We start from the raw sequence: 56,611 nt of genomic DNA on the forward strand, positions 1-56,611 counted from the left end.
CGTCGCCGCCTCCGCCGCAACGTCGACGCAAGACCTCGTCTGGAAAATTGGTCCCACCGGGCAGGTCCGCGTGCGCGTTGTGCGCCCGGCGGATGCTTCCGGCGCGCTGCCCGCAATCCTCTATTATCACGGCGGCGGATGGGTGATGGGCGATCGCAAGACGCATGATCACCTGATCCGCGAACTGGCGGTGCAGGCGCGCGCGGCGGTCGTCTTTGTCGAATATGATAACGCTCCGGAAGTCCGCTACCCGGTCAACAACGAACAGGCCTATGCCGCGCTCGACCATGTCGCCGCGCATGGCGCATCGCTGGGAATCGACGCGACGCGGCTGGCGGTCGCGGGTGACAGCGCCGGCGGCAACATGGCGATCGCGGTGACGATGATGGCCAAAGATCGCGCGGGTCCCAAGATCAGCCATCAGCTGCTCTTCTATCCGGTCACCGATGATGTCTCGAACAATTCCTCCTATCGCGCATTCGGCAACGGACCGTTCCTGACCCGCCCGGCAATGGATTATTTCCTGGCGGCCAACTACCCCGCCGACCGGCGCAAGGACGTGCTCGCCTTCCCGCTGCGCGCCTCGCTCGAGCAGCTTGCCGGCCTGCCTGAGGCCACCGTCATCGTGGCCGAAAACGATCTGCTGCGCGACGAGGGTGAGGCGTATGGACGCCGCCTGATCGAAGCCGGCGTCCCCGTCGTCGTCACCCGCTACAACGGAACCATCCACGATTTCGTGATGCTCAACCCGCTTGCACAGAGCGCGCCGGCCCGCGCCGCCATCGCCCAGGGCGCCCAGCGCCTGCGCAGCAGCTTTGCCCGTTAATCCCAACTGGAAAGGAACACTGACATGACCAAGATTCTCTATTCGACCCGCGCCACCGCAACCGGTGGCCGCGACGGCACGGCGCGCACCGACGACGGCACGTTCGAAGTGGCACTTGCAACGCCAAAGGAACTGGGCGGAAACGGCCAGGGCAACAACCCCGAACAGCTCTTTGCTGCGGGCTATGCCGCCTGCTTTCTCAGCGCGATGAAGTTCGTCGGTACCCAGGGCAAGCATGCGCGCCTGCCCGCCGATGCCAGCGTCAGCGCGACGGTCGGCATCGGGCCGCGCGCGGACAAGGGCTTCGGCCTTGCCGTGACGCTGGACGTATTGCTGCCCGGTCTGAGCCGCGACGAGGCCGAAGCACTGGTCGCCGAGGCCGACACGGTATGTCCCTATTCGCATGCGGTGCGCGGGAACATCTCGGTCGATCTCAACATCGCGCAAAACGCCTGATCCCATCGCATTGGCCCGGACAGAATGAGCTTGTCCGGGCCAATCATGGTGCGCCGGTCAGCGCAGCGGGCCGATGCCGCCGACCAATCGCCACTGGCCAAGTCAGTGGAAATCGCGCGATCTCGGCAGGATCCGGACATCGCGCGGATGGCGGCTCTGGACTGGGCGTACAACCTCATCGGGGCGGCACAGCTCCGGTTGTGGCGCCGCATCGCCCAAGCGGCGGAGGAGATCGGTTCGGTCGAACACGCGCGACGCCATCAGGTGAACCACCCCCTCCTTGCTGCGCTGGACCTCGCCCTCGACCACCATCAGCCGCGCGCTCATCACCGCCCGGCGATTAATTTCGAACAGGCGCGCCCAGAGCAGGATGTTGGTCACGCCGGTTTCGTCCTCGATCGTGATGAAGATGGCGTTGCCCTTGCCGGGGCGCTGACGGATCAGCACGACGCCGCCGGTACGCACCCGGCGCCCGGCCTTGGCGGCGCTGGTTTCGGCGCAGCTCAGCACCCCTTCCGCCTGCAGCACCGGGCGCAGGAAGGTCATCGGATGGTCCTTCAGCGACAGGCGGATCGTCTGGTAATCCGCCGCAACTTCCTCGCTTTGCGGCATGGCGGGCAGGTCGATCACCGGTTCGGTTCCCAGCTCACGTGCGCGTGCGGCGGCGAATAGCGGGAGCTCGCCCGACGGCGTGCGCCGCGCCTCCCACAGCGCATCGCGCCGCGACAGGCCGAGCGATCCATAGGCATCGGCATCGGCCAGCAGCCGCAGCGCGCGCGCCGGCAGGTCGGCGCGGCGCGCCAGCGGCTCGATCGCATCGAAGCGCCCCGAGGCGCGCGCCGCCACCAGCGCATCGGCCCAGTCGGCGCGGAACTCGTCGATCTGGCGCAACCCCAGCCGCAGCGCCAGCGTGCCCGCTGCATCGCGCTCCAGGCTATTGTCCCACTCGCTATGGTTCACGTCGATCGCGCGGACCTCGACCCCATGTTCGCGCGCGTCGCGCACAATCTGGGCGGGGGCGTAAAAGCCCATTGGCTGTGAGTTGAGCAAGGCGCAGGCGAACGCTGCCGGGTGATGGCATTTGATCCAGGACGACACATAGACCAGCCGGGCAAAGGACAGCGCATGGCTTTCGGGAAAGCCGTAGCTGCCGAACCCCTTGATCTGGTTGTAGCAACGCTGCGCGAAGTCCGCCGTATAGCCCTTGGCGACCATGCCATCGACCATCTTCGCTTCGAACAGCCCGATCGTGCCGACATTGCGGAACGTCGCCATCGCCCGGCGCAGCTGGTTCGCCTCGGACGGGGTGAACCCCGCCGCGACGATCGCCAGCTTCATCGCCTGCTCCTGAAAGATCGGCACGCCATAGGTCTTGCCGAGCAACATGCGCAGCTCATCAGGATCGTGCGGCGGTTTGGGTGAGGGAAACTCGGCACGTTCCTCTCCGCACCGCCGCCGCAGATAGGGGTGGACCATATCCCCTTCGATCGGCCCGGGCCGCACGATCGCGACCTGCACGGTCAGGTCATAGAGATTGCGGGGTTTCAGGCGCGGGAGCATGTTCATCTGCGCCCGGCTTTCGACCTGGAACACCCCGACGCTGTCGCCGCGTTGCAGCATGGCATAGACGGCGGGGTCGTCGGACTGGAGATCGACCTCCAGCGTGTGATCCCCCTCCCCCTCCGCGCGGATCAGGTCGAACGCCTTGCGGATGCAGGTCAGCATGCCGAGCGCGAGCACATCGACCTTCATGATCGACAGCGCGTCGATATCGTCCTTGTCCCATTCGATGAAGGTGCGGCCCTCCATCGCGCCATGGTGCAGCGGCACCGTCTCATCCAGCCGGTCCTGCGTCAGCACGAAGCCGCCGACATGCTGCGACAGATGGCGCGGAAACGGGGCGGCGAGCAGCTGCCCGGCCAGGTCGATCAGGCGGCGGATTTCGGGGGCTTGAGGGTCGAACCCCGCTTCGCTCACCCGCTTGTCGGGCAGGTCACGGCTGAAGCTGCCCCAGACGGTGCTGACGATCCGCGCGGTGACGTCCTCGCTCAACCCCAGCGCCTTGCCGACCTCCCGCACCGCGCTGCGCGGCCGATAATGGATCACCGTGGCGGCGATGGCGGCGCGGTGGCGGCCATAGCGGCGATAGATATACTGGATCACCTCCTCGCGCCGTTCATGTTCGAAATCGACATCGATGTCGGGCGGCTCGTCGCGCTCCTCCGACACGAAGCGGGAGAAGAGCAGATCATATTCAGTCGGGTCGACCGAGGTGACGCCGAGCAGAAAACACACGATCGAATTGGCCGCGCTGCCACGCCCCTGACACAGGATCGGCGGCTGCTGGCTGCGCGCGAAGTTCACCAGATCGTGGACGGTCAGAAAGTAAAAGGCATAGTTGCGCGCGCGGATCAGCTCGAACTCTTCGGCCAGCAGCGCCATGACCTTGTCCGGCAACACCGCGCCGTAGCGCGCCTTGGCCGCTTCGGTGACGATATGCTCCAGCCAGTCCTGCGCCTCCCAGCCCTCCGGCACCGGCTCATGCGGATATTCGTAGCGCAGTTGATCGAGGTCGAACGCAATGCGGTCGAGCAGCAACCCGGTCTGCGCAATCGCGTCGGGGCAGGCGGCGAACAGCCGGGCCATCTCCTCGGGCGATTTCAGGTGCCGTTCGGCATTCGCCTCCAGCCGCCGTCCGGCCTGGGTGATCGTCACGCCAGCCTGAATGCAGGTCAATATGTCGTGCAGCGGGCGGCAATCCGGCGTGGCATAGAGCACATCGGCGGTCGCGATCAGCGGCACGCCCGCGGACGCCGCCAGTGCCTGCAACTCCGCCAGCCGCCGCGCATCATCCCCGCGCCGCGCCATGCACGCCCCCAGCCACACCCGCCCGGGCGCAATCCGCGCGAGCCGGGTCAGCAGCGGCTGAAGCCCGGCGGGCTGGACCAGCGCAAGCGGCGGGACCGGCGCATCGCTGTCATGCGCGACCGGATCGCGATGCGCGCGCTGGGCCACCGCGCTCGAACCGGGCAGGACGATCAGCAACAGATCGTCGTGGAACGCGATCAGATCCTCGAGCCGCAGGATGCAATCCCCCTTTTGCGCGCGCAGATTGCCGGTCGTCAGCAACCGCGTCAGCCGCCCCCAACCGCGCCGGTTGGCGGGATAGGCGACGATGTCCGGGGTGCCGTCGACGAACACCAGTCGCGCGCCGGGAACGAACTTCAATGCTGGCGGCGACAGTCCTGCCTCCTGCGCCGCTGTCCGCGCGTGACGCAGCGCCAGCTGGGCGCGGACGACCCCCGCCACCGTGTTGCGGTCGGCGATGCCGATACCGGTCAGGCCAAGTTCGATCGCGCGCGCAATCAGGTCCGCCGGATGCGACGCCCCGCGCAGGAACGAGAAATGCGACGCCGCGACCAGTTCGGCAAACCCCGTCACGCAAACAAGCCGTGGACATACCAGAGTGGCGCAGGCCGCTCGTCATTCAGGCCGTGCCGGAACAGCCACAAGCGTCGCCCGCGCATATCTTCGACCCGATAATAGTCGCGGGTCAGGCCGGGATCGCCCGGCGCGCGGTGCCACCATTCGGCGGCGATGCGCTCCGGCCCCTCATAGCGCGTCACCTCGTGCAGCGTGCGTTGCCAGCGAAAGCTGCGCGGTGGGCCATCGGGCAATTCGGCGATTACCTCTACCCGCTGGGGCGGATCGAACAGATGGATCGGGCGGCGCGGCGGTTCGCCCGATGGCGGCGCGGGCCAGTCCTGCCGATCGCTCGCGGTCGCGGGTAGCGCGAGCACCGCCTGTTCGGGAATATGCGAATCGCGCGGTACGAAGCGGCGGATGCGCCCGCTGCCGGCCCGCACGCTCAGCCGGTCGATCAGCGCCGAGACATCCTCGGCATGGACCGCCCCGCCCTCCAGTTCGAGCTGCGCAAAGTCGAGCGGCTCGGCGCGCGGCACCGACAGCCGGATCATGTCGAACCCGAACCCCGGGTCGATCGGGTCGGCCAGTGCGCCGATCCGCTCGGTGAACAGCCGCATGATCCGCGCCGGATCGCGCAACGGCTGTCCGCAATCGATCGCCAGATCGACGACATGCCCATCGCTGCGAAACAGCCGCGCGGTAAAGCGCCGCCCGCCCTGACGGCGCGCCTCCATCGCCTGGCCAGCTTCCGCTGCCAGTTCGCCGATCACGGTAAGCGCCGCGTCGGCGCGTGCAATCGGCTCGGCAAAGCGGCGTTCGAACTGCCAGGCGGGGGCGGTGTGGCGTGCCGCGATCGGCTTGCCCGACTTTCCCAGAATACGCGCGAGCAGTTCGGGCAGGTCGGCCCCGAACCGCGCTGCCAGCGGGCCGGTGGGACGGGAGACCAGATCGTCGATGGTCTTGAGGCCAGCCCCCCGCAACGCCGCCTCGGTCTCGCTCTCCAGCTCGAGCGCCGCAACGGGCAGGCGCCGCAACGCCGCCGCTTCGCTTGCCGCCGGTGCGGTCTGAAACCGCGCCAGCGCGCGTGCGCCTTCCGGCGTATCGGCGAGGGCATGGCGCAGATGGCCGGTCCAGCGCCGCATCCGCGCCTCGACCGCCTCCAGCAACCCATATTCGCCCCCGAACAGATGCGCGCAGCCGGTGATGTCGAGCACCAGCCCGTCGGGCGGCTCGATCGCGACGCGCGGCGTAAACCGGTCGCACGCATCGGCAATCCGCTCCAGCCACAGCAGATCGGCGACCGGATCGGCGTCCGCAACCGACAGATCGGGCACCCGCGCCCGTGCATCAGCCAGCGTCAGGCCGGGGGCCAGCCCCAGCGCCATCGCTTCGGGATCGCACGCGGTCAGTCGGATCGCGCCACGCTGCCGTTCGACCACGACGCACGGTGCGCTATCCCGTGCGGCGGAGCCCGGCGGCCCGGATCGCACCAGTCGATCGGTCGCCAGAAAGGGCAGGAACAACGCCAGATAGCGTCGCTTCGTCATGATCTAGATCCCGTAATTGGCCGTGTTCCCGATCCCATTCGACCCGCCAGGTGCCGCCGGCGGGCCGGCCGCGCTGGCGCAGCAATTCGACCGTCCAGGCCGGATATCCCGGCGCATCGGCGGTCAGCGGCACTGACGGGGCCGGCGACACGCCGATGCGCGTCTGCGCGGCGCTGGGCGCCACCGCGCCGCCGACACGCAGCAGCAGTGCAGTCACCCCCGATGCCTCCGCCAACAGCGCCAGGCGCCGGCTGGCCGTAAGGTCATAGGCACGCGGATTGCCCCAGAGTTCGATCACGACGCTGCCCAGCCCGGCACAGCGCACCGCGTCCGCCGCCGCGCGCAGCACCGCCGTCGCATCGGGCAAGACCGCCAGCAGCAACCGCGCCGGATCCATGCCGATCGCGGCGACACCGGGGGCGTGCAACTGACCCTGGCGCAGCTCGGCCGCGCATTCGCGCAGCCAGATCATCTCGCCGCCCAGCCGATGGGCAAGCACGCTGGCAAACCCAGCCCCGCTGCCCGCTTCCGCCTCACTCTGCGCCACAAGTTCATGCACACGCGCGCGCATGATGCCACCGCCCAGCGCGCGATCGATCCGGTCATGCCCGGTCGGCACATGCCCCGCAGCCTCGGTCGCGGCACGGCCACCGCGCTCAATCAACGCGATGCGCCGATGAATCAGGGAAAGCGAATCGACACGCATATGTTCTTTATATGTTCTATTTTTGAAGCTGTATATGCGGTTGGGCCGGATTTGGTGGTGCATGGCCGGCACGTCGCCTAGATCGGCTCCACTACCGCCTGAGGAGACAAGCGTGATCCTGCCCGACCTGATCGTTCCGACCTATGTTCAAATGCTTGGCGCGCTGTCGGGATGGCTGGGCAAAGCCGAGACGCAGGGTACCGGCGATGCGGTCATGGCGGCGCGGCTGGCGCCCGACATGTTCCCGCTCGCGACCCAGATCCGCTTTGCGTGCGTGCAGGCGCAGGAGGGCGTGCATCGCCTGCGCGGCGAGGCGTTCCCGCCCGTTGTCACCGAACTGCTCGACGAAGGCCGCAACGCCGGCGAGCGCCCCGGTACGATCGCCGACGCGCGTGCGCGGATTGCGCAAACGCTGGCGCTACTTGAGCAGGTACGTGACGACATGCCTGCGGTCGATCCGACCACGCCGATCGCGCACACCCTGCCCCAGGGCATGGTGTTCGACCTGACGGCTGAGCAATTCGTGCGCGACTGGGCGCTGCCGCAATTCTACTTCCACCTGATGACTGCCTACGCGATCCTGCGCGCCCGGGGCGTGGAACTGGGCAAGGTCGATTACGTCGCGCACATGTTCGCCTATCTGCGCCCCAAAACCGCTTCGGGCGGCTAAGCGCCGACAGAGATATAAAGAATTCTTTATATTGGGCTTGCAGGGACACCGATGCGGGCGTAGAGGCCAGGTCGACACACGGGGGCAACCCCGTGTTTCATGATCGCGCCGGTGCCCCGAAAGGGGCTTAAACGGGAATGCGGTGCGGGCAGTCTGACTGCCCAAATCCGCAGCTGTCCCTGCAACTGTAAGCGGCGAGCGCGATGCACTTGTTCCCCGTTCGAGGGAACAGCCACTGGGCTTCGCCCCGGGAAGGCCGTGCATCAAGCCCTGACCCGCGAGCCAGGAGACCTGCCGGCGCATGGTCGCTCTTGCCTTGGTCCAGGGAATGGCCGCGGCACGGTCCTCCGTCTGAGCGACGAACCAAGCGGCGGGGGCCGCATCGGTGTCGTGCGTCAGGCGTTTTTGCGCCCGGCTGGCGCGCGCATGCCGGCCGTTCGAATGGGACGGCAGGCCCCTGCCCTCGTTGCACGGCGCCGGGGGTCGAGTTTCCCATGTTGAAGTTTTTGTCCGTATCCACGCTCGCCATCGCGGCGGCATCGCCCGCCTTTGCGCGTGAAACCATCACCACCGAAGAATCCGGCGACACGGTCGTCGTCACCGCCTCACGCTCGGGCGACGTTGTTCCGATCGAGGACATCAGCGCGTCCGTCACGGTGATCGACGTTGAGGCGCTCGACCAGCGTCAGACGCGCAATCTGTCCGACGTGCTGCGCGACGTGCCGGGCGTTGCGGTCAGCCGCCAGATCGGTGGCCTGACCCAGATCCGCATCCGCGGGACCGAGGGCAACCATGTCCTGACCCTGATCGATGGGATCGAAGTGTCCGATCCGTTTCAGGGCGAGTTCGATTTCAGCGGCGTGCTCGCCGACAGCGCCGCGCGGGTCGAGGTGCTGCGCGGCCAGCAAAGCTCGCTCTACGGCTCCGACGCGATCGGTGGCGTGATCCATTACCTCACCCTTTCGGGCCGTGAGGCACCGGGGTTGAGCGCGCGGATCGAGGGCGGTTCGTTCGGCACGGTCAGCGCAGCGGCGCGCGCGGCGGGCGTATCGGGTGACTTCGACTATGCGCTGTCGGCGACCGGCTACCTTACCGACGGCACCCCCACCGCGCGCGGCGGCACCCGCAATGTCGGTTCGGAAAGCGGCGCGCTGAGCGGCAAGTTCAACTGGACCCCGAGCGACAACCTGACTCTGACCGGCGTACTGCGCTATGCCGTTACCGACGCTGATGCGAACAACAGCGACGGCAACCCGGCAAGCCCGACCTTCGGCTATACGATCGACAGCCCCGGCGCGCATTATCGCAACCGCGGATTTTACGGCCTGCTCAGCGCCCAGTTCAGCGCGCTCGACGGGCGCTGGACCACCAGCCTGTCGGGCCAGTTCGCCGATACCGAACGCACGATGTTCCGCGCCGATGACGTGGTCGATTTCGGCAATGTCGGCACCCGCTACAAGGGCTCGCTGGTGTCGAGCCTGCGCTTTGGCACCGACGCGGTTACCCATCGCGTAACCGGCGCGGTCGATGTCGAGCGGGAAGAGTTCCGCAACACCACGCCGGGCACTGGATCGCCGTTCGACGCCTTTACCGGCAAGCGCAGCACCGACAATCTCGGCCTCGTCGCGCAATATGAGCTGACCGCAGGCGGCTTCGCGGCGGGTGCATCGGTGCGGCACGACGACAATAACCGCTTCGACGATGCCACCACCTGGCGCGTGCAGGGCAGCTATCGCCTACCCACCGGTACGCGCGTGCGCGGCGCCTATGGCACCGGCGTCAAGAACCCGGGCTATTACGAACTCTATGGCTATTCGGACGGCCGTTACATCGGCAACCCGAACCTGAAGCCGGAAAAGTCGGAAGGCTGGGAAGCCGGGATCGAGCAAAGCTTGGCCGATGATCGCATCACGTTCGGCGCAACCTATTTCGACTCGACGCTGAAGGACGAGATCTACACCACCTACCCCGCCCCGACCTTTGTGGCGACGCCGGCCAACCGCACGACCCTGTCCAAGCAGCATGGCGTCGAGCTGTTCGCGAGCGCGCGGCCGATCCCGCAGCTGTGGTTCGACGCGAGCTACACGCATCTCGATGCGGACGAGAATGGGGTCGAGGAAGTGCGCCGTCCGGGCGACATCGCCAGCTTCAATGCAACCTATATCTCCAGCGACGAGCGGCTTTCGACGACGCTGACCGTGCGGCATAACGGGCGGATGACCGATGTCGCCTTCACCGACCCCAGCTACACCCCGGTGCGGGTGTCGCTGAAGCCCTACACGCTGGTGAACCTGAACATCGCGTTCGACGTGATCGAGAAGGTGCAGCTGTTCGGCCGCGTCGAGAATCTGTTCGACGTCGATTACGAAGAGGTGTTCAGCTTTGCGACCCCCGGCATCGGCGCGTTCGCCGGTGTGCGCGTCAAGCTGTGATGCGCCGCGCCGGCATCCTGCTGGCGATCGCGGCCCTGGCGCTGCCGGTTTCGGCCGGCAGCGCTCCGCCGCCGCGTGGGCAAGCGGCACTGCCGATGCGCGTCATGTCGATCAACCAATGCACCGACCAGCTGGTGCTGATGCTGCTGCCGCCCGAGCGGATCGCGTCGGTCACCTGGTTGTCGCGCGATCCGCTGCTGTCGCTAATGGCAGCGCGGGCGCGCGGCGTGGCGGTCAACCGCGGCGAGATCGAGGATGTGGTGCGGCAGCAGCCGGACCTGATCGTCGCCGACAGCTTTGGCTCGGCGGCGCCCCGTGCGGCGTTGCGCCGCTTTGGCTTTCGGATGGTCGAGGTGGCGCAGCCGCAGAGCTTCGACGAGATCCGCGCCACGGTCCGTACCCTTGCCGCGCGGTTCGGCACGGTCGAGCGCGGTGAGGCGCTGATCGCGGGGATGGACGCGCGGCTTGCCGATCTGGCACGCCGCCCTGCCCTCAACCTGCGCGTGGCATCGTGGAGCGGCGACGGGCTCTCGCGCGGCGAGGGCGCGCTGTATGACGCGGTGCTCGACGCGGCGGGTGCGCGCAATGCGGTGAAGGAGGGCGTGGCGGGCACCGATGTCGAGGCGCTGCTGTCGCTCAACCCCGATATCCTGGTCGCGCCGGTCGGCGGTGTGGTGGGCCAGAGCCTGCGCGATCGCGTTGCGCGACATCCGCTAGTGCGCCGGCAATGGGCCGGGCGGCAGGTCAGCGTGAGCCCGCGCGCCTATATTTGTGGCACGCCGCTGATCGCCGATGCGGCGGCCGATCTGCGCGATCAGCTTGAGGCGGCGCGATGAGCGGGCGGTTGCTGATCCCGGTGCTGGTGCTGCTGACTCTGTTGCTCGGGCTGAGCTCGCTCGGCATCGGCACGTTGGGCCTCGATTATGCCGGATGGCTGGGCGGCGAGACGAGCGGTACGGCCCGGCTGACCGGCGTGGTCATCACCGAAATCCGCCTGCCGCGCATGCTGCTCGGGCTGCTCACCGGCGCGATCCTCGGCCTGTCTGGGGCGGTGTTGCAGGGGCTGCTGCGCAATCCTCTGGCCGAGCCGGGGCTGCTCGGCATTTCGGGCGGTGCGTCGCTCGGCGCGGTGATCGCGATCTACTATGGGCTTGCTGCGGTCGCGCCGCTTGCGGCGCCGCTGGCTGGACTGGCCGGAGCAATCGCGGCGGGGTTTGCGGCGCTGCTGCTCGCGCGCGGCGGGGGGACGCTCGCCCTGATCCTCGCTGGCGCTGCGATTTCGAGTTTGGCGGGCGCTGGCATCAGCCTTGCGCTCAACCTCGCGCCCAATCCCTATGCGGCTTATGAGATCATGACCTGGCTGATGGGATCGCTCGCTAATCGCGGGTGGGAGGAGATCCTGTTGGCTGCACCGCTGATCGTGGCCGGAGGAGCCGCGCTGCTGGCTACCGCGCGGTCCCTCGATGCGCTGGCGCTGGGCGAGTTGCAGGCGGAGAGCCTGGGCGTCGATGTGCGGCGCACGCGGTTGCTGGCGCTCGCGGGAACCGGTCTCGGCGTCGGTGCGGCGACGGCGGTGGTCGGAACGATCGGCTTTATCGGGCTGGTCGCGCCGCATCTGGTGCGGCCGTTCGTCGGGCATCGCCCCGGTTCGACGCTGGTTCCGGCAGCAATGGCGGGCGCCGCGCTGCTGACTGCGGCCGACATCGCCACGCGGCTGATCCGGCTCGACAGCCCGATCCATCTGGGCGTGTTCACCGCATTGGTCGGCGCGCCCTTCTTCCTGTGGCTGGTGCTGCGGATGCGGAGTCGGACGCCATGACCGCGCTCACCCTTGAAGCGATTACGCTGAAGCGCGGCGGGCGACTGGTGCTGGATGGCGTCGATGTCGCGTTCGCGGCGGGGCGGCTCACTGCCGTGATCGGTCCGAATGGCGCGGGCAAGTCCAGCCTGCTGGAGGTCGCGGCGGGGTTGCTCAAGCCGGAGCACGGCGATGTGCGGCTTGGCGACACCCCCCTGCCCGCGCTGCGGCGACAGGCGCTGGCGCAGCGCCGCGCCTATCTGCCGCAGCGGGTCGGGGTGGACTGGCCGATCAGCGTCGAGCGGGTCGTTGCGCTGGGCCTGCTGCCCCAGCTTCCGGCGTTTGGCGGATTGCCCGCTGCGTTGCTGCCCGCAATCGACCGCGCGCTGGAGGAATGCGACCTGATCGACCTGCGCGACCGGCCTGCCACCGACCTCTCGGGCGGCGAGCTGGCGCGGGTGCTGCTGGCGCGGGCGGTTGTCGGCGATCCCGAGTTGCTGATCGTCGATGAGCCGACCGCCGATCTCGACCCGCGCCACGCGATCGACGCCGCCCGCCGCCTGCGCGCGCGGGCCGATGCCGGGCGAACGGTGGTGATGGCAATCCACGACATCGACCTCGCCTTCCGCTTTGCCGACGATGTGGTCGCGGTGCGGGAGGGGCGCATCCTCGCCGCCGGGCCGGCGGTCGAGGTGATGCGCGATCGCACGCTGTCCGAGCTGTACGACGTGCAGGTGCGGATCGTCCGCGACGAATATGGCCCGACGATCCGCTTCCTCGATTAGCCCCGGAGCGTCTGGACCAGCACCCACAGGCCGATGGCGAGGAACAGCAACGCCGCGACGATCCGCACGGTCTTCATCGGCACCCGCTTGACCAGTTCGTTGCCCAGATAGACCGCGGGGACGTTGGCCAGCATCATGCCGAGCGTGGTGCCCGCCGTGACCCAGCCCACCTCTGCAAAGCGCGCGCCGAGCGCCACGGTCGCGATCTGGGTCTTGTCGCCCATTTCCACCAGGAAGAAGGCAACGGTGGTGGTTAGGAACGGGCCGAAGCGCGCGGGCTTGTCCTCCAGATCGTCGATCTTGTCGGGGACCAGGGTCCATGCCGCCATCGCGATGAAGGAGGCGGCGATCAGATAGCGGAACCATGCGCCCTCCAGCAGCGCCGCAGCCTGCTGCCCGACCAGTGCCGCAAGGAAATGGTTGGCGAGGGTTGCGACCAGGATGCCCGCGACGATCGGCAAAGGCCGCTTGAACCGCGTCGCCAGCAGGATCGCGAGCAACTGCGTCTTGTCGCCGATTTCGGCGAGCGCGACCACGGCGGTGGAGGTGAGGAAGGGTTCCAAACAGAGTCTCCGGGCCGGGCGGATGCGAATTCCAACGACACCACACCCCTCCGCCCAGCCCGGACGGAAAGCATGGCGCCATTGGTCTCGCCCGAACCGTTTCCGGTTCCCCTCGCACCATGGTCTCTCGACCAAGTATGTTGACGCGAAGGCCCGTCCGAAGACGGCTGGCTACTCCCCAGATGACTGATGCGGCCCCTAGCCCATGTTGCGCCGCAGCGCAAGTTGCGTCGCTCTGCCCGCTCATGGCATACATACCGCAACCACGAAAAATGGAGAGGATCATGGCTACTGCCGCTGCTGCGCCCCGCGTGATGTCCGACGCCGAATGGGAGGCGCGCCAGCAGCTCGCCGCCGCCTATCGCGTGTTCGACCATCTTGGCTGGTCTGAGATGATCTACAACCACATCACGCTGAAGGTGCCGGGGGAGGATCACAGCTTTCTGATCAACCCGTTCGGCCTGCATTTCAGCGAGGTGAAGGCGTCGAACCTGGTCAAGATCGACATCGACGGCAACAAGCTCGACGACAGCCCCTATCCCGTCAACCGCGCGGGCTTCGTCCAGCATGCGGTGTTCCATCGCAACCTGCCCGATGTGCATTGCATCATGCACACGCACACCACGGCGGGGATGGCAGTTTCGAGCCTCGAAGGCGGGTTGCAGCCGATCAATTTCTACGCGTGCAACTTCGCGGGGCAGATCGCCTATCATGATTTCGAGGGCGTGACCGTGCGCGACGAGGAGGGCGAGCGGCTGGTCGCGAACTTGGGCGACAAGCGCATGCTGTTGCTGCGCAACCATGGCATCGTCGCGATGGGGCGGACGCTGCCCGAGGCGTTCATCAAGCATTGGTCGCTGCAGCGCGCGTGCGAGATCCAGCTGGCGACGCTGTCGATGGGCAAGCCGCTGACCGTGTCGCCGGAGGTGGTGGCGGTGCACCAGCGCGACCTGCACATGGCGCAGGTGCCGGGCGGGCCGGGTGCGGCGGATTTTGCGGCGATGGTGCGGCTGGTGGACCGGGTGGATACCAGCTGGCGGGAGTGACCGTGCGCACGCGAGGCTGAAACTGACGCAGTTACGCGGAACGCGCTGTATCCTGTCAGCTTTGCCGCCTGACCAAACTGACGATCTGGCCGCCATCCCGGCGGAGGCAGTGGCGTGATGTTGCGTGTTCGCGCATCGCGTGGGACCCTTGTTCGCCATTGGACCCGTCAGATATGCTGGACGGGATACTGTAGGAAAGCGATTTGTCGGGTCGGGGTGCGGCGACGCTATTCTGCCTTTGCCACCTTCACCAGCAACGCGTCGACCTGAACCTGTGCGCCGGGGGTTGCGGTGAGGGTTTCGACCACGCCGTCGAACGGGGCGAGCAGCGCCTGTTCCATCTTCATTGCCTCCAGCACCAGCAGCTTCTGGCCGGCGATGACCGTCTGCCCCTCAGCAACCTCGACCGAGACGATGCGGCCGGGCATCGGGGCGAGGATCGCGCCGTCGCCGGCGGCACCCCCTGCCCCGCCTTCGGTGCGCCACGCGCGGAACCAGGCGGCCTCGCCATCGGCGAAGATCGTCGTCTGTCGCGGGTCGGCGGAAAAGACGCTGTTGTAGAAGTAGCGCCAGGATTTGTCGGCGTAGCGCAGCAGATCGACTGCATAACTCTGCCCATGTTCGTCCATCACATAGCCGGTCGCGCGCGGCGCGGCGTTGAGGCGGAAGGCGGGGGCAATGGTGCGCGCGTCGCGCATCTGGCTGACGACATCGCCGAACACGCTCGCGCCCGCATCGCGCGCCATGTCAGCGCGGATGTCTGGGCCGGTCAGCAGCGCGGCTTCGTTGCGCGCGATGAAGCCAGTGTCGATCTGCGCGCTCACGAACTCGGGATGTTCGAGGCAGCGCATGAGGAAACCGGCATTGGTGCGCGTCGGCGCGATCATCACCCCGCCGCACAGGATCGCAAGGTCCGCCGCCGCTTCCTCACGCGTGTTGCGGTGGACGATCAGCTTGGCGATCATGGGATCGTAGAAGGGCGTGACCACGCTGGTGCGATCGACGCCAGTGTCGATGCGGACATTATCGACCCAGTTGTCGGGGTTGAGGTCGAACACGCTGAACGCACCGGTCGAAGGGAGGAAGCCCTTCGCCGGATCCTCGGCATAGAGCCGCGCCTCCATCGCCCAGCCGTGGATCGAGAGCTGATCCTGCCGCTTGGGCAGCGGCTCGCCCGATGCGACGCGCAGCTGCCATTCGACCAGATCGACACCGGTGATCGCTTCGGTCACCGGGTGTTCGACCTGAAGCCGCGTGTTCATTTCCATGAACCAGATGCGGTCGGCGCGCAGGCCTGCGGAGGCGTCGGCGATGAACTCGATCGTGCCAGCGCCGACATAGTTGACCGCGCGGGCGGCCTTGACCGCCGCGTCGCACACGGCGGCGCGGGTTTGCGGGTCCATGCCGGGCGCGGGGGCTTCCTCGATCACCTTCTGGTGACGGCGCTGGAGCGAGCAGTCGCGTTCGAACAGGTGGACGATGTTGCCGTGGGTGTCGCCGAACACCTGCACCTCGATATGCCGGGGGGCGAGGATGTATTTTTCGAGCAAGACCTGGTCGTTGCCGAACGAGGATGCGGCCTCGCGCTGGCAGCTGGCGAGCGCGTCGGCGAAGTCGGCGGCGGCGTCGACGCGGCGCATCCCCTTGCCCCCGCCGCCCGCGACCGCCTTGATCAGCACGGGGTAGCCGATGCAGTCGGCTTCGGATTGCAGGCGTTCGGGCGACTGGTCCTCGCCGAGATAGCCGGGGGTGACGGGAACGCGGGCGTCCTGCATCAGCTTCTTGGCCGCGTCCTTGAGGCCCATCGCGCGGATACTGTCGGGATTGGGGCCGACCCAGATCAGGCCGGCGGCCTGCACCGCTTCGGCGAATTCCGCATTTTCAGAGAGAAAGCCATAGCCGGGGTGGACCGCCTGCGCGCCGGTCTGTTTCGCTGCGGCGATGATGCGTTCGCCGATCAGGTAAGACTCGCGCGCGGGGGAGGCGCCGATATGCACCGCCTCATCCGCGCTGCGGACGTGGAGCGCGTTGGCGTCGGCATCGGAATAGACCGCGACGGTGCGGATGCCGAGTTTCCGCGCGGTGCGGATGATGCGGCAGGCGATCTCGCCGCGGTTGGCGATGAGGAGGGAGGTGATCATGGGGTTTCCTCAAAATCCTCCCCGGAACGGGGAGGGGGACCGTCGCGCAGCGACGGTGGAGGGGGCCCGGCCTCACGGCATGCGATCACGATCGCGCTCAGGCTCCCCTCCATGTTGTTCAGGACTTCAACGGCGGGCAGGCGGAGGGTTCGGAAGCCCTTTCCGGCAGTGAAAGCGTCGCGCGCTTCGTCGCGTTGGGGCTGATCGCCACGTTCGTGTGCCTCACCATCAACCTCGATCAGCAGGCGCGACGAGAGGCAGGCGAAGTCGGCAGTGTATGGGGTCAGCGGAAATTGCTTGCGGAAGCGATAGCCGCCGGGGCGCTTCTGGAGTTGCTGCCAGAGCAGCACCTCTGGGAGGCTCAGCTTCTTGCGCTGGTCACGGGCGCGGCGCACCTGCTGGATCGGCTGGCGAAGTGCCGGCGGCTGCAGCTTTTTTGGCTTCGGCGCGTCCATCAAATCCTCCCCGGAACGGGGAGGTGGATCGCCGGAGGCGAGACGGAGGGGGCCCGCCCCTCAGCCAAAGCATTTGCGTTGAGGTGGGCCCCCTCCACCATGCTACGCATGGTCCCCCTCCCCGTTCCGGGGAGGATTTTTTGCGCGCCGCGCCTCACATCCGGAACACGCCGAAACGTGTCCCCTCCTCAACCGGTGCGTTTAGCGTCGCCGCGAACGCCAGCCCCAGCACGTCGCGAGTCTGGGCCGGGTCGATGATGCCGTCGTCCCATAGGCGGGCGGTGGCGTGCCAGGGGTTGCCTTGCGCTTCGTAATCGTCGCGGATAGGTTGCTTAAAGGCTTCGGCTTCCTCGGGCGACCAGTTGGCGGCGTCGCGGTGGACCGTCGCCAGCACGCTTGCCGCCTGTTCGCCGCCCATCACGCTGATGCGGCTGTTGGGCCAGCTGAACAGAAAGCGGGGGGAATAGGCGCGACCGCACATGCCGTAGTTGCCGGCGCCGAAGCTGCCGCCGATGAGGACGGTGATCTTGGGGACACTGGCGGTCGCGACCGCCGTCACCAGCTTGGCACCGTGCTTGGCGATGCCCTCTGCCTCGTACTTGCCGCCGACCATGAAGCCGCTGATATTCTGAAGGAACAGCAAGGGGATGCGGCGCTGGCAGGCGAGTTCGATGAAGTGCGCGCCCTTGACCGCGCTTTCGCTGAACAGCACGCCGTTATTGGCGAGGATCGCGACCGGGATGCCCCAGATGTGCGCGAAGCCGCAGACGAGGGTGGTGCCGTAGAGCGCCTTGAACTCGTGAAACTCGCTGCCGTCGACCAGTCGTGCGATGACTTCGTGGACGTCATAAGGGGCGCGGACGTCGGTGGGGACGATGCCGTAGAGCTCCTCCGCGTCAAACTTCGGCGGGCGCGGGTCGCGGATCGCGATGTCGGGCTTCCGGTCCGCCGGCAAATGCGAAACGATGTCACGGACGATGGTCAACGCGTGTTCGTCATTGTCGGCGACATGATCGACCACGCCGGACTTGCGCCCGTGCAGGTCGCCGCCGCCCAGATCCTCGGCGCTGATTTCCTCACCCGTCGCGGCCTTCACCAGCGGCGGGCCGGCGAGGAAGATCGTGCCCTGTTCGCGCACGATCACGCTCTCGTCGGACATGGCGGGAACGTATGCGCCGCCCGCTGTGCAGCTGCCCATGACGCAGGCGATCTGGGGGATGCCCTTGGCGGACATGTTCGCCTGGTTGAAGAAGATGCGGCCGAAATGATCGCGGTCGGGGAAGACGTCGGCCTGATGCGGCAGGTTCGCGCCGCCGCTGTCGACGAGGTAGATGCAGGGCAGCCGGTTGGCCTCCGCAATCTCCTGCGCGCGCAGATGCTTCTTGACCGTCATCGGGTAGTAGGTGCCGCCCTTCACCGTCGCGTCGTTGCAGACGATCATGCAGGTGCGGCCCGAGACTTTGCCGATGCCGGCGATCATCCCCGCCCCCGGAACCTCGCCCTCATACATATCGCATGCAGCGAGCTGGCCGATCTCGAGGAAGGGTGCGCCGGGGTCGAGCAGGCGTTCGACGCGGTCGCGGGGAAGCAGCTTGCCGCGTGACGTGTGGCGCTCGCGGGACTTCTCGTTGCCGCCCAGTGCGGCGGTAGCGACATCGGCGCGGAGCTTTTCGGCCAGCGCACGGTTGTGCGCGGCGTTGGTGCGGAAGCCTTCGTCTTCGGCGTTGACGCGCGATTTCAGGACGGGTCCGCTCATCTTGCGCCCCCGGCGGCAAGCGCGCAGAGCGGGGCGAAGGGAGTTTTCATGGCGACGATCCTGCTGCTGATTGCGTCGAATGTGTTCATGACGATCGCGTGGTACTGGCATCTCGGCAAAGGCGGGCTGGAGAAGCCGTTGCTGTCCGTGATCCTGATCTCTTGGCTGATCGCGGGGTTCGAATATTGCCTGGCGGTGCCGGCCAACCGGGTCGGTTTCCTTGCCGGGTGGACGCCGGGCCAGCTCAAGATCGCGCAGGAGGCGATCGCGCTGACCGTGTTCGGCATCTTCATGGTCGCGGTGCTGGGCGAGGCGCTGCACTGGCGCCACTTCGCCGCCTTCGCGTGCATCATGGCGGCCGTCGCCTTCCTGTTCGTGGGCAAATAGGCCATCAGCGCCCCGTGGGCGGGGCGTAGAACACCCCTGCCCCCGGCCCGAGCGGCAGATCGAGCGCGACCCAGGCGATGACCATCGAAATGCCGAGCGTCATGAAGGCGAGCGCATAAGGCAGCATCAGCGCGAGCAGCGAACCAACGCCAAACGACCCGTCCCAGCGCCGGGCAAAGGCGAGGATCAGCGGGAAGTAGCTCATCAACGGGGTCATGATGTTGGTGTAGCTGTCGCCCATGCGATAGGCCGCGGTGGTCATTTCCGGGCTGATGCCTAGCAGCATGAACATCGGCACGACGACCGGCGCGAGCGCGCTCCACTTGGCGCTGGCCGAGCCGATGAACAGGTCGAGGAAGGACGAGAGCAGCAGCACGCTGACCAGCAGGATCGGCGCGGGCAGCGCGAAGGTCTGCAGCGCTTCGGCGCCGTTGATCGCGACGATCGGGCCGACATTGGACCAGTTGAACATCGCCACGAAATGCGCGGCGAAGAATACGAACACGATGTACGGCGCGAGGCTGGCGATGCCTTCGCGCATCATGCGGGTGACATCGTCAGCCGACTTGATCGATCCGGTCGCGCTGCCGAAGGCGATACCGCAGCTGACGAACATCAGGAAGAAGCCGGCGATCAGCGCGCCGTAGAATGGCTGAAGCTGCGCGGTCCCTTCCACCTTTTCGTTGATCAGCGGGGTGTAGCCGGGGGCGAGCGTGAGGACGAGGTAGAGCGCGATCACCGCGAGCGCAGCGAGGCCCGCGCGGCGCAGGCCACGGCGTTCGTCGGCGGTGACTTCGGAGCGGGCGAGTTCGGCCTCGACCTCCGCATCCGCGCCGCCGCCCCATTTGCCGAGGCGCGGCTCGACCACCCTGTCGGTGATGAACCACACCGCGGGGGTGAAGACGATGACGATCGACAGGATGAACCACCAATTGCCGACCGGATTCATCGTCCAGCCCGGCTCGACGATCCGCGCGGCTTCCTGCGTGAAGCCGAACAGCAGCACGTCGATCTGGCCCGGGGTGATGTTGCCGGCATAGCCGCCCGATACGGCGGCAAAGGCGGCGGCCAGCCCTGCGACGGGGTGGCGCCCGGCGGCGGCATAGACGATCGCGGCGAGCGGGATGAATACGACATAGGCGGCATCGGACGCGTGGTGCGACACCATGCCGATGATCGCGACGATGGGCGTCAGGATCGCGCGCGGGGCGTTGGCGAGGCTGGCGCGGATGAGGGCCGAGAACATGCCCGACCGCTCCGCCACCGCTGCGCCGAGCATGATCACGAGGATCAGGCCGAGTGGCGCAAAGCCGCTCATCGTGCGCGGCATGTCGACCAGCAGACGACCGATATTGGCTTCGGAGAACAGGCTGGACGCGGTGTAGGTGAGCACCCCGCCCTCCAGCGTCGCACCGGTCGGGGCTTCGTCGCCGGTATATGGAAGCGATGCCGACCATCCGGCCCAGTCGCCGATCGCGCTGACGGCCATCAGCGCGATGATCAGATAGACGAAGATCATCGTCGGTTCGGGCAGCAGATTGCCCGCCCGCTCGACAAAGCCCAGGAAACCGCGCTGGCGGCGGCTTACCTCATCCGATGGTGCGGCGATTTCAGTCATACGGCTCCGACAAGCTCCCGTCCGATCAGCATGCGGCGAATTTCATTCGTCCCCGCGCCGATGTCCAGCAGCTTGGCGTCGCGCAGGAAGCGTTCGACCGGCCAGTCCTTGGTATAGCCCGCGCCGCCGAGCGCCTGAACCGCCTCCCCCGCGACCTTGAAGGCGTTTTCGGAGGCGAGCAGGATCGCGCCGGCGGCGTCGAAGCGCGTGGTCTTGCCCGCGTCGCACGCCCGGGCGACGGCATAGACATAGGCGCGGGCGGAATTGAGCGCGACATACATGTCGGCGACCTTGGCCTGCATCAGCTGGAAGCTGCCGATCGCCTGGCCGAACTGCTTGCGTTCGCGCAGATACGGCAGGACGACGTCGAGGCATGCCTGCATGATGCCGAGCTGAATGCCCGCCAGCACGGTGCGTTCGTAGTCGAGGCCGCTCATCAACACGCCGACACCGCCGTTGAGCGGGCCCATGACGTTTTCTTCCGGCACCTCGCAATCGGTGAAGACGAGTTCGGCGGTGGGCGATCCGCGCATGCCCATCTTGTCGATCTTCTGCCCGATCTCGAACCCCTTCATCCCCTTTTCGATGATGAAGGTGGTGATGCCGCGGCTGCCCTCGCCCGTCTTGGCATAGACGACCAGCACATCGGCATAGGCGGCGTTGGTGATCCAGAATTTGGTGCCGTTGAGGACGTAGCGGTCGCCCTTGTGCTCGGCGCGCAGCTTCATGCTGACGACGTCGCTGCCTGCCCCGGCTTCGGACATGGCGAGGCTGCCGACATGTTCGCCGCTGATCAGCTTGGGCAGATATTTCGCCTTTTGCGCGGCGTTCGCCCAGCGGCCGATCTGGTTGACGCACAGGTTCGAGTGCGCGCCGTAGGACAGGCCGATCGAGGCCGAGGCGCGCGAGACTTCCTCGCACGCGATGACATGCTCGAGATAGCCGAGGCCGAGGCCGCCATCCTCCTCCGCGATGGTGATGCCGTGCAGGCCGAGTTCGCCCATCGGCGCCCAGAGTTCGTCGCGGGGGAACCAGTCGTCGGCGTCGATCTTTGCGGCGAGCGGCGCGATCTGTTCGCGCGCGAAGCGTTCGGTGGTCTCACGGATCATGTCCGCGGTTTCGCCCAGCGCGAAATCCATCTGGGGCAGGCTCATGGCGCTCTCCTGAAGATATTTTGCCGCATCCTAGCGCCCGATGCGCGCTGCGGGAAATTGAAAGGCGGCGCGGGACAGCATAGACGGTGTCTATGATCGAACGCTATTTGCTGCGCTATTTCCTCGCCGTCATCGATAGCGGGACGTTCACCGCCGCCGCCGCGCAGATGGCGGTGTCGCAACCCACGCTGTCGGCGGGGATCGCCAAGCTGGAGCGGGAGGCGGGCGCGAAGCTGCTGCGCCGGTCGAGCCAGCGGATCGAGCTGACCGAGGCGGGGTCGCAATTTGCGGTCCATGCGCGGCGGATCGAGCGCGAGTTCAACCTGGCGGCAGCGGCGGTCGGCGGGATCGCGCAACCCGCGACGTTGCGGCTGGGGGTGCTGACGACGATCGCGAGTGGCGAGCTGGCGGCTCTGGTCGCGCGGATCGCCGCCGATGCGCCGGGGCTGGCGGTCGAGCTGGTCGAGGGGAATGCGACGGTGCTGGCGCAGCATATCGCGCGCGGGCGGGTCGATCTGGCGCTGACTGCGGTGCAGGGCGATGCCGTCGGCGATGGCGAGGCGTTGCGCAGCGAGCCCTATCTGCTTGCCCTCCCCGTCGGACATCGGCTGGCCGGGGAAGCGGCGCTGCCGGGCGAGGCGCTGGCGGGCGAAACGATGATCGTGCGGCGCAGCTGCGAGGCGCTGCCGGAGACGAGCCGTTACTTCACCCGGCGCGGCATCCGCCCGAGCTTTGCGCTGCGCACGCCGAACGACGACCGCGCGCTGGCGATGGTCGCAGCGGGGCTGGGTGCGACGGTGGTGCCGGCGTCGCATCGGCATGCGGGGGTGGCCAAGCCCGCGCTGGTCGGGTTCGAGTTGCGGCGGACCTTGGCGCTGGTGCGGGGGGAGGATGCGCGCGAGGGGATGGCGGCGGTTGTAGATGCGGTGAAGGGGGTCTTTGGGGGCGGCTAACGGCCATCAGGTTGGGCATTTTACGAAAGTGAACTCCCACGCATCCCTTGGCAGCTCCTTATACTGCTCTGCGGCCGATGCGGCGAAGACGACAGCACTCCCATCATCACGAAGAGTAATTACCGATTTTTGATCCTCGGCAACTCCGTCTTCACGAGTGATAACTTCCAGCTGCTGCGGACCGAGAGAACGGGCGGAAACGATGCGAACGCTCGTAATCCCGTTACCCAGTTCGCTCTTGGAGAGAGACATGCCAACACGCACCTTTCGCGCGCACGTCTCGAAATTTTGCGAGTAAAAGCCAATGAAGCGCTCTGGCATTTCTACCGGCGGAGTCTGGCCCCCGAGAAGCGATAACAGAGACCATACAGCTACCATTTGCCCCTCCTCCCACCGCGGGAAGGTGGCCGAAACAACTCTCGTCCGCAATGAGGTCATGTGCCGCCAGTCCGCTTTTATGAGCGTCGATCCTGTCACGGTCGTCTGCGCGCCTGCCCCTCCACCAGCTTCGCTGGTCCCCTCCCCGTTCCGGGGAGGATTTTTGGGGGACTGACAAACCCGCTTCCCGCGTTAAGTGGGGCCCCAAAGGGAGACGGTGATGGCAGGACGCTATTTCGACGAATGGCAGGTGGGGGACCGGATCGCCCATGATCTGCGCCGCACGGTGACCGAGACGGACAATCTGCTGATCTCCACCCTCACCCATAATCCGCAGCCGCTGCATCTCGACGCCGAGGCGGCGGGGGCGAGCGAGTTTGGGCGGATCCTGGTCAATGGCACCTTCACCTTCGCGCTGATGGTCGGGATTTCTGTCGGCGACACGACGCTGGGCACGCTGGTCGCCAATCTGGGCTATGACGAGGTGCGGATGCCGAGTCCGGTGTTTATCGGCGATACGTTGCGCGCGGAGACCGAGGTGGTGGCGCTGCGCCCGTCCAAGTCGCGGCCGGGACAGGGTGTCGTCACCTTTCGCCATGTGATGCTCAACCAGCGCGACGAGACGGTGTGCACCTGCCTGCGCAGCGCGCTGTTGCATGCTAAAGCGACTGCATGACCCGCTTTACCGTCAACAACCAGCCGGTTTCCTACAAGCTCGATCCGGCCACGCCGTTGCTGTGGGCGCTGCGCGATGCGTCGAACCTGACCGGCACTAAATATGGCTGTGGCACTGGCGAGTGCGGGGCGTGCACGGTGGATATCGACGGGAATGCGGTGCGGTCGTGCCAGGTGACGATCGGCGGGGTCGAGGGGACGTTCGTCACCACGATCGAGGGGCTGACGGCGGAAGGCAATCACCCGGTGCAACAGGCGCTGATCGCCGAGAATGTCGTCCAGTGCGGATACTGCATCCCCGGCATCGTGATGAATGCCGCGGCGTTGCTGCGCAAGAACCGTAACCCGTCGGATGAAGACATCATGGGGGCGATTACGAACCTGTGCCGCTGCGGCATCTATCCGCGGCTGATCGAGGCGATCGGGCGGGCGGCGCGGGTGGCGCGGGGGGAAGAAGAGATTACCATCGATCGCGGCATCCCGGTCGAGACGGGGGAAGAGTAGGGAAAGCTTTCAATTGGCTGTCAGTGCAATTCAGAAGTGTGTCAGCCGAATCGATGTAAATCCGCAATAGTCTGAACGCCGGCGCTTTGTCGGGGAGCGGAGGAAAATATGAAGAAGATGATTTTGGCAGCGCTGATCGGCGCGACCATTTTGACCCCCGCTGCTGCCAGTGCGCAGGATCGGGGCGGACGCGAAGGCCGTGGCGGCGAAGCGCGCGAGCAGCGTCAGCAGCAGCGACAGGAATTCCGTGCGCAGCGGCAGGAACAGCGCCAGGAGCGCCCCCAGTTCCAGCGTCCGGAGCGCCCGCAGGCTCAGCAGCGCCCGCAGTTCCAGCCGCAGCAGCGCCCTGCCCCGGCGGCCGCCCCTGCCCCGCAGGTGCGTGAGCAGCGCCGCGATTTCCGCGAGGAGCGTCGCGACGATCGGCGGGATTTCCGTGCGGAACGCCGGGATGATCGCCGCGACCTGCGCGGATCGATCATGGGATCGCAGTCGCGGGAAGATCGCCGCGATGACCGCCGCGACTATCGCGACGACCGGCGTGACGATCGCCGCGACTATCGCGCCGACCGCCGTGACGACCGCCGCGACTACCGCCAGGACCAGCGCCGCTATGGCGACTGGCGCGACACGCGGGCGGACCGGCGCAGCTGGGACGACAACCGCAACTGGAACCGCAGCTGGCGCGGCGACCGCCGCTACAACTGGAACCAGTATCGTTCGAGCAACCGGCACGTCTATCGCCTGCCCCGCTATTACGCGCCGCGCGGATACCATTATGGCTATCGCCGCTTCTCGATCGGCATCACCATCGGGTCGATGCTGTTCGCGCCGGATTACTGGATCAACGACCCGTTCTACTACCGCCTGCCGCCGGCCTATGGCCCATATCGCTGGGTGCGCTACTACAATGACGCGCTGCTCGTCGATGTCCGGTCCGGCTATGTCGTCGACGTGATCCACGACATCTTCTGGTAAGCGAGACACTGGTCACGCAGGGAGGCCCGGCCGGCGACGGTCGGGCCTCTTGCGTTTCGCGGTCTGCACGGCAAATTGCGGCCATGAACATCTTTTCGCGTTCCAAGAGTCCTGCCGGATCGGTCAGCCGCGCCCGCCTCGGCCAGGCGGTGACCGCGCGGGTCGAAGCCAATCCGGCGATGCGCCGGGCGAAGGTCGATGCCGCGCAGGTCTATTACCATCCGGACTTCCTCGACGCCGCCGAGTGCGACCGGCTGATCCGGCTGATCGATGCCAATCGCCGCCCCTCTACGTTGCTTTCGCAGTCGGAGGACCCCAATTTCCGCACCAGCGAAAGCTGCGACCTCGACCGCTGGTCGCCGGATGTGCGGCCGATCGACGAACGGATGGCGGCGCTGCTCGGCATCCCGCCCGAAAATGGCGAAACGATGCAGGGCCAGCGCTATGCGCCCAGCCAGCAGTTCCGGGCGCATTACGACTGGTTCAACGAACAGCAGGAATATTGGCCGGCGATGAAGGCATCGGGCGGCCAGCGCACCTGGACCGCGATGATCTACCTCAACGATGTCGAGGAGGGCGGCGCGACCTGGTTCCCGCAGGCGGGCGTGCGCGTGGCGCCCAAGCGCGGGTTGTTGCTTGCCTGGAACAATATGAAGCCCGACGGTTCGCCGAACACCGGCACGCTGCACGAAGGCACGCCGGTGGTGAAGGGCGTCAAATACATCATCACCAAATGGTTTCGCGAACACGCATGGATCAACATGCCGATCCGGACATATTGAGCGGGTGACGATTCCTCCCCCGAGACAAGCTCAGGGGAAGAATGAAGTCACAGGATCATGTCGTCGCCGCTGCGCAGCGCGAGCACGCGACCGATCGTGTCGAACAGTGCGTCCATCGCCACCGGCTTGAACAGCACCTCGTCCGCCCCGGCCGCGAGGCAGCGTTCGCGCAGATCGACCGCGGTGTCGGCCGTGACCACGATGACGGGCAATTCCGCCTTGGCGTCCCCCCGCGCGCGGATGCGCTCGATCGCCTCGATCCCGTCCATGCCGGGCATGCGCAGGTCGACCAGCACCACGTCATAGTCGCCCGCACCGAGCATGGTGAGGCCTTCTTCGGCATGCGCAGCTTCCGCCATCGTGGCGCCGGCGACATTGAGCATGTCGCGCACCACGCGGCGATTCATCGGGTCGTCCTCGATGAAGAGGATGTTCATTGCGCGACCGTCCCATGGGCGGCGGCGGTCTGGGCCGGGAAAATCATAGGCGTGCTATCACCCTAAGCCGCTTGGGATACAAGCGTCGTGCGACGGGATGTCTCACAAATTTCGTTCCGATCTGCCGTCAGTGCCGCCACCAGCGCGGGTCCTTTCACTGGCTTAACGATGATTTGATCGATTCCGGTGTCACGCAGCCGCTGTTCGACGTCCGGCGCGGGCGTGCTCCACAGCGCCGCGACGCGCGCCCCGGCGGGCGCTGCAGCGGCAAGTTCTTTCAGTTTATCAACCGGATCGCCCTCGGCAGCGGCGAGCGTGCCCTCATCCGCCAAGATGCGAACGGGCTCAACTCCGCCGGCGAGCGACACCGCTTCCTCGATCGATGCGGCAAATTGCACCGTGGCGAAATGCGGGGTGAACAGCGTGCGCAACATGCCGCGCACGATCGGGTTGCGGTCGAGCACGACCAGATGTTCGCCCGTTCCCGCGACCTCAACCGCCGAATCGGGTGCGTCGGCGAGCCGCAGCGGCAGATCGACGGTGAAGGTCGAACCTTCGCCCACCACGCTGGCCACCGTCACGCTGCCGCCCAGTGCATCGGCGAGATTGCGGACGATCGCGAGGCCGAGTCCGGTGCCGCCGAACTGGCGCGTCGTCCCGGCATCGACCTGCTTGAAGGATTCGAACACCTCGTCGAACTTCTCGGCGGGGATGCCGATGCCGGTGTCGCGGATCGCCAGCCGCAGCCGATCGCCCGCCGCCACGACATCGACTGACAACGCGCCCCGTTCGGTGAACTTGACCGCGTTGGACAGCAGGTTGAACACGATCTGGCGCAACCTGCCGGGATCGGTTTCGATCCAGCGCGGCGTATCGACATGCGACACGGTGAAATTGAGCCCCTTGGCGCGCGCCTGCTCCTCCCACATCCGCGTCACTTCGTGCAGCAGCGTGTGGAGATCGGTCGGGGTCAGTTCGACCGTCAGATTGCCCGTTTCCATCTTTGCGACGTCGAGGATGTCGTCGACGAGCGCGCGCATCGTCATCCCCGCACCGTGCACGATGTTGATGCGGTCGCGCGTTTCCGCCGGCACCGATGCATCGCGCAGCATGATCTGGGTCATGCCCAGAATGCCGTTGAGCGGAGTGCGGATTTCGTGGCTGGTCGTCGCGAGGAATTCGGTCTTGGCCTTCAGCGCCTTTTCGAGCGCCACATTCGTTTCGCCCAGCACCGTATTCGCCTCACGCACCTGGTTGCGGCTGCGGCGGATGGTGAACAGGCCGATGCTGAGCAGCGTCACAATGACGAGGAATGCGCTGCCCAGCCCGATGAACAATGTGCGCTGAAACTCGGCTTCGCGCCGCAATTCTTCCGCCTGGAGATTGGCGATGCGCAGTTCCTGGTTTGCATAGTCGAACCGCGCCGCCATCAGCGCCGTGCTGGCCGAGGTGGCGAGCTTGGCGGCTTCGTCGTTGAGCTTGCGAAGCCGTTCGAGATGCGCAAGCGCAAGCGCGCTTTTCCCCTGAACGCGATAGATCTGATAGGCAGTGTGGTGCGCATCGCGCATCCCCAGAGGCGTCTTGGCCAGATCGACGCCGGCAAAGGCCCGCTGGATCAACCGGTTCGCGGTATCGATACGCCCCTGGCGACGCGCAGATTCGGCGGCGACCGCCAGCAGCGCCGATTCGCCATGGTGTTCGGGATCCAGGCGGATAAGCCCGCTCGCCTCGGCGATGATGGCATCCGCCTCCGCAAATCGTTTCTGGTCCAACAGGGAGTGCGCGATATTGGTCAGGATCTGTGGGATATTGGTCGCGTTCGCGGCCTTCGCCAGCTGATAGGCCCTGCGATATTCCTGTTCCGCTCGCCGCGGCTCTTCCAGCTGAAGCAGGACATTGCCGCGGTTATTCAGCAGCGCCATTTGCAATGGCGTGTCCCCATCATAAACATCTGCAGCCTGCTTGTAATATTTCTCGGCACTTCTGAGGTCGCGAGACTTTGTGTAGAGTGATGCGATCAACTGCAGCGCGATGGATTGGCTGCGCTTTTCATCCAGCTTGGCAAAGATATTGTGCGCTTCCTGCAGCGACGCCAGAGCCTCTGCGAAGCGCATCTGCCCCTCCTGCGCACCGGCCCGCGCCATCAGCAGATCACCCCGCAATTTGCCCGGCGACGGGTCCCCGCTGATGAGGCGCAGTGCGCGCGAAATACGCGGCGCGGCTTCGCCATGTCTGCGCAGCCGCACCAGCGCTTCGCTTTGCAGCCACAACGCGGTCGCTTCCGCCGAGGCGCGTGCACGCGCATCGCCGATGGCGGAGGTCCGGCGCTGCGCCTGTTCTGCGAAGGCCAGCGCGGATTGCGGGTCGGCGGCCATTGCCGTCTTGGCATTTTCGATCAGCGGATCGGAGGCACGCTGCTGCGCGGCCGCAGGGGCAGCGAGCCCGAGTGCCAGCCAGCAGAAAAGGAGGGCAAGGCCCCTCGCCATCACCCGCTCTTACGCCAAAAATTTTCGCTGCGGCCAAAACTGGGTCGCATCGTCGCGACCGACTTGAAGCCTTCTTCGTCGAGATAGCGGACAAAGGCGTCGAGCGCGATCGGCCGGCTGATCAGGTAGCCCTGGACCATATCGCAGCCCATCACGCTGAGCAGCGCGAGCGCCGCCGGGGTCTCTACGCCCTCGGCCGTGACTTCCATCTCCAGCGCATGGGCGAGATCGATCGTGGAGCGGACGATCAGCGGATCGCGATTGCTGCTGGTCAGCTGCATCACGAACATCTTGTCGATCTTGAGTTCGGTCGCGGGCAACTGCTTGAGATAGGCGAGCGAGGACAGCCCGGCGCCGTAATCGTCGATCGCAAGCGGAATGCCGATCGCGGCGAAGCGTTGCAGATGGCGGATCGCGCTGTCGGGATCGCGGATCACCGCGGTCTCGGTAATCTCGAAGCCGACCTTCGCGCCGGTTTCGCTGACGATGCGGCACGCCTCTTCGACAAAGGCCTCGTCCGCCAGCAGCACGCCCGAGATATTGATGAACACCGGCATGTCATGGCCATGGGCGAGCATCACCTGCTGGTCGGCGATCACCTGGCGCAGCGTCCACAAGGTCAGGCGACGATCTCGCCGCCATCCTCGGCCGCGCTGATGAATTCGCCCGGAAGGATCAGGCCGCGTACCGGATGGTGCCAGCGCACCAATGCCTCGGCGCCGGTCACGGCTTCGCGGCGGACATTCACCTTGGGCTGATATTGCAGGAACAGCTGGCCGGCGGCGATCGCGCGCGGCAGTTCACGCACCAGCGCCGCACCGTCGAATGCGGCATGGCCCTGTGACAGATCGATCGAGACGATGCCGGAATCGGTGCGCGCCTGTTCAAGCGCCGCCTCGGCCCCTTCGGTCAGCCGCACCTCGTCGTCGTCGCCAAAGGGTGCGACGGCAATGCCCCAGACCAGCTGGATCAGATGACGTTCGCCGTCGAGATCGACCGAGCGCGCGAAACAGGTTGCGAGCCGTTCGACCAGCGCGCGCGCCGCGACAGGGCTCTCCGCCTCGAAGCCCAGTTCGATCAGCGACCGCCCAGCCGTCATGCTGCGCACGCCGGGCTGAAGATCGCTCATGCGATCGGCAAGATCGTGGATCAGCGTGTCGGCGCGTGGCCGCCCTAAATGGCGCCGGAGCGACTGGAAATTGGCGATGTCACACAATGCCAGTGCGCGCCAGCGTGTGCAGGCCGGGCCGCCTGCGCCCCGCGCGAGCACGGTGCCGGCGGCGGTGTCGGCAGCCCCGCCCTCGCCTGCAGCGTCGTCGTTCATGGCAACACGCCCCGCCTCAACAGGCGAACCGCGAAAACCGGCGGGGTCGAAACGGTCAGACATGCCGCCCGGCGTAACAGCCAGTGCTGAAGGAAGTTTTAAGGAAGCCACCGCCGGTTTTCACCGATCTAGGTAATTTCCCTATGATCCCTAATGATTGATTCAGGATGAATTTTCATTTAACCAAAATGGGTGCGTCGGGTACGCACGATGGGAGAAAAAACATGTTTGCACTCTTTTTCCGGGAAACCACCGGCGAGGACATCCGCCCCTGGTAACCCTTTTACGGCCCGGGCCGGCGGCAGGACGGATGGTCCCTCTCGCTTGACCTGCCCGGGCTGATTTCCTGAATAACGGCCGCTATCCGATTGGGATTGCGGCCTTTATTTTTCTGATCCGTTCTGGATACGAAACTGTTCCGCCGAATGCTGCTGCTGTGCCGCAGTGCGACGGATCGACACCCGACCTAGCTTGACTTCCCCGCCCCGGCCCCGCGCACGGGCCTTGGCGAATCGGCACGACTCGTGGAGTCAGCGCGAGTCGCGCTTTGACGCCGGACTCGGAACACGGTAAATGAATCCCTTCACAAGGGGGTTTCATGGCGGGCGATGTCTGGTTTCTGATCGCGATGAGCGCCAGCTTTGCCGCCTATGGCGTGTATCTGCTGGGCCTGCGCCGCGCGACCGTCCGCCCCAATCGCGCCTCCTGGCTGATCTGGAGCGCGTCGGCCGCCGCCGAAGCGCTGACCTATGCCGCGGTCAATCCCGGATCGCCGCAGGGATGGGTGTTCATCCTTTCCGCTGCCTGCTGTCTCGTCGTCACCGCTGCGCTGTGGCGCGGGTCCAACTGGGCGCCCCCTACGACGATCGAAGCCTTGTGCATGGCCACCTGCCTCACCGCGTTGCTGATCTGGGTCGCGTTTCGCGAGGCCTATTGGGCGCATATGCTGGTGGTCGCGGCGGTGCCGGTCAGCTTCTGGCCGACCTGGGTCAGCGTGTGGAAGGACCGCAGCGCCGAACGCTCACCCGCCTGGGGGCTGTGGACCATCGGCGACCTTGCCACCTTGCTGGTCGCGGTGCGCGCGGGCGGGTCGGGGCCGGACGAGTTCGCCTATATCTTCGTCGAGCTCGCCTGCCATGCCAGCATCTGGTTCATGATCGGCCTCACCACGATCAACCCGCTGCGCTCGTTCGGATGGGCGCGCGGCGGGCTGGTGGTGCTCGATCGCTATCGCCACCAGCGCAATTTGTTCACGGTCGGCGAGAATCATCTGGGCAAGGCGGTCTATGCCACCTGCCGCTTTGCCGAGGGCGCGGAGCTGATGCGCTTCACCGGCCGCCGCTTCCATGTCGACGATATCCCCAGCCTGATGCGCGGCAGCGACGACCGCTTCGTACAGGTGACGCCCGATCACTATATGGGGCCATCGGGGCAGCTCGACGATCTGGTCAACCATAGCTGCGAGCCCAATGCCGGCCTGCGCTTCACCGACGATGGCGTGATCCTGGTCGCGCTGCGCGACATCGCTTCGGGCGACGAGGTGACCTGGGACTATTCGACCACGCTGGCGCAGTCGAACTGGCACATGATCTGCCAGTGCCGGTCGACCGAGTGCCGCCGCGTGATCGGCAATTTCGACACGCTGAGCCCCGAGCGGCAGGAGTTTTTCCGCGCGCGCAACCTCGTCGCGCCCTATCTGCGGCGGAAGGACGCGGTGACGCCGGTGCGGCGGGCGAGCTGATTATTCGATCGGCGGCAGCGGTTCGCGCAGCGGCTTGCGCGGGCTGGCGAGTTCGCGCGCGATATCCGCAGCGATGGCCAGCGAATCCGCGTCGCCGCGGGCCTTCAGGATGTCGCGGCGCACCTCCATCCGCGCGTGTCGCGCCGCTGGGGGCAGTGCCGCGATGGCGATATATTCGCGCACGGCCTTGAGCCAGCGCGAGTCCGGGAGGGCGGTTTCCTCTGCCGTGCGTGCGAACGGATAAGAGATGACGCGATAGCCATCGCCGTCGCGCTTCAGGAACAGCAGGACCCAATTTTTGGGGTGGAAGGTCGTGCGGACGCAGCCGCCTCGATACGCGTCGGGATGGGCGCGGACGAGGTCGCGGGGGTCGCTGGACCGGGGGGCTGAGGTCTCGGGTTCCAGCACCCCGGGCATATCCACGAAGATGCGATCGCGATCGTCGTTCCCGCCGGATGCTCGTTTGAGGATGGCAAGCGATGCGAACCGGATTTCCGGCTCGCCATCGGCCGCTGTCCGCTGGTCGAATGGCTGAGCGACGATGATCGCGTCGGATTGCTCGACCAGCTCCAGAGTGCTCGGAACGCGGTAACCCGGCGCGACACTGCACGCATAGGCAGCGGGTGCGGCAAACGGCGCCAGTGCAAGGAGGAGATTGCGCATCGTGCAACCCTGCCGCGGCGCGTCAGTCTTGGCGAGGGACGAAACCGGTCGCGATGCTCAGGCCGCGACGTCCTCCCGCACCAGATCCGACGCGGCGAGTTCGAGCACCGCGCTGGCGCCGATGCCGATGCCTTCGCTGAGCAAGGTCAGGCTGCCGCCCATCGCGACCATCGTGTTGGCGCACCAGTGCAGGCCGAGCCCGCCGGACTTGTTGACGCGGGTCGAATAGCCGCGCTGGAACAGCTGCGGGGCCTTTTCGGGATCGAAGCCCTCGCCATCGTCGGTGATGCGGATTTCCATGCGGTCGCCGATTTCGCGTATCGAGACAGCGATGCTGCCCCCTTCCCGGCCGGTTGCGGCAATCGCCTCGGCCGCGTTGGAGAAGAGGTTGCCGACCACCTGGCTGAGCAGCACGCGGTTGGCGAGTACCCAGTGCGGCTTCGAGGGGAAGTGGAACGCGATCGAGCTGGCACCGGAATAGCGCGCGATCGTGGCGTTGCGCGCGACGATGTCGGTGACGTCGCAGGTTTCGAGCGGCGGGCGTTCATGCGCCTGTTCCTGCTGCCGCCCGATGATTTCGAGGACGTTGTGGAGCGCGTCCCGGCCAATGCCGAGCTGCTCCTTGCGCGCGTCGCGCGCCTGCGCCTCGCTGGACAGCGCGGCGGCGACGAAGGCGACGAGCTTTTGCCGGCGCGCGGGCGGGATGCTGTCGTCCGCCAGCTCGCTGAGCGCGCGGTCGAGCAAGGCGCGATCGGTAGCAGGTGCCTCGCCGAGTCCCTGGCTGAGCACCGTGCTGATCGGGTTCAGCGCGTTGCGAACGTTATGCATCACCGCGACCGCGCTTTCGGACTGGCCGAGCTTGAACGACTGGGCCTCGACCTGCTCGCGCAGATCCTTGAGCTGGACCAGCATCGCGTTGAAGCTGTCGACCAGGCTGCCGATCTCGTCGCGGCGCGGGGCTTCGGTGAGGGGGACGAGGTTCCCCGATCCGCGCACCACGCCCATATGCTGTTCGACCCGGTTGAGCGGGCGCAGCACCAGCCGGCCGATCATCACGCTGAGTACCGCCATCACCAGCAGCATCAGCGCGGTCGTACCGACCACGGCGAGCTGGAGCATGTTGCGGCCGAGGTTCGACAGGTCGCGCGGAACGCGGAAGGTGGCGCTCGCGATGCTGCCCCCGCCCTCTCCCGGCACCGGGACGGCGACCGCGATGTAACGCTCACCCGCGTCGATGCGCGGCGCGGACACGGGTGCGTCGAGCGCGATGCCGGCCCGCAGCTGGAGCAGGTTGCCGAGCTGCTGCGAGGTGATCATGCGCGCCATCACGACATGGCCGCGTGGATCGCCGCTGCCATCGGTGCGCCGCACCTGCGCGATGCCGATCGCGGCGATCCGGTCGCCGAGCCGGGCGTAGAAGCTGGCGCTGTTATCCCTGGCCAGCGCGCGGCGGAAATCGATGCGGCGGATTTCAGCGAGTAGCTGCGCGCGCAGCTGCGGCGAATCCTGCCCGGTCTCCAGATCCAGCCAGCGCGCGATCACCACTTCGCCGTCCGGGCGGACATAGGCCATGCCGTTGACGCCGAGATTGACCATCGCGGAGGTGGCGAAACTGTCCTCCTCGAACGCGCGGTTCGGCGCGCCCATATAGTCGTAGCTCTCGTTCCAGTCGCCATAGTCGCGGACCGACGCCTCGACCTTGGAAGCATATTCGGTCAGCGCGGCGCGGGTGCGTTCGACATGGCCGTCGATCGCCTGCGCCTCCAGCCGGTCGAAGCTGGGGGTGATGACGAGGGCGAGCAGCAGCGTGATGCTGGCGGCACCGAGCAGCGCGACCCCGGTCAGGATCGCGACAAGCTTGGCCCCGAGCGAACGTGGAATGCGGGATTTGATGCGGTCGAACATGGATCGCGGCGGCGTCACCCGTGGGTGCCGGTGGCCGGTGCCTGCGTCACTTCCTCATCGCCCATGAAGCGTTCATGCGCGGCGCGGATCGCGACGTCGGCCTCCAGCGGGCGGGCGAGATAATAGCCCTGGACATGGCTGCACCCGGCGACGCGCAGCGCGGCGAGATGCGCGTCGGTCTCCACGCCCTCGGCAACGACCTCCAGCCCCAGCGCGCGGCCGAGATGGATGATCGAGTGGACGATCGCGGCGCTTTCCCGCTCGCGGCCCATGCCGTCGATGAAGCTGCGGTCGATCTTGAGGCAGTCGAGCGCGAATTTGCGGATATTGTAGAGCGAGGAATAGCCGGTCCCGAAATCGTCGAGCGCGATGCGGAAGCCCATCTGGCGCAGGCGATAGAGGGTATCGGCAGCCCGCTCGGCATTGTCGAAGATCGCGGTTTCGGTGATCTCGATCTGCACGCGGCGCGGCTCGATCCCGGCACGCTGGACGCGTTCGACGACATGGCCGACGAAATTCTGGCGGCGGAACTGGCGCGGCGAGAAATTGACCGAGACATATTGTCCCGGCCATTGCTGCAGCATCTTGAGCGATTCATCGAGCACCCAGTCGCCCAGCTCGTGGATCAGGTTCGATTCCTCGGCGATCGGGATGAACATGCCGGGCGAGATCGGGCCATATTCGGGGCTGTTCCAACGCAGCAGCGCTTCGAACGCGACGATCTCAAGCCGGTCGCGCGCGACGATCGGCTGATAGACGAGGCGCAGCTCGCCATTGGCGATTGCCTGGGACAGGCCGCCTTCGATCTGGCGGCGGAAGCGGATCGATTCGTCCATGCTCTCATCGAATACGCGCACCACGCCGCGACCGGCGCGCTTGCTTTCGTTGAGCGACAGGTCGGCGCGACGCATCACGTCGATCGGATCATGCTTCATGCCCGGTTCGACGATGACGAGGCCGGCCGAGGCCGATCCCTGCACCGAATGGCCGAACACGGTGAAGGTCTTGGCACAGGCGAGCAGCAACCGTTCGACCGCCTCGACCGCCTCCCCCTCGCCCGCCACCTTCATCAATACCGCGAACTCGTCGCCCCCCAGTCGCGCGACGAAGCCGCCCGGCGGCACCGCGCCCTCGAGCGTCGAACAGACCATGCGGATCAGCTCGTCACCGGCGAGGTGGCCGAACGTGTCGTTGACCAGCTTGAACCGGTCGAGGTCCATCATCGCCATCGCGAAGGTATCGGGACCGCGCACATGATCGGTCAGCGCGCGCATGAAGGCGAGCCGGTTGGGCGCGTCGGTCAGGCTGTCGTGATTGGCGAGATGGCTGGCCTTGCTTTCGTTCGCGGCCAGCTCGGCCTTCTGCTCCTCGAGCAGCGCCATGGCGCGCGCCAGCTGCTGATCGACTTCCCAACGCTTGCCTAGCGCGGTTGCGGTCTGGACGACCTCTTCCACCTGGAACGGCTTGGCGATGTAGAAGATCTTGTCGGCGGGGCCGGCGGCGCGGCTGATTTCAAGCGGAGAGAAATCGGAATAGCCGGTGACGATGACGATGTTGATGTCAGGATCGATCGCGCGAATGCGCTTGGCGGTTTCCTTGCCGTCGATGCCCGGCGGCATGCGCACGTCGATGAAGGCGACCGGGAACGGATTTCCGCTGGCTTTCGCCTGGACGACGGCATCGACGCCGTCCAGTCCCTGCATGCAATGCACGGTTTCGAATTCGGGAAGATCGGCGGCCGGTGCGCTTTCGACCTCGTCATCGCCGAACAGTTCGACAGCCATCGCGTCGAGCGCGGCGCCCTGTGCCGCCCCTACCCCACTGCCCTTGAAGCACTGGCGATAGGATTCGTGCATCCCTGCTTCATCGTCCACGATCAGAATGCGCAAGGCCAAGTCCCCTCTTCCACTTGCATCCCGCGTAACCGCTGCCGGTTAAGGCGAAGTAAAAGGGTTAACGCCGCGTTCTCCATCGGCTCCGGGACTGACCCTAAAAAATTGGGGCGCCGCGGTCTGGCCGGGCGCCCCGTCGAGTTCAGGAGGGGATTGAATGCGTCTCCGCACACCGGATTTATGCAGCGCGCGCCGCGTCCGGAACACGGTCAGACTCTGACGCGCGCGTCACTGTCGCGCAGTCAGATTACCCAAAATAGCCATCGGAACTTTTTCTATACAGCTGTCATGAAACCGGTTACAGTTTTGGCGCAAAGAACATAATAGGCGGGCCGCCGAGTCGCGCATCACGCGCACACGGCTGTTCAGGGTAAACGTTGTCAAACCTCCAGGGGGGATGCTGTGAAGGCTTCACATTCCGCAACTAACGGACTTATTCGCGGTTCGCGCCTGCGCGCTGCTGCTGCTGCTCTCGCATGGTCGAGCGCGGGTACGGTGCTGGCGATCGGCCTTGCGCTACCGGCGCACGCTCAGCAGTCGAATGCGACGCTGCGCGGCACGATCACTGCCGATGGCGGCGTGACCGAAGTTACCGCGGTGAACGTCAACACCGGTTTTTCGCGCACCGTGCAGCCGTCGGCGGACGGCAGCTATCAGTTCGCCTCGCTTCCCCCCGGATCGTATCGCCTGGAAGTGACCACCCCGAACGGGGTCCGCCGGACCGACGAGTTCCAGCTGCTGGTCGCGCAGAATGCCGTTCTCGACTTCGATCTTTCGACCGCAACCGTGGCGAGCGCGCCCGGGGGCGAAGAGGTCATCGTGACCGGCAGCCGCATCCGCACGATGGAAGGCGGCGAAGTCGGCATCAACATCACGCAGCGCCAGATCGAACAGCTGCCGCAGAACAACCGTAACTTCCTTGCCTTTGCCGAGCTGGCACCGGGCGTGCAGTTCCAGACCGACGGGCAGGGCAATTCCAGCCTGCGCGGCGGCGCGTCGCCCACTGCATCGATCAACGTCTTCATCGACGGCGTGAGCCAGAAGGACAACGTCCTCAAAAACGGGGTCAGCGGCCAGGATTCGACGCAGGGCAACCCGTTCCCGCAGCTCGCCATCGGCGAGTATCGCGTGATCAGCTCCAACTACAAGGCGGAGTTCGACGAAGTCAGCTCGGTCGCGATCACCGCGATCACCAAGTCGGGCACCAACCAGTTCAAGGGTGAAGGTTTTGTCGACTTCACCAACGAGAGCCTGCGCGACCGCATTCCCGATGAGTTGGGCAAGGCCAAGGTCAAGACCAAGGATCTGCAGTTCGGTGGCGCGCTGGGCGGTCCCATCGTCAAGGACCTGCTCCACTTCTTCGTATCTTACGAAGGCAAGCGGCGCCGGCTTCCGGTGTCGATCACGCCGGGCCTCGATCGTCCGATTTCGCTGTTCCCGTCGCAGTATCAGGGCTTTTTCGGCGCCCGGAACAGCGAATTCAACGAAGACCTGTTCTTCGGGAAGATCAGCTTCTCTCCGACCGACAGCGACCTGTTCGAAATCTCGGGCAAATGGCGCGACGAAAGCGGATTTAACCTGGGCAGCGGGAGCACTGCGGCCGAAGCGGTATCCAGCAACGACGTCACCGAACGCCGCGCGGTCGTGCGTTGGGAGCATACGGCAGACAAATGGATCAACGACCTCAAGGTGTCTTACGAGGACGTCAGCTGGTCGCCCACGCCGCGTCAGTTCGCGAACGGCATCCAGCTTGAGTATCAGGGTCCCAACCCGTCCAATGCGGCGCAGACCCAGCGCGGCACGCTGCTGACCATCGGTGGCGGCGCAGGCTATCAGGACAAGGGCCAGAAGGGCTGGACCATCCAGGACGACTTCACCTGGACCGGGTTCGAAGGCCACACCATCAAGCTCGGCGTGAAAGCCAAGTGGATCAACCTGAACTCGCTTCAGCTCAACTTCTTCAATCCGCGCTATTATTTCAACACCGCCTATAATCCCGGCGGCGGCACCTTCAACGACACCATCCCGTATCGGGTGGAGTTCGGTGCGATAAGCGGTGAAGGCGACCCGACGGTCGAGGCGGACAATTTCCAGCTCGGGCTGTACATCCAGGACGACTGGGAAATTACCGACCGGCTGACGCTGAATCTGGGCCTGCGCTGGGATTATGAGCATAATCCCACCTTCCTGAACTTCGTCCACAACAAGCGTCGCGTGGATGTCGTGACCGGGGTGGCGAAAAATTCGTCGGGCAACCCGATCTATCCCAACCTCGCCAACGCCAACTACAATATCCGCGACTACATCTCGACCGGGACCGAGCGTAAGGCGTTTCTCGGCGCGTTCCAGCCTCGCGTCGGCTTCAGCTATGAGCTGACGGAGGATGGCCGCTTTGCCGTGTTCGGCGGCTATGGCCGGTCCTATGACCGCAACCGCTTCGACTTCCTCCAGCAGGAAGTGAGCCGCGGCTCGTACGAAACGGTTAGCTTCCGCTTCCCGGGCGATCCGCTCAATGCGTGCGCACCGATCTCGGCAACCTGCCTTCCCTGGAACCCGGTTTATCTGACCCAAGCGGGCCGCGACCAGCTGCTGGCAGGATTGACCGCAGTTGGCGGGGGCGGCGAGTTCCGCTTCATCAAGAATGATCTGAAGGCACCCTATTCCGATCAGTTCAGCGTCGGCGTTCGCGGAAGGTTCGGCGTGATCAACGCTGAAACCGGCTTCCAGTACACCGCGTCGCGTGACGGCTTTGTCTGGCTGCTCGGCAACCGCAATCCGGACGGGTCGTTCTTCCTGCCCGACAATCCGGCCCTTCCCACGGATACGCCGGGGTCGCCGTTCGGCGCGGCACCTCCCGGCTATGGCAGCATCATCATCGGCGAGAATGGTGCCAAGACCGATACCAAGAGCATCTATGTCAAGCTGGGCAAGGCCTATAGTTCTTCGTCGCCTTGGGGCTTCGACGCCACCTATACCTACACCGATGCGACCGAAAACCGGGACACGTCGGACTCGGGCGCCTTCTCGCTCGATTTCCCCACCGCGCAAGACTATCCGACCGTTCAGGCCGTGGGCGTGCCGAAGCATCGCTTCATCATCGCGGGCAGCGCGGATCTTCCGCTCGGCCTGACCTTCTCGGGCAAGCTGCTTTACCAGTCGCCGACGCAGGTTCGCGCGCTCGTCAGCTCGGCGAACCCCTATCGCCGCACCGTCGTGGTCGCGGACTCGTTCGGCAATGGCGATGCGTGGGGTAAGCGCCAGGTGGACATCGCGCTCACCAAATATGTTCCCCTGGCCTTCCTGACCGACGACGCGCGGATCCGTTTCCGCGTCGACGTCATCAACCTCTTCAATGACCGCAACTATACCAGCTTTGTCAGCAACCCGTCGGATCCGCGCTATCGCGAACGGAGCGGCAACAGTGTAGGCGGCAACCCGCCGCGGACGCTCAAGCTGACGGCCGGTTTCTCTTTCTGATCGACCCGTTGATGGCGCGCGGACGGATTCCCCGTCCGCGCGCCTTTTTTGTGTGTAAAGGAGTATCCCATGGGCTTTCGCCTGCCTTCGCTCGGTCTCGCCATGCTGCCGCTTGCCGCCGCCTGTTCGACCCTGCCGGCAGCGGTCAGCCCCCCTGCCCCCGCACCGCGCGCGGCGCAGGATGCGTTTGCCGAGGATCTCTCGCGCCGCACCTTCGACTATTTCTGGGAGACGACCAGCGTCGAGACTTGCCTCGCGCCGGATCGCTGGCCGTCCAACCCCTTTTCCAGCATCGCCGCGACAGGCTTTGCGCTGACGGCTTACGGCATCGGGGCCGAGCGCGGCTATGTGACGCGCGAAGCCGCCGCCGAGCGGACGCGCAAGTGCATGGAATTCTACTGGAACGCGCCGCAGGGCCCGGCCGTCAGCGGCACCGCGGGGCATAAGGGCTTTTTCTACCACTTCCTGAAGAACGGCGACGGTACCCGCTATCGCAATACCGAACTGTCGACGGTCGACACGACCCTGCTGCTGGGCGGCGTGCTGTTCGCGCAGAGCTATTTCGACCGCAACAATCCGACCGAAGCGGCGATCCGCGATCTTGCCGAGAAGATCTATGGCCGCGTCGACTGGACCTTCGTCCAACGGGAACGCAGCAAAATCCCCTCGGCCAACAGCACCGGCGGCAAGGCGATCGCGATGGGCTGGTACCCCGAGCGCGGCCAGGGCGGCGATTTCGGCACGCATGACTGGGTCGGTTATGACGAGGGGATGCTGGTCTATATCCTCGCGCTCGGATCGCCGACGCATCCGGTAGGCAAGGATGCGTGGGACACCGGCTGGTCGGGCAAGCTCGGCAAGAGCTGGGGCACCTATTACGGGCAGGAGCATCTGCAGTTCGAGCCGCTGTTCGGCCACCAGTACAGCCATGTGTGGGTCGATTTCCGCGGCATCCAGGACGCGTTCATGGCCGGCAAGGGCATCGATTATTTCGAGAATAGCCGCCGCGCGACACTGGCCCAGCGCGCCTATGGCATCGACAATCCGGGCAAATGGACCGGCTATTCGGGCGACATCTGGGGCTGGACCGCGTCGGACGGTCCGGGCGGCGCGGCCAATGGGCGCGTGGTCAACGGCAAGGCCCGCGAGTTTCAGGGCTATTCCGCGCGCGGGGTGAGCAGCTATCGCATCGTCGATGACGGCACGGTGGTGCCGACGGCGGCGGGCGGATCGGTCGCGTTCGCGCCCGAAATCGCCCTGCCCGCGCTGATGGCGATGCGCGCGAAATATGGCGACAAGCTATACCAGCGCTACGGCTTCAAGGACGCGTTCAACCCGAGCTACACCTTCACCGATGCCGGCAGCCGCGACGGCGTGGTCGATGCGAAGGATGGGTGGTTCGCGCGCGATTATCTGGGCATCGATCAGGGACCGATCCTGGCGATGCTGGAGAACCACCGCTCGGGCCTCATCTGGAAGACGATGCGCAAGAACCCGCATATCCGCCGCGGGCTGGAGCGCGCGGGCTTCAAGGGCGGGTGGCTGGAGCGACCGGCCGGGAAGTGACCACCGGATAGAGAAAGGGCCGCCCGACGCATTGCCGGGCGGCCCATTTTCTTATTCCTCGCCCATCCGCAGCGCGGCGATGAAGGCTTCCTGCGGGATGCTGACCGAGCCGTACTCGCGCATCTTCGCCTTGCCCTTTTTCTGCTTGTCCAACAGCTTGCGCTTGCGGGTGGCGTCGCCGCCATAGCATTTGGCGGTCACGTCCTTGCGCATCGCGCTGATCGTCTCGCGCGCAATCACCTTGCCGCCGATCGCCGCCTGGATCGGGATCTTGAACAGATGGCGCGGGATCAGTTCCTTGAGCCGCTCGCACATGCCGCGGCCGCGCGCCTCGGCGGTCGAGCGGTGGACGATCATGCTGAGCGCGTCGACCGGCTCCTCGTTGACCAGGATGCCCATCTTGACCAGATCGCCCTCGCGATAGCCGATCTGTTCGTAATCGAAGCTGGCATAGCCCTTCGACAGCGACTTCAGGCGATCGTAGAAATCGAACACCACTTCGTTGAGCGGCAGTTCGTACGTCACCTGCGCGCGCCCGCCGACATAGGTCAGGTTCTTCTGGATTCCGCGGCGGTCCTGACACAGTTTCAGGATGCTGCCGAGATATTCGTCGGGGACATAGATCACCGCCTGGATCCACGGTTCGGCGATGCTTTCGATCTTGTTGGGATCGGGCATGTCGGCGGGGTTGTGCAGCTCGATATGCCCGCCGCCATGGGTCAGTTCGATCTGATACACCACCGACGGCGCGGTGGTGATGAGGTCCAGGTCATATTCGCGCATCAGCCGTTCCTGGATGATCTCCAGATGCAGCAGGCCGAGGAAACCGCAGCGGAAGCCGAAGCCGAGCGCGGCGCTGGTTTCCATCTCGAAGCTGAACGACGCGTCGTTGAGGCGCAGCTTGCTGATGCTCTCGCGCAGCTTTTCAAAGTCGTTGGCATCGACCGGGAACAGGCCGCAGAACACCACCGACTGGACTTCCTTGAAGCCCGGCAGCGCCTCCGCGGCGGGGCGCTTGGCGTCGGTCAGCGTGTCGCCGACGCGCGCCTGCGCTACTTCCTTGATCTGTGCGGTGATGAAGCCGATCTCGCCCGGGCCAAGGTCGGCGAGCTGCTCGATCTTGGGCCGGAAACAGCCGACGCGGTCCACCAGATGCGTGGTACCGCTCTGCATGAACTTGACCTGCTGGCCCTTTTTGATCGTGCCGTCGATCACGCGGATCAGGATGACGACGCCGAGATAGGGGTCGTACCAGCTGTCGACCAGCATCGCCTTGAGCGGCGCATCGGGGTCGCCCTTGGGCGCGGGGATGCGCTCGCACACCGCGTTCAGGATCTCGTCGATGCCGATGCCCGACTTGGCCGAGGCGAGCACCGCGCCCGACGCGTCGATGCCGATCACCTCCTCGATCTCGTTGCGGACCTTTTCGGGTTCGGCGCTGGGCAGGTCGATCTTGTTGATCACCGGCACGATTTCATGGTCGTGCTCGATCGACTGATAGACGTTGGCGAGCGTCTGCGCCTCGACCCCCTGTGCCGCGTCCACGACCAGCAGCGCGCCCTCGCATGCGGCGAGCGACCGGCTGACCTCATAGGCGAAGTCGACATGGCCCGGCGTGTCCATCAGGTTGAGGACATAATCCTTGCCGTCCGCCGCCTTCCAGTCGAGGCGCACGGTCTGCGCCTTGATCGTGATGCCGCGTTCCTTTTCGATTTCCATATTGTCGAGCACCTGCTCGGACATCTCACGCGCAGTGAGGCCGCCGGTGCGTTGGATGAGGCGATCGGCCAGGGTCGACTTGCCATGGTCGATATGCGCGATGATCGAAAAATTGCGGATACGGGAAATGTCGGTTGCCATAGACCGCGCGCGTAGCAGGGGGCGCGCACTTGCGAAAGATGCCCTGTGGAGCCAGGGTCTCGCAATGCGCGCCATTCTCCTTGCCCTCGCCTGTTCGCTCGCCCTTCCGGCGGTGGCAGGCGAACCCACGACCTATGTCGTCCGCCATTTCGATACGCCCCGGGGCGAGAAGGATCCGGACCTGCTGCCACAGGGTGCCGCGCGGGCGCAGGCGCTGGCGCAGTGGTTTCGCGGCAAGCGGCTGTGCGCGATCCTGGTGACCCAGTATCAGCGCACGCGCCAGACCGCTGCGCCCACCGCCGCCGGGCGGAGCATCGCGATCCAGAGCTATGACGCCGCCGACACGGCGGGGGCAGTGGCGCGCGCGAAGGCGTCGGCGTGCCCGGTGCTGATCGTCGGGCACAGCAACACGGTACCCGATATCGTCGAACAGCTTGGCGGGGCGCGTCCGGACGATCTCAGCCATGCGGATTTCGGCGACGTCTGGACGGTCGCCGATGGCAAAACGGATCGGGCCATCGTCGCGCCCTGACCCCTAGCGCTCGATCACGGCACTTTTCCCGATGCGCGGCCAGACCGGATGCGATATGATCCGCGCGGGGACCGGGGGTCTACCATGTCAGTAGATGTCAGTTGATGGCGATCGGTTGATCATGCACCGTCGCTGCAGCTTTTGGGGCAAACGCCCCTGAATGGGAGGAATAGTTCATGCGCTTCGTCCGCAATCTGATCGCCGCCACCGCGCTCGCCTCGATGGCTGCCGGACCGATCGCCGCTTCCGCGCAGACCGCGACCAGCTCGTCCGGCAGAACCTATAAGGACGGCACGACCAAGGGCGCGTCGTCCGGGCGCCGCGATCAGGAGCGCGGCCAGCGCGAAATCCCGCGCTGCACCCGCAATCTCGGCACGGTCGCAATCGTCGAACCGGACAATCAATGGTGGCGCGAGCTGAACCTTGGCAGCCCCGAGGCGATCCTGAAGGTCTTTGTCCAGCAGTCGGGCTGCTTCACCATCGTCAATCGCGGCCGCGCGATGCAGAGCCGCGCGATGGAACGCGCGCTGCAGGAACAGGGCGAGATGCAGAAGGGGCAGAATATCGGCAAGGGCCAGGTCCGCACCGCCGATTACTTCCTTCAGCCCGACATCGTCTCGTCGAACAAGGATTCGGGGGGCAGCGCAGTTGGCGGCGCGATCGGTGGCCTGCTGGGCCGTCGCGGCGGCATCCTTGGCGGCGTCGGCGCGCTCGCGGGCGGCATGAAGGTCAGCAAGAAGGAAGCGAGCGTCACCCTGTCGATGGTCGATGCGCGCACGACCGAGGAAAAGGCCATGACCGAAGGCTATGCCCGCAAGACCGATGTCGGTTTCGGCGGCGGTGCGGCCAGCGGCTGGTGGGGCGGATTCGCCGCGGCCGGGGGCAGCGGCTATCAGAACACCGAAATCGGCCAGGTGATCGTCCTGGCCTATCTCGATGCCTATACCAAGCTGGTCTACGAGCTTGGCGGCCTGCCGGACGATGCGGCAGCGGCGGCCCCGCCGGCACGGCGCTAAGGCGCGGCCAAAGCGTTGAAATCAGGGGCCGGAGTTACCCGATCCGGCCCCTTTTCGATACGACGACCTCCGAACGATCCCTTAACGCGCGGTCAACCACGTCTTTACGCGCTTCGGTATAAACCTGTCGGGCAAAGCGACTCTTCAAAGATGCCGGATGGGCCGGCACGGTTGCTTTGGCGGGGTCATATGCCACTCGAGACGGTTCGGAGCGCACGACTGAGCGGTGCGTCGGGCACGCTGATCGCGCTCGTCGCCGCCGATGGCAGCGCGACCCATCCCTATCTGAACCGTCTGGCGAGCGGAATCGCGACGCTGCGCGACCTGGGCGACCTTGCCCACCAGATCTGCCTGCTCCACGCGCGCCATCCCGATCTGTTCGAACAGGCCGCCGCCCAGTCGCGCCAGCCCGCTGCCGCCGAATGGCTAGCCCAGGCAACGCGCGGATTTACGGCCGAACGCGCCTATCTGGTGCGGATCGTGGCCGCCGCCGGGCCGATGCCCAGCACGCCCGGCCAGGCTGCGTCGGAAGCCGCCGTCACCGCACAACGCCACGCGCTCGACATGCTGGCCCAGTCCGATCGCAATGGCTGTGCCGATGGTACCGCGATCGCGCTCGCGCTGGACTGGTCGGCGATCCGCTCGGTCCTCGACCTGCTGGCCCGGCGACTGGGGATCGATGCGCCCGCGTGCCAGCTGCCACCCGCATTCGAGACCGCGACGGTGATCGATGTCCTTGCCGGCACATTGCCGGTCGAGCGCGCGATGGCGTTCGGCGCCCAGCAGATGCTGGCACAGCATCGCGGCCTGATCGACCTGCTCGAAGCCCGCGCCGCAGCGCGCGGACAGGACTGACCCGCACTCCCCGCTTGCGCACGGGCCCCTTCCCCCGCTACTCCATACCCGATCTTCCAATATGACCGGGGACCGGAATGCGCTTCGAAGGCACGCAGGATTATGTCGCAACCGACGATCTGAAGGTCGCGGTCAACGCCGCCGTCACGCTGCGCCGCCCGCTGCTGGTCAAGGGTGAGCCGGGGACGGGCAAGACGGTCCTGGCCTATGAAATCGCCAAGGCGGTCGGCGCGCCGCTGATCGAATGGAACGTCAAATCGACGACCAAGGCGCATCAGGGCCTGTACGAATATGACGCGGTGGCGCGGTTGCGCGACGGGCAGCTGGGCGATCCGCGCGTGCATGAGATCGGCAACTATATCCGCAAGGGCAAATTGTGGGAGGCGTTCACGTCGCCCCAACTCCCCGTGCTGCTGATCGATGAGATCGACAAGGCCGATATCGAATTTCCCAACGACCTGCTCCACGAACTCGATCGCATGGAATTCCATGTGTACGAGACCGGCGAGACCGTCCGCGCCGCCGAGCGCCCGATCGTAGTGATCACGTCGAACAACGAAAAAGAACTGCCCGACGCGTTCCTGCGCCGCTGCTTCTTCCACTATATCAAATTCCCCGATCGCGGGACGATGCAGGCGATCATCGACGTCCATTTCCCCGGCATCCAGAAGATCCTGGTGAGCAAGGCGATGGATATCTTCTACGACATCCGCGAGGTGCCGGGCCTGAAGAAAAAGCCGAGCACCAGCGAACTGCTCGACTGGCTCAAGCTGCTGCTGCACGAGGACATGCCGCTCGACGTGCTGCAATCGCGCGACCCGAGCAAGGCGATCCCGCCGCTCCACGGCGCACTGCTCAAGAACGAGCAGGACGTGATGCTGTTCGAACGGCTCGCCTTCATGGCGCGGCGTCAGGCGCCCAAGAGCTGATATCTTGCCGGGGCCGCCGGCGCGCCGCAGATGTTACGCCTCCTCTGCCTCGTCCGGTGCCTCAAGGTCGGACGCGTCGTAGAGATAATCGAGCAACTCCCCCGGCGCACAGTCCAGCGCCGCGCACATCCGCGCAAGCGTGGAGAAGCGCACCCCGCGCACCTTTCCCGAACGAAACAGCGAAAGCTGCGTCTCGCTGACCCCGATGCGGCGGGCGAGCTCCTTGCCGGTGATGCCGCGCGCTCCCAATACTGCGTCGAGCGTGACCTTCACCGGCATCAGAAAAACTCGTCCAGTTCGTCACGCATCGACGCTGCCTGTGCCAGCAATTGCGAGAGCAGCACCAGCGTGGCGCCGACCACTCCCAGCGTGATCGCGGCCCCGTCGAACGCCAGATACGCGCCGCGATCATAGATCAGCCGGGTGAGCAGCGGCACGCCCAACACATTGAACAGCGCACCGACAAATAGCGCCGCTCCCACGCGGAACAGCAGCCGTGGCACCACCTGCCCGAACAAGGCGCCGCCCGCGATCGATTTGAGCGCCTGCCGCACCATCCACATCGCCCAGATGTAGATGAACATCGGGACGTAGAAAATCACCATCATTCCCGCGTCCCTGCCCAGCCCGTTCCAGAGCAGTGCGACCGCCAGCACCGCGACGGCCAGCACGAGCACCGCAAAGGGCAACGTCACCAGCCACATCAGCACGCGCGCCCGGGCGCGCAATGTTTCGAGGGTCATCGTTGAAGGCATAAATTTAACCTTGACTTAAATTTTCGGACGATGAATTTAAGTTAGAGATAAACCGAGGAACCTTCCCGATGCAAGCAGCACTGGAAACAAAAGGGCTTCGCAGACAGCTTGGCGGCCGCGCCGTGATCGACAATCTGTCGATGTGCGTGCCACGCAGGGCGATTTACGGCTTTCTCGGCGCCAACGGCACGGGCAAGACCACCACGATCCGCATGGTGCTCGGCGTGCTGCGTGCGGATGACGGCGAAATCCGCGTGTTCGGCGAAGTCATGCGCCACGGACAGGCGCGGCGGATCGGTGCGCTGGTGGAATCCCCGGCGCTCTACGATCACCTGACCGGCGCCGAAAATCTCGACCTCACCCGCCGCATTCTTGGCTTGCCGCAGCGGGACATCGACCGTGTGCTTGACCTGGTCGGCCTGCGCGAGGCGGCGCATCGGCGCACCGGCGGCTTTTCGCTCGGTATGCGCCAGCGGTTGGGCATCGCGCGGGCGCTGCTCGGCAGCCCGAAGCTCCTGATCCTCGACGAACCGACCAACGGCCTCGATCCCGACGGCATCCGCGACATGCGCGTGCTGCTCCAGCGCCTGCCCGAAAGCGGCGACGTCACCCTGCTGGTCTCCAGCCATTTGCTGGGTGAGGTCGAGGCGATCGCGACGCATGTCGGACTGCTCCATTCCGGACGACTGCTGGCCGAAGCGCCGCTTGCCGAACTGCTCGGCGGCGCGGGCGGCGTCGAGGTGGCGACCGAAGATCGCGCGCGCGCCGCGCTCATTCTGGGCCAAGCCGGGTTCGGCGTGCGCCCGCACACGCAGTTGCCGAACGCTCTGATCGTCGATGCCAACGACCCCGCTGATGTGGCCGCATTGCTCCACCAGCGCGGTGCGCGGCTGACGCATCTCGCCTACCACCGCCGTCCGCTCGAACAGGTCTATCATGACCTGCGCGCGCAGGCCGCGTGAGGAGAAGTTCCGATGTTCCTCCGCTTCCTTGCCGTTGAGTTCCTGAAACTGCGCCGCTCGCTGGCACTGCTGCTGTGCGCCGCAGCGCCAGCCTGCATCGCCATCCTCGCCGCGCTGATTGCGCTGGATCGCGGCGGCGACTGGCATGCGTTCGCGCTCGGCAATTCAGCCTTCTGGGCTTTCGCAATGCTGCCGATGGCGCTCACTGCGCTGAGCGTGCTGCTCGCGCAGATGGAGCATGGCGCGCGCGCGTGGGACCATCTGCTCGCGCTACCCGGCGCGCGGCTGCATGTCTTCCTCGCCAAGGCGGTGGTCATGCTGACGCTGCTATGGGGCATGACCCTGTGGCTGGTCGTGCTGCTTCATCTGTCCGGCTTCGTCGTCGACGCGATCACGCCCGAGACGTTCACGGGTTCGGCCGACCCGGTCGGCACCGCTCATGTGCTGGTGCGCATGGCGATTGCCTCGACCCTGGTGGCGATCCTCCAATTATGGGTCGCGCTGCGCTTTCGCAGCTTCGTGCCCCCGCTCGTCTTCGGCATCGCCGGCACCTTTGCGGCGATCGTCGCGGTGAGCGCGCGGCAGGGCGTCTATTTTCCATGGCTGATGGCGACGAACATTCTTGCGAACGACCCGGCCAAGCCAACGCTAGCCCTGATGCTGGGCGGGCTCGGTGGACTCCTGGCACTGGGAGCGATGCTCGTGCATCTCGGCCGTCGCGACATGGTCGGCGGGTAAGCCAGGTCGGGCGCATCACCAGGCGTGACGCGCCCAGCCTCGCCTCAGTCCGCCACGCGCACCACCAGCTTGCCGATCGCGCCGCGGTCGGCGAGTCTGGCGATGGCCTTGCCGCCGTCCTCGAACGCGAACACCTCGCTGACATGCGGGTTGATCTTGCCGTCTTCCCACAGGCGGAAGAGATGGTCGACATGCGCGGCGTTGGCCTTGGGATCGCGCGCGGCGAAGGCGCCCCAGAAAACGCCGCAGACGTCGCAGCTCTTGAGCAGCGTGAGGTTCAGCGCCAGCTTGGGGATGCCCGCCGGGAAGCCAACGACGAGATAGCGCCCCTCCCATGCGATCGAGCGCAGCGCGGGTTCGGCATAGTCGCCGCCGACGGGATCATAGATGACATTGGCGCCGTCCGGCCCGACCGCCGCCTTGAACTGTTCGGCCAGCGCCTTTGACGCGTCCTTGTCGAAGGGCGCGCGGCCATAGACGACGGTTTCGTCCGCGCCCGCCGCCTTGGCCGCCGCCGCCTTTTCCTCGCTCGACACCGCGGCGACGACGCGCGCGCCGAATGCCTTGCCCAGTTCGATCGCCGACAGGCCGATGCCGCCAGCCGCGCCGAGGATCAGCAGCGTGTCGCCGGCCTTCAAATGCCCGCGATCGAGCAGCGCGTGGATGCTGGTGCCATAGGTCATCAGCAGCGCTGCGCCCTGTTCGAAGCTCTTGCTGTCAGGCAGCGGGTAGAGGCGGCGGCGTTCGACCACGACCTTTTCGGCGAGGCCGTTCCACCCGGTCGATCCGAGCAAGCGGTCGCCCGGCTTGAGGTCGGTGACACCCTCGCCCACCGACTCCACCACGCCGGCGATCTCGCCGCCCGGCGCGAACGGGCGCGGGGGTTTGAACTGGTATTTGTCCTCGATGATGATCACATCGGGAAAGTTGATCGCACAGGCCTTGACCGCGACCACCACCTCACCGGGTTTTGCCACCGGATCCGGCAGCTCGCCCATGGTTAGAGTTTCAGGTCCGCCCACTTCCTTCGACAATAACGCCCGCATCACCGCTCTCCCTCTTGAGCCAGGGCCGCGCGTCGGCGACCATCGACTCATATTTCGAAATTGCGGTATCTCTTGCCAGTGTCAGCCCGACCTCGTCCAGCCCCTGGATCAGGCAATCGAGGCGGAACGGGTCCATCTCGAAGCTGAAGCGATCCTGGAACGGCGTGGTGACGGTCATCGTCTCAAGGTCGATGGTGACCGGATCGGTCTTTGCCACCTCGATCAGCCGATCGATTGCCTCTTGCGGGAGCACCACCGCGACGATCCCGTTCTTGAACGCATTGCCCGAGAAGATGTCCGAATAGCTGGGCGCGATCACGGCGGTGATGCCCATGTCCTTCAGCGCCCAGGCGGCATGCTCGCGGCTCGACCCGCATCCGAAATTGTCGCCGGCGATCAGGATCGGCGATCCGGCATAAGCGGGGTCGTCGAAGATGTTGCCCGGCTGCGCGCGCACCGTTTCGAACGCGCCCTTGCCAAGGCCCTCACGGCTGATCGTCTTGAGCCAGTGGGCGGGAATGATGATGTCGGTGTCGATATTCTTGGCGCCCCACGGATAGGCGCGCCCTTCGACCTTGCGGACGGGGTCCATGTTCAGCTCCGGATGTGTTGAGGGCGCGCGACGAAGCGGGCCGCGCTGCTGCGCCGCCCGGGTGCCTGCCCAATCGATGCGATGATGTCGTGCGGCGCGCTCAGCGCAACGGCGCGACAACCTGTGTGCTCGCGCGCGCCTCGCCGACCGTGCCGGTGACGGTCGAATAGACCGCGGCCGCGCCGCTGAGGATCGTGCCCGTGATCAATGCCACCAAAACGCGCTTCACCGGTCATCCCCCCGCCTGGGCCCCCATGAGGTCCCGCACGTCCGTCAACCGCCCGGTCACCGCCGCCGCCGCCGCCATCGCGGGGGAGACGAGGTGCGTCCGGGCGCCCGGACCCTGCCGTCCTACGAAATTTCTGTTGGAAGTGGAAGCACATCTCTCGCCAGCCGGCACCTTGTCCGGGTTCATCGCGAGACACATCGAACACCCCGGCTCACGCCACTCGAACCCCGCCGCAGTGAAGATGCGGTCCAGCCCCTCGGCCTCGGCTTGGCGCTTCACCAGCCCAGATCCGGGGACGATCAGCGCCTGGCGCACGCCTTCGGCGACCTTGCGCCCGTTCACGACCGCAGCAGCAGCGCGCAGATCCTCGATCCGACTGTTGGTGCAGCTGCCGATGAAGATATTCTCGACCGCAATGTCCTGCATCCGCGTGCCGGCGGTCAGGCCCATATAGTCGAGCGACTTTTGCGCCGCGACGCGCTTCGACGGATCGGCAAAGCTCTCCGGATCGGGGACGATGCCGGTGATCGGCACGACATCCTCGGGGCTGGTGCCCCATGTGAGCGAGGGAGCGATGTCGCTGCCCTGAAGTGTTACCACGCGGTCATAGACTGCGCCCGGATCGCTCGGCAGGCTGCGCCACCATTCGAGCGCCTTGTCCCACTGCTCTCCCTGCGGCGCCATCGGACGGCCTTTGAGATAGGCGAAAGTGGTCTCGTCAGGCGCGATCAGGCCGGAGCGCGCCCCGCCCTCGATCGACATGTTGCTGACGGTCAGCCGCCCCTCGACCGACAGGCCGCGGATCACATCGCCGGTATATTCGACGACATAGCCGGTGCCGCCCGCCGCCCCGGTCTTGCCGATGATCGCGAGGATCACGTCCTTCGCCGACACGCCGTAACCCAGCGTCCCGTCGACGCGGATCTCCATCGTCTTGGACTGGCTGAGCAGCAATGTCTGCGTCGCCAGCACATGCTCGACCTCGCTGGTTCCGATGCCGAAGGCGAGCGCACCCAGCGCGCCATGCGCCGAGGTATGGCTGTCGCCGCACACCAGGGTCGTGCCCGGCAGGGTGAAGCCCTGTTCCGGGCCGACCACATGCACGATGCCCTGTTCCGGCGCCGTCGCGCCGAAATAGTCGATGCCGAATTCGGCGACATTGCGTTCGAGCGCGGCAAGCTGCTGCGCGCTTTCCTGATCCGCGATCGGCAGCCGGTTGCCCGAAGCATCGACCCGCGCGGTGGTCGGCAGGTTATGGTCGGGGACCGCGAGCGTCAGGTCGGGACGGCGCACGCGGCGCCCGGCGGCGCGAAGCCCCTCGAACGCCTGCGGGCTGGTCACCTCATGGACGAGGTGGCGGTCGATATAGATGAGGCAGGTGCCGTCCTCACGCCGTTCGACGACGTGCGCGGCCCAGATCTTCTCGTAAAGCGTAAGCGGTTTGCTGGCCATGATGCGGTCCCCTTACGCCTTTGTTGCGCGGGGGCAAGCACAGGCGACATTTTCTAAGGCAAAGCGCGGCTTGGCTCAGGGGGCGAGGTGCCGCCACGCGCGCACGAGGCCGACGAAATGGACGACGCCGTAAACCAGCACGATGGCCGACGACCAGATCGCGAAGCCGTCGCTATGCTGCGGCCGCCAGAAATGCAGCGGCACAAAGGCGAGCGCCCGGAACAGGTAGATGGCGGTGATCGCCACCAGCGCCGTGCGGAGCAACGGCAGCCGGGGGATCAGACCCGCCCCCGACGCGGCATATGCCGCCCATATTGCCAGCAGCGTAGCGATACCGAGCGTGATCAGCGTCGGTCGCAAATCGCCCCGCGCCGCCGCCCGCGCCATCCCCTCACCCGCGCCGAAGAACCGATACCAGTCCGGCCCACCAGCGATGCAGGCCAAATGTAGCGCGGCGGCTGCGGCGGAGAGGGTCGCGGCGGCGATCAGCCAGCCCGAACCCGGGTTGCTCACGACATTTGGCATTGCCCCTCCCCGGTCCGCGCCAACTCCTGTGGCGAGACATAGTCGGCGTCATGCGCGAACGGCAAATCGGCCCCGGCCCTCAACGCATCGAGCAGCTGCGCGAATCCGGTGCCGAACGCAAAGCCCAGTTCGCGCTGAATCCGCCCGCTGTCATAGACCCGGCCGATCCGGCTCGGCAGTTCCCAGCCGCGTGCGCCGTAGAGCGCGGGGGCATCCGGGAAATGCCGGGCGATCACGGCTGCGGCGTCGCGCCTCAATTCAGCCGCTTCGTCGCGGGCGAAGGGGGTCGGCGCGGACACGATATAGGTGCCGAAACCTATTTCCGGCGCCCTGGCGAGCGCGGCGATGTGCGCCCGCGCGGCATCCTCTACCGTCAGGCGCCGGTGGAGCAACTCGTTCGCCTTAAGATTCTCGCCCGGCGGATGGCTGTGGGTGTCATCGTCCTCGGGAAAGAAGCGCCCGGTGCGCAGGATGATACAGTTCAGGCCATGTTCGGCATGAAACAGGCGGCACAGCTGCTCCGCCGCATATTTGGTGACGCCGTAGATGTTGCGCGGTTCGATCGGGCCGCTGTCCTCGTCGAGCCACACTGCTGCATCGCCCGCCTCGTCGCGGATTGCCTGGCTGATCATCAGCGAGGTGGTGGAAGTGAACACGAACCGGTCGTGCCCCGCTGTCACGGCCGCCTCGAGCAGGTTGAGCGTGCCGGTGACATTGACGTCGACAAATGCCTGCTTTGGATAGCGCACGATGTCGGGTTTGTGCAGCGCGCCGCCATGGATCACTGCCTCGATCCTGTGCTCGGCGAAGACCCGGTCGATCGCGTCGCGGTCGGCGACGCTGGCGATCACATCGGTATGGGCGCCAGGCGCAACGTCGAGACCGGTGACGTGATGACCCTCCGCACGGAGCAGCGGAGCGAGAAAGCGGCCGAGCCAGCCCGACGACCCGGTGAGCAGCACGCGCATCAGCCAGCCCTCCCCCGCCACAACCCCGCTGCCGTGAACCCGCCGAACAGCGCGCCCTCCGCCACGCTCGTCGCGATCCGGCTGCGCAGGCCGAAGCCGGTTTCGCCGAGCAGCGCGCCGATCCGGCCAAGGTCCAGCCGTGCACCATCCATCGTCTGGGTCAGCACGTCGACGCTGCCGGCGAGCAAGCGTCCGCCGAGCAGCGCAATGATCAAGCCCGCCGCTGCGCCAAGGACCATTCCGGCGAGCCCGGCATGGCGTTTGGTGCTGCCTGCGCGTCTAGCTGTGATCCAATAGGCCAGCCCCACCGCAGTCCCCAGCGCCAATCCCTCGGGCGCGCCGGTGATCCCTTCGGGCGCACGGCCGAGGAGCAGGGTGAAGGCGTCGATCCCCAGCAGCTTTGCGACCGCCCCCACGATGAGGCCGGCGAGCGTGCCGCCGACGATCGTCAGGGGCGATCCGACACCGCTGCGCTGCGCCGCTGCCGCGACGCCAAACGCCACCGCGCCGCCGCCGATGGCCGCGACACCAATGGTGAGGCATGCCAGCACCAGCACGAAGGACAGCGCCCCGCTCTGCGCCGGCACCGCCAGCGTCGCACCGAGCACGCCATAGGTCAGTCCGCCGACAACACCCGCCGCGACCGCGCCGGCAGTACCGGTCGCGCCCATGTCCCAGGTCAAGTTGTGCGTTTGCGGCTGCGGCGCGGAGGGCGCAGCCGGCGCTCGCGCCTCCGTCCCTTCGCCCTCGATCGCGCCGACGAAGCGGTAACCGAATTTGGGCACCGTCGCGATGAAGCGCGGGTCGCCGGCATCATCGCCCAATGTCCGGCGCAGCGTGCGGATGCACTGGGTCAGCGCCTCGTCGGTCACCGGAATGCCGCGCCACACCGCGTCCATGAACCGGTCCTTGGTCACCAGCTGGCCCTGTGCGCCCACCAGCAGGATCAGCGCGTCGAGATAGCGCGCGTTGAGCGCGACCTCCGCCCCGTCGCGGCGCAGCTGGCGCTCGGTGCTGTCGAGCTCGAAGCCCCCAAAGCGATAGATCGTCGGGTCCATGTCGATTTCAGCGAAGCCTCAGATCCTGCTCATGCCGCTCACCCGCCGACTGCGCCAGCCAAGGGTATCGGCAATTCATGGAGGCAAGCAAGTGGTTGAACAAGCGAAGACTGGCGGCGTGTGGCGCAACCCGTGGCGGCTGATCGGATGGGGCGGGATCGCGGGTCTCCTGCTCCTCCCGGCGGTGGCGATGCAGTTTACTGATGAGGTCAGCTGGACGGCAGGCGATTTTCTGGTTGCGTTCCTGATGCTGGCCAGCGTCGGCATGACGGTCGAGCTGACCGTGCGCGCCAACCCGTCATGGTCCTATCGCGCGGGCATGGGGATCCTTCTGGCCGCGTGCTTCCTGACGACCTGGATCAACCTGGCGGTCGGGATCGTCGGGAACGAGAATAATCCGGTCAACACGCTGTTCTTCCTCGCCCCGCTCGCCGCCATTGGGGGATCGATGCTGGCCGGCTTCCGCGCGGGCGGCATGGCCGTCGCCACGATCCTCGCTGCGATCGTCCAGATCGCGGTGATGCTTTACATCTGGGTGGCCGGTGCGGGGTTTCCGATCGGGGTGACCGTGTTTTTCGGCACGTTGTGGCTGGTCGCCGCCGGCCTGTTTCGTCAGGCGGCGCGGGAGGCGTAAGGTATTCTTCCCCTGCTCCGCAGGGGAGGAATGGGTGATCACGCCGTCGCTAGCGCGACCTCGTACTGCGCCGTGGTCTTCGCCGCGACCTCGTCCTCGGTCACGCCGGGGGCCAGTTCGATCAGGCGGAACGGCGAGTCATGGTCCGGGCGCTGGAACACCGCCAGGTCGGTGATGATCATGTCGACGACATTCTTGCCGGTCAGCGGGAGCGTGCATTCGGGGATGAACTTTGCGCTGCCGTCCTTGGCATTATGCTCCATCACCACGATGATCTTCTTGACCCCGGCGACGAGGTCCATCGCGCCGCCCATGCCCTTGATCATCTTGCCCGGGATCATCCAGTTGGCGATGTCGCCGGTCTGGCTGATCTCCATCGCGCCGAGCACGGTCAGGTCGATATGCCCGCCGCGGATCATCGCAAAGCTGTCCGAGCTGCTGAAATAGACCGATTGCGGCAGTTCGCTGATGGTCTGCTTGCCGGCGTTGATCAGGTCGGGGTCTTCCTCGCCCTCGAACGGGAACGGGCCGATGCCGAGCATGCCGTTTTCCGACTGCAGCGTCACCTCCACTCCCTCAGGGATGTGGTTGGCGACCAGGGTCGGGATGCCGATGCCGAGATTGACGTAGAAACCGTCCTGCAATTCCTTTGCGGCGCGCGCGGCCATTTCGTCGCGGGTCCAGGGCATCACTTCACTCCTTGGGCAGTTCGGTTGTCGGGGTCGCGGTGCTACGCACCGGATTGGGCAGCAGGAACCAGCCTGCGCCCCAGAGCGGGGCGACCATCGTCTCGGTCGCGGCGGCGGGGCGGCGCGCGGCGTCCCCCGCATCGAACGTGTCGCTGAAATCGCCCAGCGCATCGCCGACGATCGCGACGACGCAATAGCTGGCGGCGACGGTGCGACGCACATGGTCGCCGGCGATCGGCGGCTCCCC

At 66.1% G+C, this 56,611-nt stretch carries 52 protein-coding genes and 2 riboswitches (2 of these 54 running past the window's edge); of the genes, 24 read left to right on the plus strand and 28 right to left on the minus strand.

Annotated elements, in window-relative coordinates; genetic code table 11:
* Window positions 1-826 carry the 3' portion of an alpha/beta hydrolase gene (locus tag ACO05N_RS17080; RefSeq protein WP_422058185.1) on the plus strand. Its footprint begins 191 nt before the window's first position, so only the last 826 of its 1,017 coding nucleotides appear in the window; its start codon lies off the left edge, out of view; it ends in the stop codon at window positions 824-826.
* A 24-nt stretch (window positions 827-850) separates the two neighbouring features.
* Window positions 851-1,282 (plus strand): organic hydroperoxide resistance protein, encoded by a 432-nt coding sequence (locus ACO05N_RS17085; RefSeq protein WP_422058186.1) that lies wholly within the window; start codon window positions 851-853, stop codon window positions 1,280-1,282.
* A 102-nt stretch (window positions 1,283-1,384) separates the two neighbouring features.
* On the opposite strand, the gene ACO05N_RS17090 is transcribed toward ACO05N_RS17085, so the two are convergent.
* From ACO05N_RS17090 to ACO05N_RS17100, 3 genes are read right to left on the minus strand one after another with little or no spacing between them, the layout of a single operon-like run.
* Complete coding sequence (locus ACO05N_RS17090; protein WP_422058187.1) at window positions 1,385-4,723, minus strand: error-prone DNA polymerase; 3,339 nt, start codon at window positions 4,721-4,723, stop codon at window positions 1,385-1,387.
* Window positions 4,720-6,255 (minus strand): Y-family DNA polymerase, encoded by a 1,536-nt coding sequence (locus ACO05N_RS17095; protein ID WP_422058188.1) that lies wholly within the window; start codon window positions 6,253-6,255, stop codon window positions 4,720-4,722. Before ACO05N_RS17095 ends, ACO05N_RS17090 begins: the two co-directional genes overlap by 4 nt.
* Window positions 6,161-6,919 carry an ImuA family protein gene (locus ACO05N_RS17100; RefSeq protein ID WP_422058189.1) on the minus strand — a complete coding sequence of 253 codons (759 nt, stop codon included), beginning with the start codon at window positions 6,917-6,919 and terminating at the stop codon, window positions 6,161-6,163. Before ACO05N_RS17100 ends, ACO05N_RS17095 begins: the two co-directional genes overlap by 95 nt.
* Before the next feature lie 154 nt (window positions 6,920-7,073).
* On the opposite strand from ACO05N_RS17100, the gene ACO05N_RS17105 reads away from it, so the two are divergent.
* The 5 genes from ACO05N_RS17105 to ACO05N_RS17125 all read left to right on the plus strand — a co-directional run bounded on the left by ACO05N_RS17105 (window position 7,074) and on the right by ACO05N_RS17125 (window position 12,646).
* Complete coding sequence (locus ACO05N_RS17105) at window positions 7,074-7,631, plus strand: DUF1993 domain-containing protein (protein ID WP_422058191.1); 558 nt, start codon at window positions 7,074-7,076, stop codon at window positions 7,629-7,631.
* A 92-nt stretch (window positions 7,632-7,723) separates the two neighbouring features.
* Window positions 7,724-7,944: riboswitch (cobalamin riboswitch) on the plus strand.
* 181 nt (window positions 7,945-8,125) lie between these two features.
* Window positions 8,126-10,063: a TonB-dependent receptor plug domain-containing protein gene (locus ACO05N_RS17110; RefSeq protein WP_422058192.1), complete on the plus strand. Its 1,938-nt coding sequence runs from the start codon at window positions 8,126-8,128 to the stop codon at window positions 10,061-10,063.
* Window positions 10,063-10,899: an ABC transporter substrate-binding protein gene (locus tag ACO05N_RS17115; protein ID WP_422058193.1), complete on the plus strand. Its 837-nt coding sequence runs from the start codon at window positions 10,063-10,065 to the stop codon at window positions 10,897-10,899. The genes ACO05N_RS17110 and ACO05N_RS17115 overlap by 1 nt, the downstream gene beginning before the upstream one ends.
* Window positions 10,896-11,882, plus strand: a complete 987-nt coding sequence (locus ACO05N_RS17120; protein WP_422058194.1) for a FecCD family ABC transporter permease — start codon at window positions 10,896-10,898, stop codon at window positions 11,880-11,882. The genes ACO05N_RS17115 and ACO05N_RS17120 overlap by 4 nt, the downstream gene beginning before the upstream one ends.
* A complete protein-coding gene (locus ACO05N_RS17125; protein ID WP_422058195.1) occupies window positions 11,879-12,646 on the plus strand; it encodes an ABC transporter ATP-binding protein in 768 nt (255 codons plus the stop codon). The genes ACO05N_RS17120 and ACO05N_RS17125 overlap by 4 nt, the downstream gene beginning before the upstream one ends.
* Here ACO05N_RS17125 and ACO05N_RS17130 read toward each other — a convergent pair.
* Entirely contained in the window at window positions 12,643-13,209 is a 567-nt protein-coding gene (locus tag ACO05N_RS17130) for a TMEM165/GDT1 family protein (protein ID WP_422058196.1), read from the minus strand. The two genes, ACO05N_RS17125 and ACO05N_RS17130, sit on opposite strands and share 4 nt — an antisense overlap.
* A 13-nt stretch (window positions 13,210-13,222) precedes the next feature.
* Window positions 13,223-13,402: riboswitch (yybP-ykoY riboswitch) on the minus strand.
* A 91-nt stretch (window positions 13,403-13,493) separates the two neighbouring features.
* On the opposite strand from ACO05N_RS17130, the gene ACO05N_RS17135 reads away from it, so the two are divergent.
* Window positions 13,494-14,255 (plus strand): class II aldolase/adducin family protein, encoded by a 762-nt coding sequence (locus ACO05N_RS17135; RefSeq protein WP_422058197.1) that lies wholly within the window; start codon window positions 13,494-13,496, stop codon window positions 14,253-14,255.
* A 227-nt stretch (window positions 14,256-14,482) separates the two neighbouring features.
* Here ACO05N_RS17135 and ACO05N_RS17140 read toward each other — a convergent pair whose 3' ends face one another.
* The 3 genes from ACO05N_RS17140 to ACO05N_RS17150 form a co-directional block, all read right to left on the minus strand.
* Entirely contained in the window at window positions 14,483-16,396 is a 1,914-nt protein-coding gene (locus ACO05N_RS17140) for a biotin carboxylase N-terminal domain-containing protein (RefSeq protein WP_422058198.1), read from the minus strand.
* Complete coding sequence (locus ACO05N_RS17145; protein ID WP_422058199.1) at window positions 16,393-16,851, minus strand: endonuclease domain-containing protein; 459 nt, start codon at window positions 16,849-16,851, stop codon at window positions 16,393-16,395. The genes ACO05N_RS17140 and ACO05N_RS17145 overlap by 4 nt, the downstream gene beginning before the upstream one ends.
* Window positions 16,852-17,005: 154 nt before the next feature.
* Window positions 17,006-18,607: a carboxyl transferase domain-containing protein gene (locus tag ACO05N_RS17150; RefSeq protein ID WP_422058200.1), complete on the minus strand. Its 1,602-nt coding sequence runs from the start codon at window positions 18,605-18,607 to the stop codon at window positions 17,006-17,008.
* Between the two features lie 48 nt (window positions 18,608-18,655).
* Here ACO05N_RS17150 and ACO05N_RS17155 point away from each other — a divergent pair, with 48 nt between their 5' ends.
* On the plus strand, window positions 18,656-18,994 hold the full coding sequence (locus ACO05N_RS17155; RefSeq protein ID WP_422058202.1) for a DMT family protein: 339 nt from the start codon (window positions 18,656-18,658) through the stop codon (window positions 18,992-18,994).
* A gap of 4 nt (window positions 18,995-18,998) precedes the next feature.
* Here ACO05N_RS17155 and ACO05N_RS17160 read toward each other — a convergent pair whose 3' ends face one another.
* A complete protein-coding gene (locus tag ACO05N_RS17160) occupies window positions 18,999-20,612 on the minus strand; it encodes an AbgT family transporter (protein WP_422058203.1) in 1,614 nt (537 codons plus the stop codon).
* A complete protein-coding gene (locus tag ACO05N_RS17165; RefSeq protein ID WP_422058774.1) occupies window positions 20,609-21,760 on the minus strand; it encodes an isovaleryl-CoA dehydrogenase in 1,152 nt (383 codons plus the stop codon). Before ACO05N_RS17165 ends, ACO05N_RS17160 begins: the two co-directional genes overlap by 4 nt.
* A gap of 98 nt (window positions 21,761-21,858) precedes the next feature.
* Between ACO05N_RS17165 and ACO05N_RS17170 the strand changes: the two genes are divergently transcribed.
* Window positions 21,859-22,719 carry a LysR family transcriptional regulator gene (locus ACO05N_RS17170; RefSeq protein ID WP_422058204.1) on the plus strand — a complete coding sequence of 287 codons (861 nt, stop codon included), beginning with the start codon at window positions 21,859-21,861 and terminating at the stop codon, window positions 22,717-22,719.
* 6 nt (window positions 22,720-22,725) lie between these two features.
* Here the strand turns inward: ACO05N_RS17170 and ACO05N_RS17175 are convergent, their stop codons facing one another.
* Entirely contained in the window at window positions 22,726-22,971 is a 246-nt protein-coding gene (locus tag ACO05N_RS17175) for a hypothetical protein (protein ID WP_422058205.1), read from the minus strand.
* A 346-nt stretch (window positions 22,972-23,317) separates the two neighbouring features.
* Between ACO05N_RS17175 and ACO05N_RS17180 the strand changes: the two genes are divergently transcribed.
* From ACO05N_RS17180 to ACO05N_RS17195, 4 genes are all read left to right on the plus strand, one after another.
* Complete coding sequence (locus ACO05N_RS17180) at window positions 23,318-23,773, plus strand: MaoC family dehydratase (protein ID WP_422058206.1); 456 nt, start codon at window positions 23,318-23,320, stop codon at window positions 23,771-23,773.
* On the plus strand, window positions 23,770-24,276 hold the full coding sequence (locus tag ACO05N_RS17185) for a (2Fe-2S)-binding protein (protein ID WP_422058207.1): 507 nt from the start codon (window positions 23,770-23,772) through the stop codon (window positions 24,274-24,276). Before ACO05N_RS17180 ends, ACO05N_RS17185 begins: the two co-directional genes overlap by 4 nt.
* Before the next feature lie 108 nt (window positions 24,277-24,384).
* On the plus strand, window positions 24,385-25,251 hold the full coding sequence (locus tag ACO05N_RS17190; protein WP_422058208.1) for an RcnB family protein: 867 nt from the start codon (window positions 24,385-24,387) through the stop codon (window positions 25,249-25,251).
* A gap of 83 nt (window positions 25,252-25,334) precedes the next feature.
* Complete coding sequence (locus ACO05N_RS17195) at window positions 25,335-26,033, plus strand: prolyl hydroxylase family protein (protein ID WP_422058209.1); 699 nt, start codon at window positions 25,335-25,337, stop codon at window positions 26,031-26,033.
* 47 nt (window positions 26,034-26,080) lie between these two features.
* Here the strand turns inward: ACO05N_RS17195 and ACO05N_RS17200 are convergent, their stop codons facing one another.
* From ACO05N_RS17200 to ACO05N_RS17215, 4 genes are all read right to left on the minus strand, one after another.
* The gene (locus tag ACO05N_RS17200; protein ID WP_422058210.1) at window positions 26,081-26,470 is read right to left on the minus strand and encodes a response regulator; all 390 of its coding nucleotides are present in this window, start codon (window positions 26,468-26,470) and stop codon (window positions 26,081-26,083) included.
* A gap of 62 nt (window positions 26,471-26,532) precedes the next feature.
* A complete protein-coding gene (locus ACO05N_RS17205; RefSeq protein ID WP_422058211.1) occupies window positions 26,533-28,956 on the minus strand; it encodes an ATP-binding protein in 2,424 nt (807 codons plus the stop codon).
* On the minus strand, window positions 28,956-29,573 hold the full coding sequence (locus ACO05N_RS17210; RefSeq protein ID WP_422058212.1) for an EAL domain-containing protein: 618 nt from the start codon (window positions 29,571-29,573) through the stop codon (window positions 28,956-28,958). Before ACO05N_RS17210 ends, ACO05N_RS17205 begins: the two co-directional genes overlap by 1 nt.
* Before the next feature lie 2 nt (window positions 29,574-29,575).
* Window positions 29,576-30,280: an EAL domain-containing protein gene (locus ACO05N_RS17215; protein WP_422058213.1), complete on the minus strand. Its 705-nt coding sequence runs from the start codon at window positions 30,278-30,280 to the stop codon at window positions 29,576-29,578.
* A gap of 598 nt (window positions 30,281-30,878) precedes the next feature.
* Between ACO05N_RS17215 and ACO05N_RS17220 the strand changes: the two genes are divergently transcribed.
* On the plus strand, window positions 30,879-32,021 hold the full coding sequence (locus ACO05N_RS17220; protein ID WP_422058214.1) for an SET domain-containing protein: 1,143 nt from the start codon (window positions 30,879-30,881) through the stop codon (window positions 32,019-32,021).
* Here ACO05N_RS17220 and ACO05N_RS17225 read toward each other — a convergent pair whose 3' ends face one another.
* Genes ACO05N_RS17225 through ACO05N_RS17235 form a run of 3 tightly spaced genes read right to left on the minus strand, consistent with a single transcriptional unit; the run spans window position 32,022 to window position 36,478 of the window.
* Window positions 32,022-32,684, minus strand: coding sequence for a hypothetical protein (locus ACO05N_RS17225; RefSeq protein WP_422058215.1), 663 nt, complete (start codon window positions 32,682-32,684; stop codon window positions 32,022-32,024).
* A gap of 57 nt (window positions 32,685-32,741) precedes the next feature.
* Window positions 32,742-34,589: a CHASE4 domain-containing protein gene (locus ACO05N_RS17230; protein WP_422058216.1), complete on the minus strand. Its 1,848-nt coding sequence runs from the start codon at window positions 34,587-34,589 to the stop codon at window positions 32,742-32,744.
* A gap of 14 nt (window positions 34,590-34,603) precedes the next feature.
* Window positions 34,604-36,478, minus strand: coding sequence for an EAL domain-containing protein (locus ACO05N_RS17235; RefSeq protein ID WP_422058217.1), 1,875 nt, complete (start codon window positions 36,476-36,478; stop codon window positions 34,604-34,606).
* 405 nt (window positions 36,479-36,883) lie between these two features.
* On the opposite strand from ACO05N_RS17235, the gene ACO05N_RS17240 reads away from it, so the two are divergent.
* Entirely contained in the window at window positions 36,884-39,958 is a 3,075-nt protein-coding gene (locus ACO05N_RS17240; protein WP_422058218.1) for a TonB-dependent receptor, read from the plus strand.
* A 69-nt stretch (window positions 39,959-40,027) separates the two neighbouring features.
* Entirely contained in the window at window positions 40,028-41,524 is a 1,497-nt protein-coding gene (locus ACO05N_RS17245; RefSeq protein WP_422058219.1) for a glucoamylase family protein, read from the plus strand.
* Window positions 41,525-41,575: 51 nt separating this feature from the next.
* Here ACO05N_RS17245 and lepA read toward each other — a convergent pair whose 3' ends face one another.
* The gene (gene lepA / locus ACO05N_RS17250; RefSeq protein WP_422058220.1) at window positions 41,576-43,384 is read right to left on the minus strand and encodes a translation elongation factor 4; all 1,809 of its coding nucleotides are present in this window, start codon (window positions 43,382-43,384) and stop codon (window positions 41,576-41,578) included.
* A gap of 64 nt (window positions 43,385-43,448) precedes the next feature.
* On the opposite strand from lepA, the gene ACO05N_RS17255 reads away from it, so the two are divergent.
* From ACO05N_RS17255 to ACO05N_RS17270, 4 genes are all read left to right on the plus strand, one after another.
* Window positions 43,449-43,916 carry a SixA phosphatase family protein gene (locus ACO05N_RS17255; RefSeq protein WP_422058221.1) on the plus strand — a complete coding sequence of 156 codons (468 nt, stop codon included), beginning with the start codon at window positions 43,449-43,451 and terminating at the stop codon, window positions 43,914-43,916.
* A 176-nt stretch (window positions 43,917-44,092) separates the two neighbouring features.
* Window positions 44,093-44,932 carry a penicillin-binding protein activator LpoB gene (locus tag ACO05N_RS17260; protein WP_422058222.1) on the plus strand — a complete coding sequence of 280 codons (840 nt, stop codon included), beginning with the start codon at window positions 44,093-44,095 and terminating at the stop codon, window positions 44,930-44,932.
* Between the two features lie 189 nt (window positions 44,933-45,121).
* Window positions 45,122-45,787, plus strand: coding sequence for a DUF6975 family protein (locus ACO05N_RS17265; RefSeq protein ID WP_422058223.1), 666 nt, complete (start codon window positions 45,122-45,124; stop codon window positions 45,785-45,787).
* 77 nt (window positions 45,788-45,864) lie between these two features.
* Window positions 45,865-46,716 carry an AAA family ATPase gene (locus ACO05N_RS17270; protein ID WP_422058224.1) on the plus strand — a complete coding sequence of 284 codons (852 nt, stop codon included), beginning with the start codon at window positions 45,865-45,867 and terminating at the stop codon, window positions 46,714-46,716.
* 33 nt (window positions 46,717-46,749) lie between these two features.
* Here ACO05N_RS17270 and ACO05N_RS17275 read toward each other — a convergent pair whose 3' ends face one another.
* Together ACO05N_RS17275 and ACO05N_RS17280 are read right to left on the minus strand one after the other, a co-directional pair.
* Complete coding sequence (locus tag ACO05N_RS17275) at window positions 46,750-46,995, minus strand: helix-turn-helix domain-containing protein (RefSeq protein ID WP_422058225.1); 246 nt, start codon at window positions 46,993-46,995, stop codon at window positions 46,750-46,752.
* Window positions 46,995-47,459: a DUF2975 domain-containing protein gene (locus tag ACO05N_RS17280; RefSeq protein ID WP_422058226.1), complete on the minus strand. Its 465-nt coding sequence runs from the start codon at window positions 47,457-47,459 to the stop codon at window positions 46,995-46,997. Before ACO05N_RS17280 ends, ACO05N_RS17275 begins: the two co-directional genes overlap by 1 nt.
* A 134-nt stretch (window positions 47,460-47,593) precedes the next feature.
* Here ACO05N_RS17280 and ACO05N_RS17285 point away from each other — a divergent pair, with 134 nt between their 5' ends.
* Together ACO05N_RS17285 and ACO05N_RS17290 are read left to right on the plus strand one after the other, a co-directional pair.
* Complete coding sequence (locus ACO05N_RS17285) at window positions 47,594-48,433, plus strand: ATP-binding cassette domain-containing protein (protein WP_422058227.1); 840 nt, start codon at window positions 47,594-47,596, stop codon at window positions 48,431-48,433.
* Window positions 48,434-48,445: 12 nt separating this feature from the next.
* Window positions 48,446-49,171: an ABC transporter permease gene (locus ACO05N_RS17290; RefSeq protein WP_422058228.1), complete on the plus strand. Its 726-nt coding sequence runs from the start codon at window positions 48,446-48,448 to the stop codon at window positions 49,169-49,171.
* A 44-nt stretch (window positions 49,172-49,215) separates the two neighbouring features.
* Here the strand turns inward: ACO05N_RS17290 and ACO05N_RS17295 are convergent, their stop codons facing one another.
* The 6 genes from ACO05N_RS17295 to ACO05N_RS17320 all read right to left on the minus strand — a co-directional run bounded on the left by ACO05N_RS17295 (window position 49,216) and on the right by ACO05N_RS17320 (window position 55,041).
* Window positions 49,216-50,217 (minus strand): NADPH:quinone oxidoreductase family protein, encoded by a 1,002-nt coding sequence (locus ACO05N_RS17295; protein WP_422058229.1) that lies wholly within the window; start codon window positions 50,215-50,217, stop codon window positions 49,216-49,218.
* A complete protein-coding gene (gene leuD, locus ACO05N_RS17300; protein ID WP_422058230.1) occupies window positions 50,180-50,809 on the minus strand; it encodes a 3-isopropylmalate dehydratase small subunit in 630 nt (209 codons plus the stop codon). The genes ACO05N_RS17295 and leuD overlap by 38 nt, the downstream gene beginning before the upstream one ends.
* Window positions 50,810-51,041: 232 nt before the next feature.
* Window positions 51,042-52,490 carry a 3-isopropylmalate dehydratase large subunit gene (leuC, locus tag ACO05N_RS17305; protein ID WP_422058231.1) on the minus strand — a complete coding sequence of 483 codons (1,449 nt, stop codon included), beginning with the start codon at window positions 52,488-52,490 and terminating at the stop codon, window positions 51,042-51,044.
* Window positions 52,491-52,565: 75 nt separating this feature from the next.
* Entirely contained in the window at window positions 52,566-53,015 is a 450-nt protein-coding gene (locus tag ACO05N_RS17310) for a hypothetical protein (RefSeq protein ID WP_422058232.1), read from the minus strand.
* The gene (locus ACO05N_RS17315) at window positions 53,000-53,983 is read right to left on the minus strand and encodes an NAD-dependent epimerase/dehydratase family protein (RefSeq protein WP_422058233.1); all 984 of its coding nucleotides are present in this window, start codon (window positions 53,981-53,983) and stop codon (window positions 53,000-53,002) included. The genes ACO05N_RS17310 and ACO05N_RS17315 overlap by 16 nt, the downstream gene beginning before the upstream one ends.
* Entirely contained in the window at window positions 53,983-55,041 is a 1,059-nt protein-coding gene (locus tag ACO05N_RS17320; RefSeq protein ID WP_422058234.1) for a winged helix-turn-helix domain-containing protein, read from the minus strand. Before ACO05N_RS17320 ends, ACO05N_RS17315 begins: the two co-directional genes overlap by 1 nt.
* Window positions 55,042-55,132: 91 nt before the next feature.
* Here ACO05N_RS17320 and ACO05N_RS17325 point away from each other — a divergent pair, with 91 nt between their 5' ends.
* The gene (locus tag ACO05N_RS17325; protein ID WP_422058235.1) at window positions 55,133-55,675 is read left to right on the plus strand and encodes a hypothetical protein; all 543 of its coding nucleotides are present in this window, start codon (window positions 55,133-55,135) and stop codon (window positions 55,673-55,675) included.
* A gap of 38 nt (window positions 55,676-55,713) precedes the next feature.
* Here the strand turns inward: ACO05N_RS17325 and ACO05N_RS17330 are convergent, their stop codons facing one another.
* Window positions 55,714-56,364 carry a CoA transferase subunit B gene (locus tag ACO05N_RS17330; RefSeq protein ID WP_422058236.1) on the minus strand — a complete coding sequence of 217 codons (651 nt, stop codon included), beginning with the start codon at window positions 56,362-56,364 and terminating at the stop codon, window positions 55,714-55,716.
* Between the two features lie 4 nt (window positions 56,365-56,368).
* A protein-coding gene (locus ACO05N_RS17335) for an HAD family acid phosphatase (protein ID WP_422058237.1) crosses the window boundary here: on the minus strand, window positions 56,369-56,611 show its end. 711 nt of this gene lie beyond the right edge of the window; the window shows 243 of its 954 coding nt (coding positions 712-954); its start codon lies beyond the right edge, outside the window — the gene reads right to left on this strand; its stop codon occupies window positions 56,369-56,371.

The sequence above is a fragment of the Sphingomonas sp. genome (genome assembly GCF_965227385.1).
Classification (GTDB): Bacteria; Pseudomonadota; Alphaproteobacteria; order Sphingomonadales; family Sphingomonadaceae; genus Sphingomonas.

Bases quoted from the DNA above. Each gene is read 5' to 3' on its own strand.
- ACO05N_RS17255 (WP_422058221.1), top strand. From the start codon at position 43,449: ATGCGCGCCATTCTCCTTGCCCTCGCCTGTTCGCTCGCCCTTCCGGCG.
- ACO05N_RS17225 (WP_422058215.1), bottom strand. From the start codon at position 32,684: ATGCGCAATCTCCTCCTTGCACTGGCGCCGTTTGCCGCACCCGCTGCC.
- ACO05N_RS17330 (WP_422058236.1), bottom strand. From the start codon at position 56,364: ATGCCCTGGACCCGCGACGAAATGGCCGCGCGCGCCGCAAAGGAATTG.
- ACO05N_RS17095 (WP_422058188.1), bottom strand. From the start codon at position 6,255: ATGACGAAGCGACGCTATCTGGCGTTGTTCCTGCCCTTTCTGGCGACC.
- ACO05N_RS17260 (WP_422058222.1), top strand. From the start codon at position 44,093: ATGCGCTTCGTCCGCAATCTGATCGCCGCCACCGCGCTCGCCTCGATG.
- leuC (WP_422058231.1), bottom strand. From the start codon at position 52,490: ATGGCCAGCAAACCGCTTACGCTTTACGAGAAGATCTGGGCCGCGCAC.
- ACO05N_RS17150 (WP_422058200.1), bottom strand. From the start codon at position 18,607: ATGAGCGGACCCGTCCTGAAATCGCGCGTCAACGCCGAAGACGAAGGC.
- ACO05N_RS17310 (WP_422058232.1), bottom strand. From the start codon at position 53,015: ATGCCAAATGTCGTGAGCAACCCGGGTTCGGGCTGGCTGATCGCCGCC.
- ACO05N_RS17205 (WP_422058211.1), bottom strand. From the start codon at position 28,956: ATGGCGAGGGGCCTTGCCCTCCTTTTCTGCTGGCTGGCACTCGGGCTC.
- lepA (WP_422058220.1), bottom strand. From the start codon at position 43,384: ATGGCAACCGACATTTCCCGTATCCGCAATTTTTCGATCATCGCGCAT.
- ACO05N_RS17295 (WP_422058229.1), bottom strand. From the start codon at position 50,217: ATGCGGGCGTTATTGTCGAAGGAAGTGGGCGGACCTGAAACTCTAACC.
- ACO05N_RS17120 (WP_422058194.1), top strand. From the start codon at position 10,896: ATGAGCGGGCGGTTGCTGATCCCGGTGCTGGTGCTGCTGACTCTGTTG.
- ACO05N_RS17270 (WP_422058224.1), top strand. From the start codon at position 45,865: ATGCGCTTCGAAGGCACGCAGGATTATGTCGCAACCGACGATCTGAAG.
- ACO05N_RS17230 (WP_422058216.1), bottom strand. From the start codon at position 34,589: ATGTTCGACCGCATCAAATCCCGCATTCCACGTTCGCTCGGGGCCAAG.
- ACO05N_RS17275 (WP_422058225.1), bottom strand. From the start codon at position 46,995: ATGCCGGTGAAGGTCACGCTCGACGCAGTATTGGGAGCGCGCGGCATC.
- ACO05N_RS17170 (WP_422058204.1), top strand. From the start codon at position 21,859: ATGATCGAACGCTATTTGCTGCGCTATTTCCTCGCCGTCATCGATAGC.
- ACO05N_RS17175 (WP_422058205.1), bottom strand. From the start codon at position 22,971: ATGTCTCTCTCCAAGAGCGAACTGGGTAACGGGATTACGAGCGTTCGC.
- ACO05N_RS17180 (WP_422058206.1), top strand. From the start codon at position 23,318: ATGGCAGGACGCTATTTCGACGAATGGCAGGTGGGGGACCGGATCGCC.
- ACO05N_RS17135 (WP_422058197.1), top strand. From the start codon at position 13,494: ATGGCTACTGCCGCTGCTGCGCCCCGCGTGATGTCCGACGCCGAATGG.
- ACO05N_RS17190 (WP_422058208.1), top strand. From the start codon at position 24,385: ATGAAGAAGATGATTTTGGCAGCGCTGATCGGCGCGACCATTTTGACC.
- ACO05N_RS17115 (WP_422058193.1), top strand. From the start codon at position 10,063: ATGCGCCGCGCCGGCATCCTGCTGGCGATCGCGGCCCTGGCGCTGCCG.
- ACO05N_RS17265 (WP_422058223.1), top strand. From the start codon at position 45,122: ATGCCACTCGAGACGGTTCGGAGCGCACGACTGAGCGGTGCGTCGGGC.
- ACO05N_RS17185 (WP_422058207.1), top strand. From the start codon at position 23,770: ATGACCCGCTTTACCGTCAACAACCAGCCGGTTTCCTACAAGCTCGAT.
- ACO05N_RS17110 (WP_422058192.1), top strand. From the start codon at position 8,126: ATGTTGAAGTTTTTGTCCGTATCCACGCTCGCCATCGCGGCGGCATCG.
- ACO05N_RS17155 (WP_422058202.1), top strand. From the start codon at position 18,656: ATGGCGACGATCCTGCTGCTGATTGCGTCGAATGTGTTCATGACGATC.
- ACO05N_RS17140 (WP_422058198.1), bottom strand. From the start codon at position 16,396: ATGATCACCTCCCTCCTCATCGCCAACCGCGGCGAGATCGCCTGCCGC.
- leuD (WP_422058230.1), bottom strand. From the start codon at position 50,809: ATGGACCCCGTCCGCAAGGTCGAAGGGCGCGCCTATCCGTGGGGCGCC.
- ACO05N_RS17085 (WP_422058186.1), top strand. From the start codon at position 851: ATGACCAAGATTCTCTATTCGACCCGCGCCACCGCAACCGGTGGCCGC.
- ACO05N_RS17160 (WP_422058203.1), bottom strand. From the start codon at position 20,612: ATGACTGAAATCGCCGCACCATCGGATGAGGTAAGCCGCCGCCAGCGC.
- ACO05N_RS17195 (WP_422058209.1), top strand. From the start codon at position 25,335: ATGAACATCTTTTCGCGTTCCAAGAGTCCTGCCGGATCGGTCAGCCGC.
- ACO05N_RS17280 (WP_422058226.1), bottom strand. From the start codon at position 47,459: ATGACCCTCGAAACATTGCGCGCCCGGGCGCGCGTGCTGATGTGGCTG.
- ACO05N_RS17315 (WP_422058233.1), bottom strand. From the start codon at position 53,983: ATGCGCGTGCTGCTCACCGGGTCGTCGGGCTGGCTCGGCCGCTTTCTC.
- ACO05N_RS17200 (WP_422058210.1), bottom strand. From the start codon at position 26,470: ATGAACATCCTCTTCATCGAGGACGACCCGATGAATCGCCGCGTGGTG.
- ACO05N_RS17125 (WP_422058195.1), top strand. From the start codon at position 11,879: ATGACCGCGCTCACCCTTGAAGCGATTACGCTGAAGCGCGGCGGGCGA.
- ACO05N_RS17220 (WP_422058214.1), top strand. From the start codon at position 30,879: ATGGCGGGCGATGTCTGGTTTCTGATCGCGATGAGCGCCAGCTTTGCC.
- ACO05N_RS17290 (WP_422058228.1), top strand. From the start codon at position 48,446: ATGTTCCTCCGCTTCCTTGCCGTTGAGTTCCTGAAACTGCGCCGCTCG.
- ACO05N_RS17215 (WP_422058213.1), bottom strand. From the start codon at position 30,280: ATGAACGACGACGCTGCAGGCGAGGGCGGGGCTGCCGACACCGCCGCC.
- ACO05N_RS17320 (WP_422058234.1), bottom strand. From the start codon at position 55,041: ATGGACCCGACGATCTATCGCTTTGGGGGCTTCGAGCTCGACAGCACC.
- ACO05N_RS17245 (WP_422058219.1), top strand. From the start codon at position 40,028: ATGGGCTTTCGCCTGCCTTCGCTCGGTCTCGCCATGCTGCCGCTTGCC.
- ACO05N_RS17145 (WP_422058199.1), bottom strand. From the start codon at position 16,851: ATGGACGCGCCGAAGCCAAAAAAGCTGCAGCCGCCGGCACTTCGCCAG.